54 protein-coding genes, 1 pseudogene and 1 riboswitch (2 of these 56 running past the window's edge) are annotated in these 56,424 nt (G+C 76.3%); of the genes and pseudogenes, 29 read left to right on the forward strand and 26 right to left on the reverse strand.

Annotation, left to right across the window (positions count from 1 at the left end; translation table 11 throughout):
• On the reverse strand, positions 1–550 hold the 5' portion of the coding sequence (locus tag ACI79I_RS16760; RefSeq protein ID WP_456993457.1) for an MBL fold metallo-hydrolase. It extends 311 nt beyond the left edge of the window; 550 of the gene's 861 nt are visible here — the first part of the coding sequence; it begins with the start codon at positions 548–550; its stop codon lies off the left edge, out of view.
• A gap of 106 nt (positions 551–656) precedes the next feature.
• Complete coding sequence (locus ACI79I_RS16765) at positions 657–1,544, reverse strand: NmrA family NAD(P)-binding protein (protein WP_456993458.1); 888 nt, start codon at positions 1,542–1,544, stop codon at positions 657–659.
• Between the two features lie 77 nt (positions 1,545–1,621).
• Between ACI79I_RS16765 and ACI79I_RS16770 the strand changes: the two genes are divergently transcribed.
• The 3 genes from ACI79I_RS16770 to ACI79I_RS16780 are packed head-to-tail and all read left to right on the forward strand — an operon-like array spanning position 1,622 to position 5,020.
• Positions 1,622–2,644 (forward strand): 6-phosphofructokinase, encoded by a 1,023-nt coding sequence (locus ACI79I_RS16770; protein ID WP_456993459.1) that lies wholly within the window; start codon positions 1,622–1,624, stop codon positions 2,642–2,644.
• Positions 2,645–2,673: 29 nt separating this feature from the next.
• Positions 2,674–4,011, forward strand: a complete 1,338-nt coding sequence (locus ACI79I_RS16775) for a class II 3-deoxy-7-phosphoheptulonate synthase (RefSeq protein WP_456993460.1) — start codon at positions 2,674–2,676, stop codon at positions 4,009–4,011.
• The gene (locus tag ACI79I_RS16780) at positions 4,004–5,020 is read left to right on the forward strand and encodes a threonine aldolase family protein (protein WP_456993461.1); all 1,017 of its coding nucleotides are present in this window, start codon (positions 4,004–4,006) and stop codon (positions 5,018–5,020) included. The genes ACI79I_RS16775 and ACI79I_RS16780 overlap by 8 nt, the downstream gene beginning before the upstream one ends.
• 94 nt (positions 5,021–5,114) lie before the next feature.
• Here ACI79I_RS16780 and bfr read toward each other — a convergent pair whose 3' ends face one another.
• The 6 genes from bfr to ACI79I_RS16810 form a co-directional block, all read right to left on the reverse strand.
• Positions 5,115–5,609 (reverse strand): bacterioferritin, encoded by a 495-nt coding sequence (gene bfr / locus ACI79I_RS16785; protein ID WP_456993462.1) that lies wholly within the window; start codon positions 5,607–5,609, stop codon positions 5,115–5,117.
• 92 nt (positions 5,610–5,701) lie between these two features.
• On the reverse strand, positions 5,702–5,899 hold the full coding sequence (locus tag ACI79I_RS16790) for a (2Fe-2S)-binding protein (RefSeq protein ID WP_456948388.1): 198 nt from the start codon (positions 5,897–5,899) through the stop codon (positions 5,702–5,704).
• Between the two features lie 122 nt (positions 5,900–6,021).
• Positions 6,022–6,927 carry a deoxyribonuclease IV gene (locus ACI79I_RS16795; protein ID WP_456993463.1) on the reverse strand — a complete coding sequence of 302 codons (906 nt, stop codon included), beginning with the start codon at positions 6,925–6,927 and terminating at the stop codon, positions 6,022–6,024.
• 29 nt (positions 6,928–6,956) lie between these two features.
• A complete protein-coding gene (gene pknB / locus ACI79I_RS16800; RefSeq protein ID WP_456993464.1) occupies positions 6,957–8,957 on the reverse strand; it encodes a Stk1 family PASTA domain-containing Ser/Thr kinase in 2,001 nt (666 codons plus the stop codon).
• Positions 8,958–9,091: 134 nt separating this feature from the next.
• Complete coding sequence (locus tag ACI79I_RS16805) at positions 9,092–10,546, reverse strand: glycine hydroxymethyltransferase (protein WP_456993465.1); 1,455 nt, start codon at positions 10,544–10,546, stop codon at positions 9,092–9,094.
• A gap of 27 nt (positions 10,547–10,573) precedes the next feature.
• A riboswitch (ZMP/ZTP riboswitch) is annotated at positions 10,574–10,659 on the reverse strand.
• A 5-nt stretch (positions 10,660–10,664) separates the two neighbouring features.
• Positions 10,665–11,792 (reverse strand): alpha-hydroxy acid oxidase, encoded by a 1,128-nt coding sequence (locus ACI79I_RS16810; RefSeq protein WP_456993466.1) that lies wholly within the window; start codon positions 11,790–11,792, stop codon positions 10,665–10,667.
• 13 nt (positions 11,793–11,805) lie between these two features.
• Here ACI79I_RS16810 and ACI79I_RS16815 point away from each other — a divergent pair, with 13 nt between their 5' ends.
• The 3 genes and pseudogenes from ACI79I_RS16815 to ACI79I_RS16825 form a co-directional block, all read left to right on the forward strand.
• Positions 11,806–12,129 carry an Rv2175c family DNA-binding protein gene (locus ACI79I_RS16815; protein WP_456948392.1) on the forward strand — a complete coding sequence of 108 codons (324 nt, stop codon included), beginning with the start codon at positions 11,806–11,808 and terminating at the stop codon, positions 12,127–12,129.
• A 7-nt stretch (positions 12,130–12,136) separates the two neighbouring features.
• Positions 12,137–12,481: a lycopene cyclase domain-containing protein gene (locus tag ACI79I_RS16820; RefSeq protein WP_456993467.1), complete on the forward strand. Its 345-nt coding sequence runs from the start codon at positions 12,137–12,139 to the stop codon at positions 12,479–12,481.
• Between the two features lie 26 nt (positions 12,482–12,507).
• Positions 12,508–12,687 (forward strand): annotated as a pseudogene (locus ACI79I_RS16825) (lycopene cyclase domain-containing protein); the annotation flags it as partial.
• Here ACI79I_RS16825 and ACI79I_RS16830 read toward each other — a convergent pair.
• Genes ACI79I_RS16830 through ACI79I_RS16840 form a run of 3 tightly spaced genes read right to left on the reverse strand, consistent with a single transcriptional unit; the run spans position 12,684 to position 16,245 of the window.
• Entirely contained in the window at positions 12,684–13,637 is a 954-nt protein-coding gene (locus tag ACI79I_RS16830) for a phytoene/squalene synthase family protein (RefSeq protein WP_456993468.1), read from the reverse strand. The pseudogene ACI79I_RS16825 and the gene ACI79I_RS16830 sit on opposite strands and share 4 nt — an antisense overlap.
• Positions 13,634–15,118: a phytoene desaturase family protein gene (gene crtI / locus ACI79I_RS16835; protein ID WP_456993469.1), complete on the reverse strand. Its 1,485-nt coding sequence runs from the start codon at positions 15,116–15,118 to the stop codon at positions 13,634–13,636. The genes ACI79I_RS16830 and crtI overlap by 4 nt, the downstream gene beginning before the upstream one ends.
• Positions 15,118–16,245 carry a polyprenyl synthetase family protein gene (locus ACI79I_RS16840; RefSeq protein ID WP_456993470.1) on the reverse strand — a complete coding sequence of 376 codons (1,128 nt, stop codon included), beginning with the start codon at positions 16,243–16,245 and terminating at the stop codon, positions 15,118–15,120. Before ACI79I_RS16840 ends, crtI begins: the two co-directional genes overlap by 1 nt.
• Before the next feature lie 177 nt (positions 16,246–16,422).
• Here ACI79I_RS16840 and metF point away from each other — a divergent pair, with 177 nt between their 5' ends.
• Positions 16,423–17,325, forward strand: coding sequence for a methylenetetrahydrofolate reductase [NAD(P)H] (gene metF / locus ACI79I_RS16845; RefSeq protein ID WP_456993471.1), 903 nt, complete (start codon positions 16,423–16,425; stop codon positions 17,323–17,325).
• Here metF and ACI79I_RS16850 read toward each other — a convergent pair.
• Positions 17,315–17,959: a hypothetical protein gene (locus ACI79I_RS16850; protein WP_456993472.1), complete on the reverse strand. Its 645-nt coding sequence runs from the start codon at positions 17,957–17,959 to the stop codon at positions 17,315–17,317. The genes metF and ACI79I_RS16850 overlap by 11 nt on opposite strands.
• 346 nt (positions 17,960–18,305) lie before the next feature.
• Between ACI79I_RS16850 and ACI79I_RS16855 the strand changes: the two genes are divergently transcribed.
• Genes ACI79I_RS16855 through ACI79I_RS16870 form a run of 4 tightly spaced genes read left to right on the forward strand, consistent with a single transcriptional unit; the run spans position 18,306 to position 22,676 of the window.
• Complete coding sequence (locus ACI79I_RS16855; protein WP_456993473.1) at positions 18,306–19,796, forward strand: carboxylesterase/lipase family protein; 1,491 nt, start codon at positions 18,306–18,308, stop codon at positions 19,794–19,796.
• Positions 19,797–19,843: 47 nt separating this feature from the next.
• On the forward strand, positions 19,844–20,953 hold the full coding sequence (locus tag ACI79I_RS16860) for a sigma-E factor regulatory protein RseB domain-containing protein (protein ID WP_456993474.1): 1,110 nt from the start codon (positions 19,844–19,846) through the stop codon (positions 20,951–20,953).
• Complete coding sequence (locus tag ACI79I_RS16865) at positions 20,950–21,870, forward strand: ABC transporter ATP-binding protein (protein ID WP_456993475.1); 921 nt, start codon at positions 20,950–20,952, stop codon at positions 21,868–21,870. The genes ACI79I_RS16860 and ACI79I_RS16865 overlap by 4 nt, the downstream gene beginning before the upstream one ends.
• Positions 21,867–22,676 (forward strand): ABC transporter permease, encoded by an 810-nt coding sequence (locus ACI79I_RS16870; protein WP_456993476.1) that lies wholly within the window; start codon positions 21,867–21,869, stop codon positions 22,674–22,676. The genes ACI79I_RS16865 and ACI79I_RS16870 overlap by 4 nt, the downstream gene beginning before the upstream one ends.
• 84 nt (positions 22,677–22,760) lie before the next feature.
• Here ACI79I_RS16870 and ACI79I_RS16875 read toward each other — a convergent pair whose 3' ends face one another.
• On the reverse strand, positions 22,761–23,567 hold the full coding sequence (locus ACI79I_RS16875) for a lipase family alpha/beta hydrolase (protein WP_456993477.1): 807 nt from the start codon (positions 23,565–23,567) through the stop codon (positions 22,761–22,763).
• A 54-nt stretch (positions 23,568–23,621) separates the two neighbouring features.
• Here ACI79I_RS16875 and ACI79I_RS16880 point away from each other — a divergent pair, with 54 nt between their 5' ends.
• Entirely contained in the window at positions 23,622–24,278 is a 657-nt protein-coding gene (locus ACI79I_RS16880; protein ID WP_456993478.1) for a CDP-alcohol phosphatidyltransferase family protein, read from the forward strand.
• 93 nt (positions 24,279–24,371) lie between these two features.
• Positions 24,372–25,346 carry a carbohydrate kinase family protein gene (locus ACI79I_RS16885; RefSeq protein ID WP_456993479.1) on the forward strand — a complete coding sequence of 325 codons (975 nt, stop codon included), beginning with the start codon at positions 24,372–24,374 and terminating at the stop codon, positions 25,344–25,346.
• A 91-nt stretch (positions 25,347–25,437) separates the two neighbouring features.
• Here ACI79I_RS16885 and ACI79I_RS16890 read toward each other — a convergent pair whose 3' ends face one another.
• The 7 genes from ACI79I_RS16890 to ACI79I_RS16920 form a co-directional block, all read right to left on the reverse strand.
• The gene (locus tag ACI79I_RS16890; protein WP_456993480.1) at positions 25,438–25,587 is read right to left on the reverse strand and encodes a hypothetical protein; all 150 of its coding nucleotides are present in this window, start codon (positions 25,585–25,587) and stop codon (positions 25,438–25,440) included.
• A 159-nt stretch (positions 25,588–25,746) separates the two neighbouring features.
• A complete protein-coding gene (locus tag ACI79I_RS16895; RefSeq protein ID WP_456993481.1) occupies positions 25,747–26,397 on the reverse strand; it encodes a flavin reductase family protein in 651 nt (216 codons plus the stop codon).
• A 43-nt stretch (positions 26,398–26,440) separates the two neighbouring features.
• Positions 26,441–27,550 (reverse strand): glycosyltransferase, encoded by a 1,110-nt coding sequence (locus ACI79I_RS16900; RefSeq protein ID WP_456993482.1) that lies wholly within the window; start codon positions 27,548–27,550, stop codon positions 26,441–26,443.
• Positions 27,547–28,350, reverse strand: coding sequence for a carotenoid biosynthesis protein (locus ACI79I_RS16905; protein WP_456993483.1), 804 nt, complete (start codon positions 28,348–28,350; stop codon positions 27,547–27,549). Before ACI79I_RS16905 ends, ACI79I_RS16900 begins: the two co-directional genes overlap by 4 nt.
• Positions 28,347–29,990: a phytoene desaturase family protein gene (locus tag ACI79I_RS16910; protein WP_456993484.1), complete on the reverse strand. Its 1,644-nt coding sequence runs from the start codon at positions 29,988–29,990 to the stop codon at positions 28,347–28,349. Before ACI79I_RS16910 ends, ACI79I_RS16905 begins: the two co-directional genes overlap by 4 nt.
• A complete protein-coding gene (locus tag ACI79I_RS16915; RefSeq protein WP_456993485.1) occupies positions 29,987–30,574 on the reverse strand; it encodes a GNAT family N-acetyltransferase in 588 nt (195 codons plus the stop codon). Before ACI79I_RS16915 ends, ACI79I_RS16910 begins: the two co-directional genes overlap by 4 nt.
• A gap of 73 nt (positions 30,575–30,647) precedes the next feature.
• Positions 30,648–31,157, reverse strand: a complete 510-nt coding sequence (locus ACI79I_RS16920) for a YbaK/EbsC family protein (protein WP_456993486.1) — start codon at positions 31,155–31,157, stop codon at positions 30,648–30,650.
• Positions 31,158–31,381: 224 nt separating this feature from the next.
• Here ACI79I_RS16920 and ACI79I_RS16925 point away from each other — a divergent pair, with 224 nt between their 5' ends.
• From ACI79I_RS16925 to ACI79I_RS16955, 7 genes are all read left to right on the forward strand, one after another.
• Positions 31,382–31,708 (forward strand): DUF6504 family protein, encoded by a 327-nt coding sequence (locus ACI79I_RS16925; protein ID WP_456947641.1) that lies wholly within the window; start codon positions 31,382–31,384, stop codon positions 31,706–31,708.
• A gap of 17 nt (positions 31,709–31,725) precedes the next feature.
• On the forward strand, positions 31,726–32,193 hold the full coding sequence (locus ACI79I_RS16930) for an SAV_6107 family HEPN domain-containing protein (protein ID WP_456993487.1): 468 nt from the start codon (positions 31,726–31,728) through the stop codon (positions 32,191–32,193).
• A complete protein-coding gene (locus ACI79I_RS16935) occupies positions 32,190–35,960 on the forward strand; it encodes a DNA polymerase III subunit alpha (protein WP_456993488.1) in 3,771 nt (1,256 codons plus the stop codon). Before ACI79I_RS16930 ends, ACI79I_RS16935 begins: the two co-directional genes overlap by 4 nt.
• Positions 35,961–36,167: 207 nt before the next feature.
• Positions 36,168–36,656, forward strand: a complete 489-nt coding sequence (locus ACI79I_RS16940) for a VOC family protein (RefSeq protein ID WP_456993489.1) — start codon at positions 36,168–36,170, stop codon at positions 36,654–36,656.
• A gap of 101 nt (positions 36,657–36,757) precedes the next feature.
• Positions 36,758–37,498 carry a class I SAM-dependent methyltransferase gene (locus tag ACI79I_RS16945; protein ID WP_456993490.1) on the forward strand — a complete coding sequence of 247 codons (741 nt, stop codon included), beginning with the start codon at positions 36,758–36,760 and terminating at the stop codon, positions 37,496–37,498.
• Positions 37,495–38,682 carry an alkaline phosphatase family protein gene (locus ACI79I_RS16950; protein WP_456993491.1) on the forward strand — a complete coding sequence of 396 codons (1,188 nt, stop codon included), beginning with the start codon at positions 37,495–37,497 and terminating at the stop codon, positions 38,680–38,682. Before ACI79I_RS16945 ends, ACI79I_RS16950 begins: the two co-directional genes overlap by 4 nt.
• A gap of 95 nt (positions 38,683–38,777) precedes the next feature.
• Complete coding sequence (locus ACI79I_RS16955; RefSeq protein WP_456993492.1) at positions 38,778–40,025, forward strand: serine hydrolase domain-containing protein; 1,248 nt, start codon at positions 38,778–38,780, stop codon at positions 40,023–40,025.
• Positions 40,026–40,032: 7 nt separating this feature from the next.
• On the opposite strand, the gene ACI79I_RS16960 is transcribed toward ACI79I_RS16955, so the two are convergent.
• The 3 genes from ACI79I_RS16960 to ACI79I_RS16970 all read right to left on the reverse strand — a co-directional run bounded on the left by ACI79I_RS16960 (position 40,033) and on the right by ACI79I_RS16970 (position 42,621).
• On the reverse strand, positions 40,033–41,031 hold the full coding sequence (locus ACI79I_RS16960; protein ID WP_456993493.1) for a sucrase ferredoxin: 999 nt from the start codon (positions 41,029–41,031) through the stop codon (positions 40,033–40,035).
• A complete protein-coding gene (locus ACI79I_RS16965; protein WP_456993494.1) occupies positions 40,994–42,022 on the reverse strand; it encodes a cupin domain-containing protein in 1,029 nt (342 codons plus the stop codon). The genes ACI79I_RS16960 and ACI79I_RS16965 overlap by 38 nt, the downstream gene beginning before the upstream one ends.
• Before the next feature lie 308 nt (positions 42,023–42,330).
• Positions 42,331–42,621 (reverse strand): BatC protein, encoded by a 291-nt coding sequence (locus ACI79I_RS16970; protein WP_456947650.1) that lies wholly within the window; start codon positions 42,619–42,621, stop codon positions 42,331–42,333.
• Positions 42,622–42,835: 214 nt separating this feature from the next.
• On the opposite strand from ACI79I_RS16970, the gene dinB reads away from it, so the two are divergent.
• The 3 genes from dinB to ACI79I_RS16985 all read left to right on the forward strand — a co-directional run bounded on the left by dinB (position 42,836) and on the right by ACI79I_RS16985 (position 45,042).
• On the forward strand, positions 42,836–44,038 hold the full coding sequence (gene dinB, locus ACI79I_RS16975; RefSeq protein WP_456993495.1) for a DNA polymerase IV: 1,203 nt from the start codon (positions 42,836–42,838) through the stop codon (positions 44,036–44,038).
• A gap of 125 nt (positions 44,039–44,163) precedes the next feature.
• Entirely contained in the window at positions 44,164–44,622 is a 459-nt protein-coding gene (locus ACI79I_RS16980) for a DUF3040 domain-containing protein (protein WP_456993496.1), read from the forward strand.
• A gap of 261 nt (positions 44,623–44,883) precedes the next feature.
• Positions 44,884–45,042, forward strand: a complete 159-nt coding sequence (locus ACI79I_RS16985) for a hypothetical protein (RefSeq protein ID WP_456993497.1) — start codon at positions 44,884–44,886, stop codon at positions 45,040–45,042.
• A gap of 24 nt (positions 45,043–45,066) precedes the next feature.
• On the opposite strand, the gene ACI79I_RS16990 is transcribed toward ACI79I_RS16985, so the two are convergent.
• The 3 genes from ACI79I_RS16990 to ACI79I_RS17000 are packed head-to-tail and all read right to left on the reverse strand — an operon-like array spanning position 45,067 to position 49,872.
• Positions 45,067–47,526, reverse strand: a complete 2,460-nt coding sequence (locus tag ACI79I_RS16990; RefSeq protein ID WP_456993498.1) for a transglutaminase family protein — start codon at positions 47,524–47,526, stop codon at positions 45,067–45,069.
• Positions 47,523–48,887, reverse strand: coding sequence for a DUF58 domain-containing protein (locus ACI79I_RS16995; protein ID WP_456993499.1), 1,365 nt, complete (start codon positions 48,885–48,887; stop codon positions 47,523–47,525). The genes ACI79I_RS16990 and ACI79I_RS16995 overlap by 4 nt, the downstream gene beginning before the upstream one ends.
• 1 nt (position 48,888) lies before the next feature.
• A complete protein-coding gene (locus ACI79I_RS17000) occupies positions 48,889–49,872 on the reverse strand; it encodes an AAA family ATPase (protein ID WP_456993500.1) in 984 nt (327 codons plus the stop codon).
• 434 nt (positions 49,873–50,306) lie between these two features.
• On the opposite strand from ACI79I_RS17000, the gene mraZ reads away from it, so the two are divergent.
• The 6 genes from mraZ to ACI79I_RS17030 form a co-directional block, all read left to right on the forward strand.
• Positions 50,307–50,741 carry a division/cell wall cluster transcriptional repressor MraZ gene (gene mraZ, locus ACI79I_RS17005; RefSeq protein WP_456993501.1) on the forward strand — a complete coding sequence of 145 codons (435 nt, stop codon included), beginning with the start codon at positions 50,307–50,309 and terminating at the stop codon, positions 50,739–50,741.
• Between the two features lie 412 nt (positions 50,742–51,153).
• Entirely contained in the window at positions 51,154–52,131 is a 978-nt protein-coding gene (rsmH, locus tag ACI79I_RS17010) for a 16S rRNA (cytosine(1402)-N(4))-methyltransferase RsmH (protein ID WP_456993502.1), read from the forward strand.
• A 161-nt stretch (positions 52,132–52,292) separates the two neighbouring features.
• Complete coding sequence (locus ACI79I_RS17015; protein ID WP_456993503.1) at positions 52,293–52,745, forward strand: hypothetical protein; 453 nt, start codon at positions 52,293–52,295, stop codon at positions 52,743–52,745.
• A 3-nt stretch (positions 52,746–52,748) separates the two neighbouring features.
• A complete protein-coding gene (locus tag ACI79I_RS17020) occupies positions 52,749–54,563 on the forward strand; it encodes a peptidoglycan D,D-transpeptidase FtsI family protein (protein ID WP_456993504.1) in 1,815 nt (604 codons plus the stop codon).
• A gap of 98 nt (positions 54,564–54,661) precedes the next feature.
• Positions 54,662–56,212 (forward strand): UDP-N-acetylmuramoyl-L-alanyl-D-glutamate--2,6-diaminopimelate ligase, encoded by a 1,551-nt coding sequence (locus ACI79I_RS17025; RefSeq protein ID WP_456993505.1) that lies wholly within the window; start codon positions 54,662–54,664, stop codon positions 56,210–56,212.
• On the forward strand, positions 56,209–56,424 hold the 5' portion of the coding sequence (locus ACI79I_RS17030; RefSeq protein ID WP_456993506.1) for a UDP-N-acetylmuramoyl-tripeptide--D-alanyl-D-alanine ligase. It continues 1,176 nt past the right edge of the window; the window shows 216 of its 1,392 coding nt (coding positions 1–216); the start codon lies at positions 56,209–56,211; the stop codon falls past the right edge of the window. Before ACI79I_RS17025 ends, ACI79I_RS17030 begins: the two co-directional genes overlap by 4 nt.

The raw sequence follows: 56,424 nt of genomic DNA on the forward strand, positions 1-56,424 counted from the left end.
GCATGCCGCCGGCCAGCGCCTCGGGCGGCACGTCGGAGGCGGCCCGGGCCGGCTCGGGGATGATCGCCCCGAACGCGTCGACGCTGAACAGCGCCCCGGTGGAGCGGTCCAGGACGCCGACCGACAGCGGGTTGTCGAACAGCGGCGGGGCGACGGCGGTCAACGTGCGGTCACCCACGTGGACGTCGTCCCCGAAGCGGACGGCGTGCACCCGGTGCATCGGCACGGGCCACCAGGTCGCCATCCGGAGGGCGGAGAAGCCGTGGGTGACCAGCGTCGCGTGGGGTGCCAGTTCCATGAGCCGCGCGATGCTGCCGGTGTGGTCGGCGTCGTCGTGGGTGAGCCAGATCCAGCGCAGCTGCTCCGGGGCCACGATGGAGCTCACCGCGTCGACGAAGTCGTCGGCGTCGACGCCCAGACCGGTGTCGACGAGGACCGGCTCCTCGGCCATGAGCAGGTAGGAGTTGACCGGCAGGACGCCCAGCCCCGGCAGCGCCAGGTTCGCGGGGAGCACGTGGACGTCGGCCGAGCCCTGGTAGGGCTGGTCCATCACAGACCTCCGGCGGTGGCAGGACGCGCGGCCGGTGGCAGGGACGCGCGGCGCCGACGCTAGGCCGCCCTCCGGAGCGCCGACAGGGCCCTTGTCCCCCGGCCGCTCAGGCGCCCAGGTGTGCCCAGTCCTCCGGGTGGGCGCGCAGGTGCTCGGCCACCGTCCGTGCCGGGGAGCCGGTGAGCTCCTCGACGACGTCGGTCACCGGGGCCATCTCCCCGGCCGCGATCGCCAGGTAGCTGGTCACCCAGCCCTCGATCTCCCAGTCCGGGTGGCCGGAGGGGCGCCGGGTCGCCCACGCCTCGTCGACCGTCTGCCGGCGGTACTCCGCGGGCAGGCCGGTGACCTCGATGAGGACGGCGACGGCCTCGTCCAGCGACAGCGCCGCCGGCCCGGTGACGTCGAGGGCGCAGCCGTCGAGCGCTCCCGAGTCGTCGAGCAGCACCGCGGCACCGACGTCGGCCAGGTCGTCGCGGGACACGAAGCTCGCGCGGCCCTCGCCCGCGGGCGCGGCGACCACCGCCCGGCCGTCCTCGCGGGTGGCGAAGAACGGCACGAAGTCGGCGTACATCGAGTGCCGGAGGAACGTCGCGCGCAGGCCGGTGGCGGCGATGGCGTCCTCGGTGGTGGCGTGCTGCCGGGCCAGCGTGAAGACCGCGTCCGGCGCGGCTCCGAGGAAGGAGGTGTAGACGATCCGCTGCACCCCGGCGGCCGCGGCGGCGCCGACGGCGGTCAGGTGCTGGTGCACGCGGTCCTCGGCCTCCGCGGCCGACACCAGGTAGAGGGTGTGCACGCCTCGCAGGGCCGCGGTGAGGCCGGGCCCGTCGGCGTAGCCGCCGGGCGCGGCGACGGCCTGCGCCCCGGGAAGCCGCGGCGCACGGGCGGGGTCGCGGACGACGAGCCGCAGCGAGACGTCGCGCCGCCCGGCCAGGCGGGCGGCGACCCGGCCGCCGAGGGTGCCGGTGGCGCCGGTGACCGCGATCAGCCGACTCATGTCTGCTCAGGCCCTCGGTGCGGCATCATGGCCGGCACCAACCGCTGAGCAGCGAGAACCCTTCCCGGAGGACGCACATGCGCATCGGCATCCTGACCGGCGGCGGTGACTGCCCGGGGCTCAACGCGGTCATCCGGGCCGTCGTCCGCAAGGGCGTCCAGCACGGGGACGAGGTCGTCGGGTTCCGGGACGGCTGGCGGGGCGTGCTCGATGCCGACACCGTGCCGATGGACCTGCGGGCGGTCCGTGGCATCCTGCCCCGCGGCGGGACCGTGCTGGGCACCTCGCGCACCAACCCCTACGCGCTGGAGGGCGGCGCGGACCGGGTGATGGCCAACCTGGAGCGCCTGGGCATCGACGCGCTCGTCCCCATCGGCGGGGAGGACACCCTCGGCGTGGCCGCCAAGCTGTCCGAGGCCGGTCTCACGATCGTCGGTGTCCCCAAGACCATCGACAACGACCTCGACGCCACGGACTACACCTTCGGCTTCGACACCGCACTGGGCGTGGCCACCGAGGCGATCGACCGGCTGCACACGACCGGCGACAGCCACCACCGCACGCTCGTCGTCGAGGTCATGGGCCGGCACGCCGGCTGGATCGCGCTGCACTCGGGCATGGCCGGCGGCGCGACCGTCGTCCTCATCCCCGAGCAGCCCTTCGACGTCGAGGCCGTGGTCGCCCACTGCCAGCACCGGTTCGAGTCCGGGTACTCGCCGATCGTCGTCGTGTCCGAGGGGGCGAAGGCCCAGGGCGGCGACCTGGTGGTGGCCACCGGGCAGACGGACGCGTTCGGCCACGTCCGGCTGGGCGGCATCGGCACGGCGCTGGCGTCGCTGATCGAGCAGCGCACCGGGCGGGAGGCCCGCTGCGTGGTGCTCGGCCACATCCAGCGCGGGGGGACGCCGTCCCCGTTCGACCGGGTGCTGGCCACCCGTTTCGGGCTGGCGGCCGTCGACGCCGTGCACGACGGCGCGTCCGGGGTCATGGTGGCGCTGCGCGGCACCGACATCGTGCGGGTGCCGCTGGCCGAGGCGACCGCCCAGCTCAAGCTGGTGCCGGTGGACCGGTACCGCGAGGTGGAGGTCTTCTTCGGCTGAGGGGGAGCACCGCCGTACCCTGTGAAAGCGTGACCCTCCCCGACCCCGCGGAACTGGTCCCCGGTCTGGACCGGTGGCGAGAGCTGCCCGCCGCCCAGCAGCCCGAGTGGCCCGACCGCGCCGCGCTGGACAGCGTCCTCTCCACCCTCTCGTCGGTCCCCCCGATCGTCGCGCCCAGCGAGGTCGACGAGCTGCGCGGGCGGCTGGCCGAGGTGGCCCAGGGCCGGGCGTTCCTGCTGCAGGGCGGCGACTGCGCGGAGACCTTCGACCTCAACACCGACGCGCACCTGCAGAGCACCACGCGCACGCTGCTGCAGATGGCCGTCGTCCTCACCTACGGCGCCAGCGTGCCGGTGGTCAAGGTGGGCCGGGTCGCCGGGCAGTACGCCAAGCCGCGGTCGTCGAACACCGACGCGCTCGGCCTGCCCTCCTACCGGGGCGACATGGTCAACTCCCTCGAGCCGGTGCTCGAGAAGCGCATCCCCGACCCGAACCGGCTGGTGCGCGCGTACGCCAACGCCGCGGCCGCGATGAACATGATCCGCGCCTACGCCCGCGGTGGGCTGGCCGACCTGCACGCGGTGCACGACTGGAACAAGGACTTCGTGGCCAACTCCCCGGCAGGGGTGCGCTACGAGGTGATCGCCCGCGAGATCGACCGGGCGCTGGCGTTCATGAAGGCCTGCGGGGTCGACGACACCGCCCTGCGCGGCGTGGAGCTCTACAACAGCCACGAGGCGCTGATCCTCGACTACGAGCGGGCGCTGCTGCGGGTGGACGACGGCCGGGCCTACGCCGCGTCGGCACACTTCGTCTGGATCGGCGAGCGCACCCGCCAGCTCGACGGCGCGCACGTGGAGTTCTTCTCCCGCATCGCCAACCCGATCGGGGTCAAGATCGGCCCCGGCACGACCCCCGAGCAGGCCACCGAGCTCGTCGAGCGGCTCGACCCGGACGGCGTCCCGGGCCGGCTGACGCTGATCAGCCGGATGGGCAACGGGAAGATCCGCGACGTCCTCCCGCCCATCGTGGAGAAGGTCACCGCCAGCGGCCACCAGGTCGTGTGGCAGTGCGACCCGATGCACGGCAACACCCACGAGTCCTCCACCGGGTACAAGACCCGGCACTTCGACCGGATCGTCGACGAGGTCCTCGGGTTCTTCGACGTGCACCGGGCGCTGGGCACCTGGCCGGGCGGCATCCACGTCGAGCTGACCGGTGAGGACGTCACCGAGTGCCTCGGCGGCGCGATGGAGATCAGCGACGAGGACCTCAACAGCCGGTACGAGACGGCCTGCGACCCGCGGCTGAACACCGGCCAGTCCCTGGAGCTGGCGTTCCTGGTCGCCGAGATGCTCCGTGGCTGAAGCGGCGTCCGGGCTCGTCGACCTGCGGTCGGACACCGTCACCCGGCCGACCGCCGCGATGCGCCGGGCGATGGCCGAGGCCGAGGTCGGGGACGACGTCTACGAGGAGGACCCCTCGGTCCGCGCCCTCGAGGAGCGCACGGCGGAGCTGTTCGGCCACGAGGCCGCGCTCTTCGTGCCGTCGGGGACCATGGGCAACCAGATCGGCATGCGCCTGGTCTGCGAGCCGGGCCAGGAGGTGCTCTGCGACGCCGACGCGCACGTGGTCACCTACGAGATGGGCGCCGCGGCGGCGGTCTTCGGGATCTCCACGCGCACGGTGGTGTCCGACGGCGGCCGGCTGGACGCCGGGCAGCTGATCGAGCAGGTGCGGCCCGGGGACAACTGGCACCTGACGGCCACCGCCGCCATCGCCGTCGAGAACACCCACAACCGCGGCGGCGGGCTGGTGCAGCCGCTCGACCAGCTGCAGCAGCTCTGGGAGTGGTCGCGGGAGGCCGGGGTCGCCGTCCACCTCGACGGCGCGCGGATCTGGAACGCACACGTCGCCTCGGGCGTGGACCTCGCCACCTACGGCCAGTTGGCCGACACGGCGTCGGTCTGCTTCTCCAAGGGCCTCGGGACGCCGGTCGGGTCGGTGCTCGTGGCCTCGGCGGAGCGGATCGCCACCGCGCGGCTGTGGCGCAAGCGGCTCGGGGGCGGCATGCGCCAGGTCGGCGTGCTGGCCGCCGCCTGCACCCACGCCCTCGACCACCACCTGAGCCGCCTGGCCGAGGACCACGAGCACGCCCGCCTGCTGGCCAAGCGGCTCGGCGTCGACCCGGCGACGGTCGAGACCAACATGGTCGTGCTCGACGACGTGGCCGCGCCGGTGGTCGCCGAGGCGGCGAAGGCACGGGGGGTGCTCGTCTCCCAGGTCAGCCCCCGCCGGATCCGGCTGGTCACCCACCTCGACGTCGACCGGGCCGGCATCGACCGCGCCGCGGACGTCCTCGCCGGCCTGGTGTGACACCGTCGGCCTCCGAGCCGACACCGCGCACCCGGCGAGCAGACGCCACGGGCCCGCACCCCCTCGAGGGTGCGGGCCCGTCGCGCGGGTGGGGCTACTCGGCGTGGTCGCCGGGCGTCGGGTGCTCGATCTGGCCGGCCAGGTACAGCTGCTCGCCGAGGGTGTCGAGCAGGTGCAGCTGGGTCTCGAGGTAGTCGATGTGGTGCTCCTCGTCCTTGAGGATCGACTCGAACAGGTTCTTGCTCACCCGGTCGCCGACCGACTCGCAGTAGGGGATCGCCTCGCGCAGCCGGGCCAGGACCTCGACCTCGATCGCCATGTCCGACTCGAACTGCTCGCGGATGTTCTGCCCGATCCGCAGCGGCAGCAGCTTCTGGTAGTTCGGCAGTCCCTCGAGGAAGAGGATGCGGTCGGTGAGCCGCTCCGCGTGGGTCATCTCCTCGATGGACTCGTCGCGAGTGTGCTTGGCCAGCTTGTTGTAGCCCCAGTTCGCCTGCATCTTGGCGTGCAGGAAGTACTGGTTGATGGCGGTCAGCTCGCTGGTCAGCTGCTCGTTCAGGTACTCGATGACCCGTGCGTCGCCGTGCATGGCACTCCTCCTCGGCTCGGTTGCGGCCGAGGCTAGCGGGGGCCGGGAGGGTCCATCCGACTCAGGTCGACCTTGCCATGGGCAGCCTGGCCTCAGGCGGCGGGCTCGCGGAGCTCCAGGCCGTGCAGGGGGTCCGCGGCGCGCAGCCGGTCGCAGATGCGGTCCAGGCAGCTGCCGCACCCGGTGCCTGCCGCGCAGGCGTCGCCGACCTCCTCCTCCGTGCGGGCGCCGTCGGCGATGGCGTCGGCGAGCTGGGCCTCGCTCACGGCGAAGCAGATGCAGACGTACACGCGCGGCACTCCCGGGGGCAGGGGAAGGAAAGGCACCCCTAAGTTAGCCGAGCCTCACCTGTGTGCCAACCGCCACCGGACGGATTCGTACCGGGACATCCGTCGCATCGCCGCCACCGGGCTCAGGCGGCGGGGGCCCGGTCCTCGGCGGTGCCGTCGCGCAGCGAGCACAGCAGCGCGATGTCGGCCGCGTGCCCGGCCCACGCGACGCCGTCCTTCTCGCTGGGGGTCTCGACGACGACCGGGACGCCGGTCATCGACGGGTGGGCCAGGAGCTCGGCGAACGGGCCGGTGCCGTACGCGCCGCCGCCGATGGTGCCCGCGCCGATGGTGGTGTGCCGGTCCCGCTTGGACCCGCACTCGTCGAGGGAGTCGTTGGCGTGCACCAGGCCCAGCCGGCCCCGCCCCACGGTGGCCTCCAGCGCGTCGAGCGTCGCGGTCATCCCGCCGGGCACGGAGAGGTCGTGGCCGGCCGCCCACGCGTGGCAGGTGTCGAAGCAGACGCCGACCAGCGGGTGGTGCTCCAGCGCCGCCAGGTACGGGCCGAGGTCCTCGACGGTCGCGGCGAGGGACTTCCCGCCGCCTGCGGTCGGCTCGACCAGGAGCCGCGGGCCGTCGGCCGGGGCGGCCTCGAGGACGGGGAGCAGCCGCTCGTGCAGCTGGCGCAGCGCGTCCTCGTAGCGGTCCTCGCCCACGGCCGAGCCGGCGTGCACCACCACGCCGCGGCAGCCGAGCTGGGCGCCCCGGGCCAGGTTGTGCGCGATGCTGGCGATCGACTGCTCGACGGTCGCCTCGGTGGGGGAGCCGACGTTGACCAGGAACGGCGTGTGGATGAAGGCGGGCACCCCGCGCTCGGCGCAGCCCTCGACGAACAGCGCGTCCTGCCGCGGGTCGCCCGCGGTCAGCTTCCAGCCGCGCGGGTTGCCGACGAAGACCTGCACGGCCCGCGCGGCGACGGCGTCGGTGTAGGCCAGGCCGCCCCTGGCCAGCCCGCCCTTGATCTGGATGTGCGCGCCGATCGGCGGCACACCCGCAGGAGTACGCAGCGTCCTCAGTCCTATCCGAAGGTCACCAGGATGGTCACCGAGGTCCCCGTGTCGACCACCTCGCCGGCCCCGGGGCTCTGCCTCAGCACCCGGTCGCCGAAGAACTGGTTGACCTTGACCTGCAGTCCGGCCGCCTCGAGGAGGGCGGTGGCCTCCTGCTGGCTCTTGCCGACCACGTCGGGCACGGTGACCTGCGGGAGGCCGACCGAGACCTGGATCGTCACGGTGCTCTCGTAGGGCGCCTTCTGGCCGCTGGCCGGGTCGACGGCCATGACCTCGCCGCGGTCGACGTCGGCGCTGCGCCCCTCGGACTGCTCGACGGTGAAGCCGAGCGCCTCGAGGTTGGCGGTCGCCTCCTCGGGTGAGAGGCCGACGAGGGCGGGGACCGTCACCGGCTCGTGGCCGCGGCTGACGTAGACGACGAGCGCCTGGCCGCGCTTGAGCTCGGTGCCGATCTCGGGGTCGAAGCCGGTGACGTGGCCGACCGGGATCTTGTTGTCGTAGTCCTGCTGGACCTCGACGACGACCGGGATGGTGTCGTCGATCTCGGCCAGGACCTCGTCCTGCGGCCGGCCGACCATCTCGGGGTCGACCTCGAACCGCTCCGGGCCCTTGGAGACGACGAGCGACACGTCCGTGCCGCGGATCGCCTCGCCACCGTCCGGGTCGGCCGAGATGACCACACCCTCGGCGACGTCCTCGCTGAACTGCTCCTCGCAGCAGTCGGGGTCCAGTCCCGCCTGCTGCAGCAGGTCGACCGCGGCGGCCTGGTCCTTGCCGACCAGCTGGGGCACCGTCGTCCAGCGGCCCGAACCCAGCCACCAGCCGACCGCGCCGATGGTGACCGTGAGCAGGAAGACCAGCGCGGCGGCGAACCGGGCCCGGCGGCGGCGGATGTGCTGGGGCACGCCGGGACGGGTGCGCTCGAGCCCGGGGCGGCGCCCGCCGACGTCGGTGGTGGGGCCGGCGCCCATCCCCGGCAGCATCGAGGTGCGGCCGCCGCGGCCGGGCCGGGTGCCGTTGACCCCGAGCACCTCGGTGCGGGGGTCGCCGTCGCGGCCCGGGTCGCTGGGGTGCCGCGGCCGGATGGGCCGGTTGGTGGGGCGGAGGGTGTCCGGGCCGGCGGTGCTGCGGCCGGTGGGCACGGGCACCCGCTCGATGCCCAGGTCGCGGCGCACGTCCTCGAGGTCGGCGAGGAACGCCCCGGCGTCCAGGGGCCGCAGGACCGGGTCGCGGCGGGTGGTGCGGGCCACGAGGTCGTCGACCTCCCACGGGATGCCGGGGACCTCGTCCGACGGGGTCGGCATGTCGTGGTGCACGTGCTGGTAGGCCACCGCCAGCGGGGTGTCCCCGCCGTAGGGCGGGTGACCGGTGAGCATCTCGTAGAGGACGACCCCGGCGGCGTAGACGTCGCTGCGCGCGTCGGCCTTGCCGCGCTCGAGCTGCTCCGGGGAGAGGTAGGCGACCGTGCCGATGAGGACGCCGCCGGTGTGGCTGGTCTGGCCGGTGCCGGTCAGGGCGCGGGCGAGGCCGAAGTCGGCCACCTTCACCACGCCGTCGGACCCGATGAGGACGTTCTCCGGCTTGATGTCGCGGTGCACGATGCCCGCTCGGTGGGCCGCGGTCAGCCCGGACAGCACCGGCTCGAGGACGGCGAACGCCTCGCCGATGGTGAGCCGGCCGCGGGCCTGCAGCAGGTCGCGCAGCGTGCGGCCGCGCACCAGCTCCATGACGAGGAACACCAGGCCCTGGTCGCTGCCCTGGTCGCTGACCGAGACGACGTTGGGGTGGCTGAGCATCGCCGCGGCCCGCGCCTCGCGGGTGAACCGGCCGACGAACGTCGGGTCGTGGGCCAGGTGCTCGGCCATGACCTTGACCGCGACCGTCCGGTGCAGCCGCAGGTCCTGCGCGGCGTAGACGGTCGACATGCCGCCGCGGGCCAGCCGCTCCTGGAGGTGGTAACGCCCCTCCAGGACGAGGCCGACCACGGGGTCGGTCACGGCGGTGTCCACCCGGTCGAGTGTAGGAGTGACGGAGCTGTTCGCCGCGCCTACACGCGGGTGTGACCGGTGTGGCGGTTCACCCGTCACACCCACCACCCCCGGCCCGTCCGACGAGGTCAACGAGCCGGTCCCCCGGGGTCCTCCTACAGGTCGAGACCCGGGTAGAGCGGGTGCCGCTCGAGCAGCTCGGCCGCCGCGTCGCGCGTGCGGTCGGCCAGGCCGTCGGTGGTCGCGTACCTCGCCTTGGAGGGCGAGCCGTCCCGGGTGGCGGTGGGGGAGGTGCCGGACAGGACGTCGACGATCAGCTCGGCGGTGCGGTCGAACTCGGCCGCCCCGAACCCGCGGGTGGTCAGGGCCGGGGTGCCCAGCCGGATGCCGGAGGTGTACCAGGCGCCGTTGGGGTCGGCCGGGATCGCGTTGCGGTTGGTCACGATGCCGGCGTCCAGCAGCGCGGACTCCGCCTGCCGCCCGGTGAGGCCGAAGCCGGAGACGTCGACGAGCACCAGGTGGTTGTCGGTGCCGCCGGTGACCAGGCGCGCCCCGCGGCGGGTCAGGCCCTCGGCGAGGCTGATCGCGTTGTCGGCGACCGCCTGCGCGTAGCCGGCGAACTCCGGACGGCGGGCCTCGGCGAACGCGACCGCCTTGGCGGCCATGACGTGCGGCAGCGGGCCGCCGAGCACCATCGGGCAGCCCCGGTCGACGGCGTCGGCGAACTCCGGCTGGGCCAGCACCATGCCGCCGCGCGGGCCGCGCAGGGACTTGTGCGTGGTGGTGGTGACCACGTGCGCGTGCGGCACCGGGTCGAAGTCGCCGGTGAACACCTTCCCGGCGACCAGCCCCGCGAAGTGCGCCATGTCGACGACCAGGGTCGCGCCGACCTCGTCGGCGATCTCGCGCATCTTCGCGAAGTCGACCCGGCGCGGGTAGGCGGAGTAGCCGGCCATGAGGATGAGCGGGCGGAACTCCCGCGCCCGCTCCCGGACGGCGTCGTAGTCGAGCAGGCCGGTCTCCGGGTCGGTGCCGTAGGAGGACTGCTCGAACATCTTGCCGCTGATGTTCGGGCGGAAGCCGTGGGTGAGGTGGCCGCCGGCGTCCAGGGACATGCCCAGCATCCGCTGGTCGCCCAGCGCGTGGCGCAGCTCGGACCAGTCGGAGTCGGTGAGCTCGTTGACGTGCCGGACGCCGGCCTTCTCCAGCGCGGGGGACTCGACCCGGGTGGCCAGGACCGCCCAGAACGCCACCAGGTTGGCGTCGATGCCCGAGTGCGGCTGCACGTACGCGTGCGGGGCGCCGAACAGCTCGCGGGCGTGCTCGGCGGCCAGCGCCTCGACGGTGTCGACGTTCTGGCACCCGGCGTAGAAGCGGTGCCCGACCGTGCCCTCGGCGTACTTGTCGCTGAACCAGTTGCCCATCGTCAGCAGGACGGCGGGGCTGGCGTAGTTCTCGCTGGCGATCAGCTTGAGCGAGCTGCGCTGGTCGGCGAGCTCGGCGCCGATCGCATCGGCCACGCGGGGCTCGACGGCCCCGATGACCTGCAGGGCGCTGCGGTAGGCCGCCGAGGCGGTGGCGGCGTCGAAGGAGGCGGTCGCGTCCGTCATGGGGGGCTCCAGCGCGGGTGTCGAGTCAGGAGGTGCCCAGGCGCCCGGCGGGGTGGTGCGGGCCGCTCCCCGGTGGTCGGTCCCACCTCGATGCGCCAGTCACGGCCCCACCGCGATCCTACCGGCGGGTCCCGCGGGCCTCGGTCACCGTGTCCCGCGGGACGGCGGTGGCGTCGGCCACGCCGCACAGCGCCATCGTGTGCGCCAGCTCGGCGCTCAGTCCCGCCAGCACGCGGGCCACGCCTGCGGCGCCGCCGGTCGCCAGGCCCCACACCGCCGGCCGGCCGACGAACACGGCGCGGGCGCCCAGGGCGAGGGCGGTGAGGACGTCGGAGCCCGCGCGGATGCCGCCGTCCACGTACACCTCCGCCTCGCCGCCGACCGCCTCGACAACCTCGGGGAGGGCGTGCGCGCTGGCCACCACCGGATCGGCCTGCCGGCCGCCGTGGGTGGACACCCACACCGCCGCCGCCCCGGCCGCGACGCACCGCGCGGCGTCGTCCCCGCGCAGCACGCCCTTGACGACCACCGGCAGGCCGGAGAGGTCGGCGAAGCGGCCGATGTCGTCGAAGGTCCAGACGGGGACGTCGGCGGGGTCACCGGTCCCGGGGCGGTTGGGCAGGGGGTGGTCGGCCGGCAGGGCGAAGGCCGCCCGCAGGTCGCGCAGCCGCCGCCCGTAGACGGGCATGTCCGCCGTGAGCACCAGCGCGCGGTAACCGGCGGCGCGGGCGCGGCGGGCGAGGTCGTCGGTGTGGGCCGGGGAGTGCACCCGGTAGAGCTGGAACCACTTGGGCGCGTCCGGCGCGGCGGCGGCGACCTCGGCCAGCCCGGTGCTCGCCGAGGTCGAGACGGTCATCAGGACGCCGGCGGCCGCCGCCCCCTCGGCCGTGCCGCGCTCCCCCTCGGGGGAGGCCATCGCCTGGTAGGCCCACGGCGCCACGCCGACCGGTGTCGCGACCTCGCTGCCCAGCAGCGTGGTCGCGAGGGAGACCGCGGTGGGGCCGCGCAGCACCCGGGGCCGCAGCCGCCAGGACCGCCACGCGGCCGGCGCCTCGCGCAGGGTGACCTCGCCCTCGGCGCCGCCGGCGTAGTAGTCGGCGACGTCGGCGGGCAGCAGCTCCCTCGCCCGGGCCTCCAGCGCGGCGAGGTCGAGCAGGTCGGGGCCGGGACCGTCGTCCGGCGCCTCGCCGGAACGGCGCTGGCCCGGCAGGGCGGGTGCCGGGGGTGTCCGCTGCTCGCGCGCCATAGGCTCGGAGCCTATGGAGACGTTCACCCCCGCGGAGGTCGCCGCTGTACTGGGGGTCTCGCCGAACCGGGTCCGGCAGCTGCTGCGCGAGCGCAAGATCCTCGCCGTCCCCGGCAGCGGCAACAGCCGCATCCCCGCCGACTTCTTCCGGGACGGCGCGGTCCTCAAGCACCTGCCGGGCCTGATCACCGTCCTGCGGGACGGCGGCTACAGCGACGAGGAGGTGTTCGAGTGGCTCTTCCGCGCCGACGAGTCGCTGCCCGGCACCCCCGTCGAGGCACTGCGCAGCGACCGGCACACCGAGGTCACCCGCCGGGCCCAGGCGCTGGCGTTCTGACCGGCCCGTGGGCTCCCTGACGTACCTGGCGCTGCTGGCCGGCTGCCTGGTCGTCACCGCGCCGCTGGAGCTGGTGCTGCGGGTGCGCGTGTACGCCCGCTGGCGGCGGTTGCTGCTGGCGGTGCTGCCCGAGTTCGTCGTCTTCGTGGTCTGGGTGCTCTACGCGATCGCGCAGGGCCACTGGGACTACTCCGACGAGCTCACCCTCGGCGTCCGGCTGCCCGGCGGCATCCCGGTCGAGGAGGTGCTGTTCTTCCTCGTCGTCCCGCTGTGCTCGGTGCTGGCCCTGGAGGCGGTGCGGAGGGTGACCGGGTGGGACGCCGGGTACCCCGCCGAGGAGGCCGACCGGTGAGCTACTCGACCCTGGCCGTGGTCGCGGTGGTCGCCGTCCTCGTCGTCGACCTGACCGTCTACCGGACCCGCATGGTCACCCGGCGGGTGTTCTGGGTGGCCTACGCGATCGTGGTCGCCTTCCAGCTGCTCATGAACGGCGTGCTCACCGGGCTGCAGGTGGTCACCTACGACCCGGGGGCCATCTGGGGGCCGCGGATCGCCTACGCCCCCGTCGAGGACCTGCTGTTCGGCTTCGCCATGGTGACCCTCACCCTGGCCAGCTGGGCGGCGGTCAACCGGCGGGCGAACACCGCCAGGCGGCGCGGCCTGGACACCCGGACCCGCCGGTCGAGGACCCGGTAGTCGGCCCGCTCGATCTCGGTGAGGATGCCGCCGTAGAGGGCGGTGGCCGCGCGCACGCAGTCGCGGGACTCCGGCGCGAGCATCGGCGTCCCGGGGGCGGCGTCGTCGTAGCGGCGGCGCACGATCGCCACCATCTCCCGCATCAGCTCGCGGAAGGCCGCGTCGTACCGCTTGGCCTCCAGCTGCTCGCGGGTGACGCCGTGCGCGGCCATGAGGTCGGCGGGCAGGTAGACCCGGCCGCGGTCGACGTCCTCGGCGACGTCGCGCAGGAAGTTGGTCAGCTGGAACGCCTCGCCCAGCGCGATGGCGTGCGGTGCGGCCTCCTCGCGGCGCACGCCCGGCGCCGTGCCGAGCACCGGGAGCACCTGCAGGCCGATCACCGACGCCGAGCCCCACATGTACCGGTCGAGGGCGTCCATGTCGGCGTAACCGGTCACCTCGAGGTCGCTGGTCATCGCGGCGAGGAAGTCGACCAGGTGCTCCACCGGGATCGCGTACCGGCGGTAGGTGTGCACCAGCGCCAGGCGCACCGGGTCGTCGGACCAGCCGGCCTCCAGCTCGGCCAGCACCGCCCGCGACCATGCCGCGAGGTCGCCGGCCGGGTCGGCGCCGGGGTGGTCGACGAGGTCGTCGGCGGTGCGGGCGGCGGCGTAGAGGGCGTGGACGGCCGGACGGCGGTCGGCGGTGAGCAGCCGGGTGGCCAGGTGGTAGCTCTTGCCGTGCCGGGCGGCGATCGCGGCGCAGTGCCGGTAGGCGGCGTCCAGGCGCGCCTGCTGCTCCTCCCGCGACCGCGGCGGCTCGACGACGGTCATCCGGTGATCCGCTCCGCGGCCAGCCGGCCGCTGATGACGACCATCGGCACGCCGACGCCCGGCTGCACCGACGACCCGGCGAGGACGACGTTCTCGGGACCGCGGCGGGGGAGGGTCGGTGTCCGGAACGGCCCGGTCTGCCCGAAGGTGTGGGCCAGGGCGAACGGCGTCCCGGCGGCCATGCCCTGCGCGGCCCAGGTCAGCGGCGTGTCCACGTGCTCCACCTCGATCGCGCCGGTCAGCCCGGTCCAGCCCCGGGCCTCGAGCGTGGCCAGGACCTCCTCGCGGTAGCGGGGGCCGAGCGTCGTCCAGTCCAGGTCGGGGTTGCCGCCGCTGTGCGGGTCGAGGTTGGGGGTGGGCGCCACGATGCTGAGCACCTGCCCGCCCTCGGGGGCGAGGCTCCGGTCGGTCACCGAGGGCATGGAGACCAGCAGGCTGGGATCGGTCATGGGGCGGCCGGCGCGGGTCAGCTCGTCGAAGACCTCCCGCCAGGCGGCGCCGAAGCTGATCGTGTGGTGGGCCTGCCTGGGCAGCTCGGCCCGGACGCCGACGTGCAGCGCCACGCAGGAGGGCGAGTACACCGGTCGCCGGCGCCGCGCGGACCCCGGCACCAGCCGCTCGGGCCGGTCGACGGTCACGACGACCGCGTCGGCCGGCAGTCGCTCGCCGTCGTCGAGCACCACGCCGGTGACCCGCCGTCCGGAGCCGTCGAGCCGCTCGACGGCCGTGCCGTACCGGAAGGCGACCCCGGCGTCGGCCGCGGCCGCGGCCAGGGCCCGGGGGACGGCGGCGATCCCGCCCACCGGGTGCCACACGCCGGCGCCGATGTCGAGCTGGGCGATGACCGCGTAGGCGGCGATCGCCCGGTACGGGCTGACCCCCGCGTACAGGGCCTGGAAGCTGAACAGCCGACGCAGCCGGTCGTCGGTGAAGAACCGGGCGACGTGGTCGGACAGCCGGCCGAAGCCACCCCGCCGGACGAGGGCGACCAGCTCGGGCCCGAGCAGGTCCAGCGGGGTGTCGAGGTTGCGGTCGATGAAGGTGTCCAGCTGCAGCCGGTAGAGGGTGGCCAGGTCGGCGAGGTAGCGGCGCAGCGCGGCGGCCTCGGCCGGCCCGCACAGCGCCTCGACCTCCGCGGCGAAGGCGTCGACGTCGGCGTGCACGTCCAGGTGCGAGCCGTCGGCGAACTGCGCCCGGTAGGTGGTCTCCAGCGGCACCAGCGTCAGCCGGTCGTCGAGCTTCTCGCCGACCGCGGCGAGGGTGTCGGCGAGCAGCTCCGGCGCGGTGAACACCGAGGGGCCGGTGTCCAGGGCGTAGCCGCGCTCCTCGACCCGGCCCGCCCGGCCGCCGGGGCCCGGGCCGCGCTCGACCACGGTGACCTCGCGGCCGGCGCCGCGCAGCCGCAGCGCCGCCGACAGCCCGGCCAGCCCGGCGCCGACGACGACCACGCGGTCGGTCGGCCCGGGGACGGCGCGGACCATCAGGCGGTGCGGCTGGTCGCGGCCACCGCGAGCGCGTCCAGCGCGGCGCGGGCGTCCTCGGCCAGCGGAGCCTCGGCGATCGCCGTCCGGGCCAGCGCCGTGCGGTCGGCGATGCGCTCCTCGACCTGGGCCCGGGCGCCGGTGACCTCCATCAGGTCGCGGAGCGCGTCGAAGTCCGCGGGGGTGGCGTCGGGGTTGCCGAGCAGCTCGGCCAGGAGCCGGCGTCCCCCAGCGTCCGTGGCCTCCTCGGTCAGCGCCACCAGCAGCGTCTGCTTCCCCTCGCGCAGGTCGTCGTCGACCGACTTGCCGGTCACCGCCGGGTCGCCGAACACCCCGAGGACGTCGTCGCGCAGCTGGAACGCCTCGCCGAGCGGCAGCCCGATCGCGGTGTAGACGTCGGCGGCCCACGCCTCGGCGCCGGCGATGGCCGCGCCCAGCTGCAGCGGCCGCTGCACGGTGTAGCCGGCGCTCTTGTAGCGGGCGACGGTGAGCGCCCCCTGGGCGCCGGGCAGCCCCCCGGCGGCGCGCAGCAGGTCCAGGTACTGGCCGGCGGTGACCTCGGTGCGCATCGTGTCCCAGACGGCCCGGGCCCGGCCGAGCGCGGAGGGGGAGAGGCCCGAGCGGCGCAGCAGCTCGTCGGACCACACCAGCGCCAGGTCGCCGACGAGGATCGCCGCGCCGACCCCGAACGCCTCGCCGTCACCGGTCAGCCGGCCCTCGCCGTGGCGGGTGGCGAAGCCGACGTGGGTGGCCGGGCGGCCGCGGCGGGTCAGGGCGCCGTCCATGACGTCGTCGTGCACCAGGGCGCTGGCGTGCACGAACTCCAGCGCGGCGACCGCCCGCAGCACCGCGGCGTCGTCCTCGGCGGGGCCCTCGTCGCGGACGCCGCGCCAGCCCCAGTAGGCGAACAGCGGGCGCAGCCGCTTGCCGCCGTCGGCCACGGCCCGGACCTCGTCGGCGACGGTCACCAGCGCCGGGTCCATCGCGGCCAGCGTCTCCCGCTGGACGTCGAGGAAACCCGCGAGCGCGGTGGAGACCGCGTCGCGGACGCGGCCGAGCTCCGCGGCGGCCGGCGACGGGGCCGAGGGGAGGGCGGTCGACTCGCGCCTGCGCGCCCCGGCGATCATCGCCCAAGTATCCCCTGCCGTCGTGGCGGCCTGCGCAGGCGGCGGGGGGTGCTGTACCAGCGTCAACGGACCAGCCTCCTCGATCCGGGCGTGGGCGTCTGCCACGCCGTCTTCGCCCCGACGACACCGGGCGGATGCAGGACCGACGCGGGATCCGCGTCCGTATCCTCAGTCCCCATGACCCGCACCGTGCGAGACCTGCTCGCCTCCGCACGGCCGACGTGGTCGTTCGAGTTCTTCCCGCCCAAGACCCCCGAGGGCGCCGACCAGCTGTGGACGGCGTTGCGGCAGCTGGAGCGGCTGCAGCCGTCCTTCGTGTCGGTCACCTACGGCGCCGGCGGTTCGACCCGCGAGGGCACGGTCTCGGTCACCGAGCGGATCGCCACCGAGACGACCATGACCCCGCTCGCGCACCTGACCGCCGTCGACCACAGCGTCGCCGAGCTGCGGCACGTGGTGAGCCGGCTGGCCGCCGCGGGGGTGCGCAACCTGCTGGCGCTGCGCGGCGACCCGCCCGGCGCCGACCCGCAGGCGGAGTGGGTCGCGCACCCGCAGGGGCTGACCTACGCCGCGGAGCTGGTGGAGCTCATCCGGTCGATGGGCGACTTCTGCGTCGGGGTGGCGGCCTTCCCCGAGCGGCACCCGCGCTCGCCGGACTTCGAGACCGACGTCGAGATGTTCGTCCGCAAGTGCCGCGCCGGGGCCGACTTCGCGATCACCCAGATGTTCTTCCGCCCCGAGGACTACCTGCGGCTGCGCGACCGGGTCGCCGCCCGCGGGTGCGACGTGCCGGTCATCGCGGGGGTCATGCCCGTGACCAACGCCCGGCAGATCACCCGCATCGTCCAGCTGTCGGGCCAGGCCTTCCCCGAGGAGCTGGCCACCCGCTTCGCCGAGCTCGACGGGGACCGCCCCGAGGACAAGGCCGCCGTCCGCGCCTACGGCGTCGAGGTGGCCACCGAGCTGTGCCGGACGCTGCTGGACGAGGGGGTGCCCGGCATCCACTTCATCACCATGAACCGGTCCACGGCGACCCGCGAGGTGCACGCCAACCTGACCGCGGTCGGCGCTACTCGCTGACCCGAGCCGGCTCGGGCGCCAGGGCCGCGGCGGCCGCACCCGCGGCCCGGCGCAGCCCCTCCCGCTCGGCCGCGTACCCGCCGAGCACGCCGACCACGGGCAGGTTGGCGAGGAACCGGTGCCGCAGCCTGCCCTTCGGGCGGGCGTCGAGGGTGTCGTCGATGCGGCCGAGCAGCCGGGCCACCCGCCACAGCGTGCGGAGGTTGCCCAGGACGCCGGCGCGCTCCTCGCGCGCGCCGAACGCCTCCTCGCGGTAGGTGCCCGGCACCCGCGCCAGCAGCGGCCGGACCCGCTCGGTGGGCAGGTCGCGGCCGAGCAGCACGGAGGCCAGCAGCGACACCCGCTCGGCGGGGTCGGTCACCCCGTGCTCGGTCGCCACCCCACCGACGACGAGGGCCTGCACGGCCGCCCCGACGGTGTTCTGCAGCGGCAGGAGGTCGGCGAGCTTGCCGGCGAAGCGCGGCGCGGCGCTGACCCCGGCGGCGACGCGGGAGGCCCGGTCGGCCCACCACCGGTCGCGCGCGGCCGGGGACAGCGCCGGCGGCCGCCCCAGGCGGCGGACCAGCGGAGCGGTCAGCCGGTCGACCCGGCGCAGGACGTCGACGACGACCGCGTCGCTCATCGGAGGTGCCATGCCGGGGCTCTACCCGCCGATGCGGTGGGTGCATACGTGACGTGCGGCGCCGGGCTCCGGGACGGTGTCCCGGCACGGTCGTGCTCTGCCTGCACGGCGCACGCAGAGCACGAGTCGCCGCGGGGGTGGGGGCACTCCTGCTCCGCCCGCCGTGGCCGGACGACGCCCTCGCTCCCGGACACGACGTCCGCGTCGAGGTGTTGTGAGGGCGTCCCTGCGGGAACGCCTCCCGGCCGGTGGAGCTCTCGCGCTCGGATCGGGTGGTCGGCCGGATCCGCTCGGCGAGGACGCCTGCCCGCCCGGGCTCGGGTCGCCGCCGGGGCGCCGGTCCGTTAGACCTCGGAGGGTGCAGCTCGAGGTCACCACCACGTCAGGAACGGTCCGCGGCGCGGCCAGCGGCCCGGTCGTCGCCTTCAAGGGCATCCCGTACGCCGCGCCGCCGTTCGGCGACCTGCGGTTCGCCGCACCGGTGCCGGCGCCGCCCTGGGAGGGCGTCCGCGACTGCACCGCCTACGGCCCGACGGCGCCGAAGCCGCCCTACCCCGCGCCGGTCGACCTGCTGCTGCCCGAGCCGGTGGTGCCGGGTGAGGACGTGCTCAACCTCAACGTCTGGACGCCGGACCCCGGCGCCGGCGGTCTGCCGGTGCTGGTGTGGGTCCACGGCGGGGCCTTCGTCAACGGCTCGGGGGCCGTGCCGCAGTACGACGGCACCGCGTTCGCCCGGGACGGCGTCGTCTGCGTGACGTTCAACTACCGGCTCGGCGTCGACGGGTTCCTGCACTTCGACGACGGCGGCCCGGCCAACCGCGGGCTGCTGGACCAGGTCGCGGCCCTGGAGTGGGTGCGCGACAACATCGCGGCGTTCGGTGGCGACCCGGACCAGGTGACCGTCGCCGGGGAGTCGGCGGGGGCGATGAGCGTGACGTCGCTGCTGTCGATGCCCCGGGCCGCGGGGCTGTTCCGCCGCGCGGTGGCGCAGAGCGGCGCCGGCCACCACGCCCTGTCCGCGGGGACGGCGCGCCGGGTGGCCGGCTACCTGGCCGAGCGGCTCGGCCTGCCACTGACCCGTGAGGCGCTGGCCGCGGTGCCGGTCCCCGACCTGCTGGCGGCCCAGCAGGCGCTCTCGCAGGAGGCCGCCGCGGCGCCCGACCCGGCGCGCTGGGGCGAGATCACGCTGAACTCGATGGTCTTCGAGCCGGTGGTCGACGGCGAGGTCCTCCCGTCCCTGCCCGTCGAGGCGGTCGCCGCCGGTGCCGGCGCCGGCGTCGACCTGCTGGTGGGCACCAACACCGACGAGCACACCCTCTTCCTCGTCCCCAACGGGTTCGTCGACCTGGTGACCGAGGACCTGCTGCGGCTGCTGCTGACCGGCTACGGCCTGCCGGTGGCCGCGGCGCTCGACGTCTACCGGGCCGGTGCCCCCACGGCCACGCCCGGCGACCTGCTGGTCGAGGCCGCCACCGACTGGTTCTTCCGGATCCCGGCGGTCCGGCTCGCCGAGGCGCGCGCCGGCGGGCCGGGTCGGACGTTCGTGTACGAGTTCACCTGGCCCAGCCCCCAGTTCGGCGGCCGGCTCGGGGCCTGCCACGCGCTGGAGATCGCCTTCGTCTTCGACACCCTGGCCACCGAGGGCGTGGAGCCGCTGGCCGGACCCGCCGCACCGCAGCACCTGGCCGACGCCGTGCACGCCGCGTGGGTGGCGTTCGTGCGCAGCGGGGACCCGGGCTGGCCCGCGTACGACCTGACCACCCGCCCGGTGCAGGCCTTCGGTGAGCTCACCGCGGTCGTCCCCGACCCCCGGCCGGAGCAGCGGGTGCTCTGGGACGGCGTCCGGTAGCCCGGCACGGGGCCGCGGGAGGGGAGACGCGCACGTACCGTTACCGCATGGCCGCACGCGCGCACGGGGCGATGCGGCGCTGGACGGCGGTCGCGGTGCTCGTCGCGGGCCTGGTCGCGCTGCCGTCGATCGTCGGGGCGCTGCCGGCGGATGACGCCGACGTGCCGGCGGCCGACCTGCGCGCCGCGGTGCTGGCCAGCGCCGGCGTCGGGTTCTCGGGGTACGCCGTCTCCGCGGGCGGGCTGGCGCTGCCGGTCTCCGAGGTGCTCCCCGCCGTGGCCGACCTGTTCAGCGACCGCACGACCATGCGGGCCTGGTGGCGCGGACCCGAGGAGCACCGGGTCGACGTCGTCACCGCCGCCGGGGAGACCGGGGTGTACCGCGCGCCCCGCGGCACCTGGACCTGGGAGTACGAGTCCGCGACCGCCACCCGCGGCGAGCCGTCGTCCCTCGCGCTGCCCACCCCGCCGGACCTGCTGCCGGCGCCGCTGGGCCGGCGGCTGCTGTCCGAGGCCACCGACGAGGAGGTCTCCCGCGCCGGCGCGCGCCGCGTCGCCGGCCGGGACGCCCTCGGCCTGCGGCTGGTCCCCGCGGACGCCGCGTCGTCGGTCGGCCGGGTCGACGTCTGGGTGGACCCGGCCAGCGGGCTGCCCCTGCAGGTCGAGGTCTTCGCCGAGGGCGCGAGCGACCCGGCCCTGGACACGCGCTTCCTCGACCTGGACCTCACCGTGCCCCCGGCGTCGGTGGTGGCCTTCACCCCGCCGCCGGGCGCCACGGTGGGCGAGGCGCCGGACACCGACGAGCTGATCCGCGAGGCGGGCCGGCGGACGCCGACCGGGCCGCTGCCGCCGGTGCTGGCCGGGCTGCCCCGCCGATCCCTGGAGGGGGTGCCGGCGGCGGTGGGGGTGTACGGCCGCGGCGTGACGCTGCTGGCGGTCGCGCCGGTCCCGCCGCGGCTGGCCGCCGGCCTGCGGCAGGCCCTGCGGGTCAGCCCGGACGCCGTGGTCGACGAGCTGGGCCTGCGGGTGGCCGCCGGCCCGTTGGGGCTGATGCTGGTCGACGCGCCCGGGCGCGGCGCCCACGTCCTCACCGGGACGGTCACCCTCGACGCCCTCGCCGAGGCCGCCCGGCAGCTGCACGGGGGAGCGCAGCCGTGACCGTGGTGATCCGCACGCGGGGGCTGGTCAAGCGCTACGGCCGGGTCCGCGCGGTCGACGGCATCGACCTGGACGTGCAGGAGGGGGACGTCTACGGCTTCCTCGGCGCGAACGGCTCGGGGAAGACGACCACCGTGCGGATGCTGCTGGGCCTGGTGCTGCCCACCAGCGGCGAGGTGGAGCTGCTCGGGCAGCGGATGCCGCGGGCCGCCCGGCGGGTGCTGCCGCGGGTCGGCGCCCTCATCGAGGGGCCGGCCCACCACGGGCACCTCTCCGGCCGGGCCAACCTCGCGCTGCTCGACGCCGCGGGCCCGGGCGGGTCCCGGCGCACCCGCCGCCGGCGGATCGAGGAGGTGCTCGAGCAGGTCGGCCTGGCCGGCGTCGACCGGCGGCCGGTCAAGGCCTACTCGCTGGGCATGCGCCAGCGGCTCGGGCTGGCCGGCGCCCTGCTGCGGCGGCCGGAGCTGCTGGTCCTCGACGAGCCCACCAACGGCCTGGACCCGCAGGGCATCTCCGAGATCCGCGAGCTGCTGCTGGACCTGCACCGCGGCGGGACGACGGTGTTCCTCTCCAGCCACCTGCTGGCCGAGGTCGAGCAGCTGTGCACCCGGGTCGGCGTGCTCGACCGTGGGCGCGTGGTGCTGCAGGACAGCCTGGCGACGCTGACCGCACCCACCGGGGCGACCGTGGTCCACACCCCCGCCCCCGAGCGGGTGCGGGCGCTGCTCGACGGGCGGGTGCTGGCCGTCCACGGGACGCGGGTCGTCGTCCGGGGCGGGGACCCCGCCGAGGTCAACGCGCAGCTGGTCGGCGCGGGCGTGCCCGTGACCGGCCTCGCGCTGGACCGGCCCACGCTGGAGGAGGTGGTCCTCGCCGCGGCGGGGACCAGCCCCGACCGGGTGGAGGCGGCGCGGTGATCCTCGTCGAGCTGCGCAAGCTGTTCCGGCGCCCGCGGACCTGGACCACGATCGCCGTCCTCAACGCGCTGCCGGTGCTGGTGGCGGTGCTGCTGGTGCTCACCGACCTCGCGCCCCGGCCGGGTGAGGGGCCGCCGTTCCTCTCCGCCGTCCTGACCAACGGGACGCTGTTCCCCCTCGCCGCGTTGGCGATCGTGCTGCCGCTGTTCCTCCCCATCGCCGTGGCCGTCGTCGCCGGGGACTCGGTCGCCGGCGAGGCGCAGGCCGGGACGCTGCGCTACCTGCTCGCCCGCCCGGCCGGCCGCACGCGGCTGCTGGTCGCCAAGCTGGTCGCGGTGATCGCCTTCGTCCTGGTGACCGTGCTGGTGGTGGCGGCCGTCGGCTACGTCGTCGGGGCGACGCTGTTCGACGCCCAGCCGGCCGGGGGGACGTCGGTGTCGGGCACCTCCCTGTCCGAGCAGGAGCTGCTCGGCCGCAGCGCGATGGCCATCGGCTACGTCACCGTCTCGATGCTCGGGGTCGCCGCGTTCGGGCTGTTCTTCTCCACGCTGACCGACTCGCCGCTGGCCGCAGCCCTCGGCGCCCTGGCCGTGCTGGTCGCCTCCTCGCTGCTGTTCACCCTCGACGCGGCCTCGCCGATCGCGCCGTACCTGCCCACGCGCTACTGGCTGGCGTTCGTCGACCTCTTCCGCGACCCGATCCTGTGGCGGGACGTCGTCCGGGGCCTGACGCTGCAGGGCGTCTACGTCGGTGTGCTGCTCGCCGCGGCGTGGGCCAACTTCACCACCAAGGACGTCACCAGCTGAGAGAGGGCCCCGTCCCGGGCCCCACCCCTCGCAGGCTCAGGGCGGGGCCCGGGACGGGGCCGAGCGGCGGGGGAGGGTCCTTCCTCACCCACCGAGGGGGGCGCAGTCGTCGGGGCCGAGCGCGACCGGGTCCCCGGGCGCCAGCTCGGCGAGGACCATCGCCTGCACGAGGGGGTCCCGCGGCAGGTCGCCGTGACCGAGCCGGGCGTCGGCGCACACCGACTGCACCGGCAGGTTCAGCGCACCCTCGAGACGGGCCGAGTCCGGCGGGGTCACCGTCTCGTCCTGCGCGGTCCAGATGGAGACCCAGGTCGGGCCCTCCGGGGTCTCGTCCTCGGCGTTGAGCTGGGCGATCAGCTCGCCGCCGGTCGACATCTGCTGGCAGCCCACCGGGCACTGGGACGGCGCGATCGAGCGGGCCAGGTCGGCGAGGGTGGTGCCGTGGTGCGGCGAGCCGAGGGTGACCACCCGCCGGGCCACGTCCGCACCGCCGTCGGCCACCCAGAGCCGCGCGATGACCCCGCCCGCCGAGTAGCCGACGACGTCGACGCTGTCCGCGCCGGTGCGCTCCAGCGCGGCGTCGGCCGCCGCGCCCAGGACGTCGGCGGAGGCGGTGAGGTCGCCGGTGCCGTCCCCGGGCACGGCGACGACGGTGGCGTCGCGGCCCTCCGCGGTGAGCCGGTCGGCCAGGGGCTGCAGCGACGCGGTGGACCCGCCGTAGCCGGGGACCAGCAGCACCGGCCCCGGCTCCTCCTGGGACACCGGCCCGTCCGCGCCTCCCGACGACCGGCCCAGCAGCAGGAGGACACCGGCGGCGAGGGCGGCGACGACGACGAGGACCAGCACCGCCAGGACGAGGCGGCGCCGGGCGGGGGAGAGGCCGGCGAGCACCTCCCCACTGTCCCTGCTCTCGCCGGGCTCGCGCCGTCCTGGTGGACTGCGGGCGTGCTGAGCCGCGAGGAGTACCTGGCCGCCTGGTCGGCGTGGCACGGCGGGACCGACCCCGCGCAGAGCCGGCTGGTCCGCGGCTGGTTGTCAGCCGCCTACGCGGTCGCCCGTCCGCTGGCCGGGCTGCCCCCGGTCGCGGCCACCGCGCTCGGACTGGCGGTGGCGGTCGCCGCGGTCGTCCCGGCGGCGGCCGGCGGTCCGTGGCTGATGGTGGCCGGACCGCTGATCGGCGTCTCGGCGGTCCTGGACTCGGTGGACGGCGCGCTGGCGATCAGCACCGGCCGGGCCTCCCGCCGCGGCTTCGTGCTCGACTCGGCCGTCGACCGGCTCAGCGAGGCCGCCTTCGCCGCGGCGCTCTGGGTGGCCGGGGCGCCCGGCTGGCTGGCCGCGGCGTTCGGCGGGCTGTGCTGGCTCCCGGACTACCTGCGCGCCCGCGCCGGGCAGGCGGGCGTGGCCGAGACCGGGGCGATCTCGGTCTGGGAGCGGCCGACGCGGGTGGCGATGACCGGGTTCACCCTCGGGGGCGCGGGAGTGCTCTCCGGCCTGGTCGCCGCGGCCCCGGTGGTCACCGCCGGCACGGCCGTCGGCTGCCTGCTCGGGATGGTCGGCGTGGGACAGCTGACGGCCTCCCTGCGCCGGGCGCTGGCGGACTGACCGGCGGGGCCGCGGGGCGGCCACCTAAGGTTGTCCTGCCCAGCCCGGACCCGACTCGCGCGGGCCGCCACCGCCTCCGAGGGAGCGACCCCCGTGCCCGTCGTCGTCACCGGCTCCATCGCCACCGACCACCTGATGACCTTCCCCGGGAAGTTCACCGAGCAGTTCGTCGAGGGGCAGATGGAGAACGTCTCGCTGTCCTTCCTCGTCGACGACCTGGTGCAGCACCGGGGCGGGGCGGGCGCGAACATGGCCTACGGCCTGGGCCTGCTCGGCGTGGGGCCGGTGCTGGTGGGCGCCGTCGGCAGCGACTTCGCCGACTACGACGCCTGGCTGGCGCGGCACGGTGTGGACACCGCCAGCGTGCACTGGTCCGAGCTCAAGCACACCGCGCGGTTCGTCTGCACCACCGACGCGGTGAACAACCAGATCGCGTCGTTCTACTCGGGCGCGATGAGCGAGGCGTCGTCCATCGAGCTGGGCCCGGTCGCCGCGCGGGTGGGGACGCCGGACCTCGTCGTCGTCGGCCCCAACGACCCGACCGCGATGGTGCGCCACACCCAGGAGTGCCGCGACCGCGGCTTCCCCTTCGCCGCCGACCCGAGCCAGCAGCTGGCCTGGGCCGACGGCGAGATGATCCGCGAGCTGGTGGACGGCGCCGAACTGCTGTTCACCAACGAGTACGAGGCGGCGCTGCTGCTGCAGAAGACCGGCTGGACCGCCGAGGAGGTGCTCGCCCGCGTGGGGGTGTGGATCACCACCCGGGCCGCCGAGGGCGTCCTCGTGCGGCAGGCCGGCAGCGAGCCCATCTCGGTGATCGCCGTGCCCGAGACCAAGCCGGTCGAGCCGACCGGTGGCGGCGACGCGCTGCGGGCCGGGTTCATCGCCGGCCGGATGTGGGGGCTGGGCCTGGAGCGAGCCACCCAGCTCGGTTCGGCGGTGGCCACCGAGGCGGTCGAGGTCATCGGCACGCAGGAGTACTCCCTGGAGCGGCAGCCCTTCCTCGAGCGGTTCGCCGCGGCCTTCGGGTCCGACGCCGCCGACGAGGTCGCTGCCCACCTGCCCTGACACCGCGGTCCTCGGGGACCGCACCGGCACCGGGTGCCGTGCCCCACCGGCGCCGAGTCGCCGCGTGTCCCGGCCGGGGGAGCCCGTCCGGCTACAGGCACGGCAACGGGATCCACCAGATCCACATCTGCTCGCAGTGCCGGGGTGCGGCGTCGCTGCTGCTCGCAGCCGCCGCCCCGGGGGTGAGCAGCACTGCTGTCGCGACGGCGACACCCACCACGGCGGTCCGGAACCAGCCCATCGCTCTCCTCCCGGGCTCGTCTCACCCGACGCGAGACCGGATCGTCTCGCATGAGACAGGATGCTCATCCGCCTGCTCGGGGCGATCCAAGGGCCTTTGGTCCCTCTTCGGGCGCGCCGGCGCCCGCCCGACCGGGCGTGGACCGCGTGCCCCTCTCCGTCAGCCCTCCCGGAGCTGTTCGCCGATCGTGGGGTCCTCGGCCCAGCGGCGGTAGGCGATCCGCCGGATCTCCTTGACCTCGCCGATGGTCGACCACTCGTTGCCGCCGAGCCGGGCCAGTGGCTTGAGCTCCTCGATCCGCGGTCGCCCGTCGCGGACCGCGCTCTCCCGCACGCTGATCAGCTGCACCCGGCCGAAGACGACGGTGCTGTCGCCCAGCCGCAGCGTCGAGTGCAGCGTGCACTCCACCGCCACGGGGGACTCGGCGACCCGGGGCACCGAGACCCGCTCGCCGGGCTCGAGCCGGACGCCGCACTCCTCGGCCTCGCTCACCCCGTGCGGGAAGTCCGTCCCGGTGGCGTTCACCTGCTCGAACAGCTCCTCCGGGGTCAGGCTGACGGTGAACTCGCCGGTGGCCTCGACGTTGCGCAGCGAGTCCTTGCGGCCGACCGAGGTGAACTGCACGACCGGCGGGTCCACGCAGGCGACGGTGTAGAAGGAGTGCGGCGCCAGGTTCACCACGCCCTCGGCCGAGCGGCTGGTCACCCAGGCGATCGGCCGGGGCACCACCACCGAGTTGAGCACCCGGTAGAAGGCGCCGCTGTCCATGGCGGCCGGGTCGAACAGGACGCGGGCATCCGGGCTGGTCACCCGCCCATCCTCGCCGAGCACCGGTCGGTCGGCCGCGGGGGGATCAGGAGGGGAGGCGGCGGCCGCGCCAGGCGAGCGTCCCGCGCCGTCGCGCGGCGAGCGACGAGGCCATCAGGGCGTCGAACAGCAGCACCGAGACCGGGTGGGCCAGCGAGTCCGGCCACACCCGGCTGCCGGTGACCGCGGCCGACACCGCCCGCCCCGCGACGCCGGCCGCGTAGCCCAGCAGGCCCGCGCGGGAGCCGCGCAGGGCGGCCAGGGCCGGCAGGACGGCGACGGCGGTCAGGCCGGCCGCGGCCGCGGCGCTGGCCACCGGCGACCCGCCGACCGAGGCCCACAGCGACTTGGCGTACCCCGCCCGCAGCGCGGACCAGCCCTCGTACATGCGGCAGGCGGCCAGCCGGGACCCGTCGACGGGCGCCGTCCGCCCGCCGGTCCGCCTGACCGCCCGGGCGAGCGCGACGTCCTCGATGACCTCGCCGCGCACGGCGCCGTGCCCGCCGGCCCGCTCGTAGGCCGTCCGCCGCAGGACGAGGAACTGGCCGTTGGCGGCCGCCAGCGACGGGCGCGGCGAGCGCTCGGCCAGCCGCACCGGCAGCGTCGCCATCCACAGCCACGGGCCCAGTGGCTGCACCAGCCGTTCGGCCGCGGTCCCCGTCACCGGCCGCGGCCAGGGGGAGACGAGGTCCAGGCCGGCGGCGTCGAGCAGGGCCACCGCCGAGGCGACCGCGTCCGGGAACAGCCGGACGTCGGCGTCGAGGAAGACCAGGACCCCGTCGCCAGCGGCCTCGTCACTCGCCGCGCCGGCCGCACAGGCGTGCGGCTTGCCCAGCCAGCCCGGCGGCGGCTCCGGAGCGGGCACCAGCCGGACGCGGGGATCGGGCACCGACCGGACCACCGCGGCCGTGCCGTCGGTCGAGCCGTCGTCCACGACGACCACCCGCAGGTCGGGCACGCCCTGCTGGGCCAGGACCGCGGCCAGGCAGCCGCCGACCTGCGCCTCCTCGTCGCGGACCGGCAGGACCACGGTGACGGGGCGGCGTACCGGCGGCGGGGAGGACGGCGGCCGGCGCAGCAGCGCCGCGTTGAGGGCCGCGTGCAGCGCCCCGGCGACCGCCACCCCGGAGAGGGCGCGCACCCCCGGGCCGCTCACCGCGACCGCGCCCGCCGGGCCTGCACCGCCAGGGCGGCCAGCACCGGGACGGCGAGGACGACCCCCCACGCCGCCGAGCCGGGCAGGTCCAGCCAGCCGGCGTGGGCCAGCGCGCCGCCGAGGGTCATCCAGGCCAGGGCCAGCAGCGGCGCGCCGTCGCCGATCCGCGCCGGCGCGCCGGAGACCAGCAGGTCCAGCACCGTCATCAGCACCAGGCCGGCCAGCAGCCAGCCGGCCAGGTTGGTCAGCGGCACGGTGTCGATGCCGGGCAGGGACGGCCGCGGGTGGGCCCACGTCCAGTAGCCGGCCTGGACCATCTGCGGGTCCAGCACGACGTCCCAGCCGGCGAAGACGGCGGCGGCGACCGCGACACGGGCCGGACGGCGCCGCGGCGCCCCGACCCCGGCGGTCAGCCGGCGGGCCAGCAGCCAGCTCGGCCAGGCCATCATCAGCCAGGCCAGCGGGACCAGGAACGGGACGCCGAGCAGCGTCGGGCCGAGGTCGTCGCTGTAGGTGTACTGCCCGTAGGGGACGCCGGTGGCCAGCCCGACCGCCTCGAACACCACCGCCGTCACGCCGACCAGCAGCAGGACCGCGGCGCCGGTCCGCGCCCCCCGGCTGGCCGCGGCGTGGCCCACCGAGAGGGCAGCGCCCAGCAGCACGATGGTCCAGCTGACGGTGTCCCGCGCACCGCCGTCGGTCAGCGGGTAGGCGATCGCGACGAGGACGAGCAGCCCGGCCAGCGCCCACGGCAGGACCACCGCCGTGCCGCGCGACCGCGTCAGCGCCGGCCCGGTCACCGGCGACCCCGGAGCCGGCCGGCCGCGCGGGCCAGTGCCGCCCGGCCACGGGCCGGCCGCCCACGGTCGGCGAGGACGACCCGCGCCACCGTCCGCCCGGAGTTGCCCGAGACGCCGCCGCCCGGGTGGGTCGAGGCGCCGGCCAGGTACAGGCCCGGTAGCCCCGGGACGCGGTGCGCGGACAGGGCGGGCGTGGGGCGGAAGCCGAACATGCTGGCCAGCCCCATCTCCACGTGCATGACGTTGCCACGCAGCAGGGACAGTTCCCGTTCCAGCAGCACCGGCGTCTGGACGTACAGCCGCTGTACCGAGTCGGCGAAACCGGGGGCGAAGCGGTCGACGGACGCGACCAGCCGGGCGGCCTCGGACTCGGCCAGGGAGTCCCAGTCGGCGCCGTCGGCGAGCGCATAGGGGTACCACTGCCCCCAGACGGTGACCACGTGCCGGCCGGGCGGGGCGAGGGTGTCGTCGGTGGCGGAGAAGCACATCGCCAGCGGCACCGGTTCCCGGGGCAGCCGGCCGGCCCGCCAGTCGCCGGCGGCCGCGGCCAGCTGCGCGCGGTCGGTGCACAGCAACTGGAGGCCGCCGAGCGCCTCGGCCGTCGCGACGCCCGGGTAGGCCGGCGGGGCGTCGGTGAGGGCGCGCACCACCAGGCCGAAGCCGTTGCCCAGCGGCGGGTCGGCGTCGGCGAGCGCGGGTGGGGCGGACCCGCCGGCCAGGTCGCGGGTCTCCAGCACGTGACAGGCGGCGACCACGACCGGGGCGCGGACCCGCCGTCCGGACGTCGTCTGCACGCCGGCGACCCGGCCGCCCTCGACGAGCAGCCGCGCCGCGCCGTCGCCCAGGGTGACCCGCCCGCCGTCGGCCTCCAGCCGCCGGCGCAGCGCCTGCGTGAGCCCGCCGGAGCCGCCGACCGGGTGGCCGGGCGGGACGTCGTGCAGCAGCGTCGCCCAGGCGACCATCGCCGCGGTGCCCGGCTCGCTGACCGGGGGGCCGGACTGCGCGCCGAACCAGGCCAGCGCCGCCTTGAGCCGCTCGCTGCGGAACCACCGGTCGAGCAGCGCGTCGCCCGAGCCCAGGAAGTCGACGGCGAGGTCGCCGCCGGAGGTGCGCGGCCGGCCCTGGGCGGGCGCACCCAGCGGCCAGAACGACCGGAGCAGGCCCGCGGGGCTCGGCCGCCGCGCGAAGGAGGCCACGACCGCGCGGCTGCGGGGTGCCCAGACCTCGACGAAGCGGCGGTACGCGTCGGCGTCGTCCGGCCCGCACGCCGCCGCGATCGAGGCGCAGGTGGCCGCCAGGTCGACGGAGAAGACCAGGGGGCGCCCGTCCGGGCCGGGATCGCCCGGGACCGGGGCGGGGGCGAAGCCCCAGGGGTCGCAGTCGACGTAACGCAGGCCGTGCGCGGCCAGGTCCAGCTCCTCGAGGATGCCGCTCTGCCGGATGATCACGTGCGCGCTGGAACCGCGGTCGACGCGGACGCCGGGCCACCGCTCCACCGTGGAGACCGCCCCGCCCAGCACCTCGTCGCGCTCGACGACCTCGACCCGCAGGCCGGCGCGGGCCAGGTAGCAGGCCGCGACCAGCCCGTTGTGCCCGGCGCCGACGACGACGGCGTCGACGGGGGAGTCGCCGTCGGTCACCGCGCGTCGACGCGCGGGGGCGGTGGTCGCAGCGGCAGGCGGGCGCCGAGGATCGCGAACGGGCGGGAGTCGCCGGGGAAGTGGTGGTTGCGGGCCAGGTCGACGAAGCCGTCGGCGTGGTACAGCCGGAAGGCCTTGGTGTCGCTGTCGGGGGTGGACAGCAGCGCCGCGGGGTGGGGCAGGTCGGCCAGCAGGGCGTGCAACAGCTGCCGGCCCAGCCCGCGGCTCTGGTGGTCGGGGTGGACGTGCAGCTCGCAGACCTCGAAGGCCCCGGGCAGCCACCGCTTGGCGGTCCGCCGGTCCAGCGCCGCCCGCACCTGGTCGTGCCACCACTGGCCGGGGGCGACCAGGTAGCCGTAGCCGAACCCGACCAGCTGCTCGCCCTCCGGGGTGGCGACGAAGCCGCCGACGGCCCGGAACCCGGCGCGCTCGGTGTGCTGGACGGCATAGCCGTAGCGCCCGGCCACGACCGACGGCGCGTAGCCCATCGCCGCGCCGTAGATGGCCAGGGCCTCGTGCATGTGGTCGCGCAGCCACCCGGTGGGCAGCTCGGTGACCCGCGTCGCGGGGGTCGTGCCGGTCACGGTGCCTCCTCCTCGGCCCTCGTCGTCCCCGGAGCCGGGGGTGGTCCGCCCGTGCGGGACCTCGCGCGCCCGGTCACGGCGACACCTCCACCGGGGTGACGGGGCCGGTGCCGACCTCGGCCGCGGTGCCGCCGGTCAACCGCAGCAGCTCCTCGTAGGTGGTGGGGAAGACCGCGTGCGGGTGGCCTGCGGCAGCCCAGACCCGCTCGTGGCGGGCCAGCTCGACGTCGACCAGCGTGCCGATCGGCTCGGGGTGCCCGATCGGTGCCACCCCGCCGATGGGCTGCCCGGTGTGCCGGCGGACGAAGTCGGGGGAGGCCGGGCGCACCGCGGGGACGCCGAGCAGGGTGGCGACCCGGTCGACGTCGACCCGGTGCGCGCCGCTGGTCAGGACCAGCAGGGGCGCGCCGGCGACGTCGAACACCAGGCTGTTGGCGATCGCCCCGACGGGGACGCCGAGCTGCGCGGCGGCCGCGCCGGCGGTGCGGGCGCTGTCGGGCAGGTCGCGGACCTCCCCGGCCGCTCCGGACTCCGCCAGGAGGCGGGCGATGGCAGCCACCCGCGGGTGCTCGGGTCGGCTCATGCGCTGATCCTCCCATCGGCTCCCGCCGACCGCTGGCCCTCGGCCGCGCCGGCTCGCCCACTCCCGCGCGCTCCGCTTGACGAGTGTCGGTGCGGTCGGGTCTACTCGACCTCGTTCGAACACGCGTTCGAACAGCGGTCGACCTCCCGCCGCACCCGGGTCCTTCCCCACCCGGTGTGGCGGGCGGGCCGGCCGGGTCGGCGCAGAGCGGTGGGGAGTCTGTCATGAGCCGGGTGCTGGGTGGGGTCGGCGGTCGGGTCGGCGAAGAGGTGCAGGTCGAGCGGGGGTCCCTCGGCCCGGCGCAGTTCTGGCGGGGCCAGTCGCGGTACGTCGTGGGAGAGCTGCTCGACTCGTGGGTGGAGACCGCACCGTGGTGGCAGCGGGGTCCCGAGGAGGCCGGCGGCGCCTCCGCCGAGCTGGTCGCCACGCGCGAGGTGTGGCGGGTGGAGGCGGTCCGGGCCGGGCGGTCGCGGATGAGCTTCGCCGGCGTCTTCGACCTCAGCTGGGAGTCCACGGCCAACCGGTGGTCGCTCGTGCGGGTGCACGACTGATGGGCGCGGTCCGCGTCGTGGCCGATCAGCTCCCCCTGCCCCCGCCACTGCCGCCGGCGGCCACGCAGCTGCTCGACCAGGCCTCCCGAGCGCTGGCCGAGGCCTCGGCGAGCACCGACGCCCGGCAGCGCTACGCCACGGCGCACCTCGGCGCGTTGCGGGCCGCCGCGGCGGTGCTGGCCGCCCGCACGCGGCCGGAGTCCGGGCGTCGGCGGCCGCGCAGCGCCTGGGTGCTGCTCGGCCAGGTCGCGCCGGAGCTCGGGGAGTGGGCCACGTTCTTCGCCGCCGGCGCCGCCAAGCGGGCGGCCGCGGAGGCCGGGCTCTCCCGGGCGGTCACCGAGCGCGAGGCCGACGACCTGGTCCGCGACGTCCGGGCCTTCCTCACCGTGGTCGAGAGCTGCCTGGGCAGCGACCCGGAACCCGAGTCGCCTCGACGCGCCCGCCCGCGGGTGGTCGGTGGCTCCGAGCACCGGAACAGGCGGTGACGGCCGACCCCTTCGTCCACCTCCACGTCGCCTCGGGCTACTCCATGCAGTACGGGGCCAACCACCCGGCCGACCTGGTGAACCGGGCTGCCGAGCACGGCATGCAAGCCCTGGCGCTGACCGACCGCGACGGGCTCTACGGCGCGGTCAAGTTCGCCCTCGCCTGCCGGGCGGCCGACGTGCGGCCGGTCTTCGGGGTGGACCTCGCCGTCGTGCCCGCGGTCGACAGCACGGTGCCGCCGGCCCTGGCGCCGGTGCTGGGAGGCGGGCACTCCGCGGAGCGGACGCGTGCGCGCCGGCCGGACGGGCCACCCGGCGCCTCCGGCCGCGCCGGGTCGGGTCGCCGCGTGCCGGCCCGGGGCGGGGCCAGCGTCGACCCCCGGCTGCCCCGGGTCACCTTCCTCGCCCGGGACGGCGCCGGCTGGCGGTCGCTGTGCCGGCTGACCAGCGCCACCCACCTGCGCGGCATCCGCGGCGAGCCGGTGAGCTCGCTGGCGCTGGCCGCCGAGCACGCGCCGGGGCTGGTCGCCCTCCTGGGGCCGGACTCCCCGGTGGGCCGGGCGCTGGCCGCGGGCCGGGCCGACGTCGCCTCCGCCCGACTGGCCGCCTGGCGCGCGGTCTTCGGCCCCGGCTCCCTGGTGCTCGAGCTGGTCCACCACCGCGGCCGGGGCGACCGCTCCCGGGCGCAGGCACTGCTGCGCTTCGCGGCCGCGGAGGACGTGCCGGTGGTGCTCACCAACGCCGTCCGCTACGTCGACGCTCTCGACGCCCCCACCGCCGACGTCCTCGACGCCGCACGCCGGCTGGTGCCGCTGGACACCCGGCACGTCGACCGGCGCACCGCCGAGGGGTACCTGAAGTCGGGTAAGGAGATGGCCGAGGTCGCCGAGGACGTCGTCGGGCCCGACCGCGACGCGGTGCTGCGGCTGCTGGAGCGCACCGCCCGGCTGGCCGAGCAGTGCGCCGTCGACGTCCGGGCCGACCTCGGCATCGGCACGGTGCGCTATCCCGAGCTCGACGTGGTCACCACCCCGGCCGAGCAGGGGATGAACCCGTCGCAGGTGCTGCGCGCCCGCTGCGAGGCGGGGCTGGGCCGGCGCGGGATGGCGCTCACCGAGCGGGTGCGGGTGCGCCTCGAGGAGGAGCTCGAGGTGATCGACTCCCTCGGCTACCCGTCCTACTTCCTCACCGTCGCCGACGTGGTCGACCTCATCAAGGGCCTGCGGGTCCGTGCGGCGGCGCGCGGCTCGGGCGCGGGCAGCCTGGTCACCTACCTGCTCGGCATCTCCGACGTCGACCCGATCCGCTACGGCCTGCTGATGGAGCGCTTCCTCTCCCCGCTGCGCCACCAGTTGCCCGACGTCGACATCGACGTGGAGTCCGCGCGCCGGATGGAGGTCTACGACGCGGTGATCGAGCGCTTCGGCGCCCACCGGGTCAGCTGCATCTCGATGATGGACACCTACCGGGTGCGGCACGCCATCCGCGACGTCGGCGCCGCGCTCGGGCTGCCCCCGGCCGAGATCGACGCGGTGGCCAAGGCCTTCCCGCACATCCGGGCCAACCAGGTGCACGCCGCGCTCAAGGACCTGCCGGAGCTGCGGGCCAGCCGGTTCGGGTCGCGACGGGCCGGCGGCACCGGCGACCTGGACCTGCTGTTCGACCTCGTCGCGCGCCTCGACGGGCTGCCCCGGCACATCGCGCTGCACCCGTGCGGGGTGCTGCTCTCCGACGCCACGCTGCTCGACCGCACCCCGGTGGAGAACAGCTACCTGGGCTACCCGATGAGCCAGTTCGACAAGGACGACGTCGAGGAGCTCGGACTGCTCAAGCTCGACCTGCTGGGCATCCGGATGCAGTCGGCGATCGCCCACGCCCTCGACGAGGTGGCCCGGGTCGACGGCGAGGTCGTCGACATCGACACGGTCCCGCGCGACGACCCGACGACGTTCGAGCTGATCCGCAGCACCCGCACCCTCGGCATGTTCCAGATCGAGTCGCCGGGCCAGGGCGAGCTGGTCGGCAAGTTCGGGCCGGAGACGTTCGAGGACATCATCATCGACATCTCGCTGTTCCGGCCCGGGCCGGTGAAGAGCGACATGGTCACCCCGTTCCTCATGGCCCGGAACGGCTGGCGGGAGGCGGTCTACCCGCACCCCGACCTTGCCTTCGCACTCGAGCAGACCGCCGGCGTCGTGGTCTTCCACGAGCAGGTGCTGCAGGTCGTGTCCCGGATGACCGGCTGCACCCTCGCCGAGGCCGACGAGGTGCGCCGCGCCCTGGGGGAGAAGGACGCCCACCCCGAGGTGCGCACCTGGTTCGTCCCGCGCGCGCTGGCCGAGGGCTATCCGCCGGAGGTGGCCGAGCAGGTCTGGGAGGTGCTGGTCGCCTTCGGCTCGTTCGGGTTCTGCAAGGCCCACGCCGCGGCCTTCGCCCTGCCCACCTACCAGTCGGCGTGGCTCAAGGCGCACCACCCGGCGGCGTTCCTGGCCGGGGTGCTCACCCACGACCCGGGCATGTACCCGAAGCGGCTGATCCTCGACGACGCCCGCAACTTCGGCGTCCGGGTGCTCGGGCTCGACGTCAACGCCTCGGCCGGCACCTACCGGGTGGAGCGGCTCGACGACGAGGAGCCGTCCTGGCAGCGGCCCGAGTGGATGCCCGCCTCGATGGCCGACCCGTCCCGCTACGGCATCCGGCTGTCGCTGGCCGACGTCAAGGGCATCGCCGAGGAGGAGGTGGCCCGCGTCGTCGCGGGGCAGCCCTACCGGTCGCTGACCGACTTCTGGCACCGGGCGTCGGTGTCCCGGCCGGTGGTCGAGCGGCTGGTGCTGGCCGGCGGCTTCGACTCCCTCTACGGCTTCGGGATCCGCGACCGCGAGGCCGGCCGCCCCACCCGCAGCCGCCGGCAGGTCACCCGGCGCGACCTGCTGCTGCAGATCGGCGAGCTCGACCGGTGGAGCCGCAGCGGCGCGCGGGCGAGCTCGAACGGGCAGCTCAGCCTCGACCTCATGGGCCTGGAGCTCCCCGGCGAGGAGGACGGTGGCGAGGAGGCGGGCGAAGTCGGGCCGGGCTGGGCGGAGGGCAGCGGGCTGCCGGAGTTCACCGACGCCGAGCTGGTGCGAGCCGAGCTGGAGGTGCTCGGGCTGGACGCCAGCCGGCACGTCGTCGACTTCTACCGGCCGTTCCTCGCCGCGATCGGCGCGGTCCCGGCGGGGGAGCTGCTCGGCTGCCGCAGCGGCGCGGAGGTGCTCGTCGCCGGCGTCAAGGTGGCGACCCAGACCCCGCCGATCCGCTCCGGCCGCCGGGTGGTCTTCGTGACCCTCGACGACGGCACCGGGTGCACCGACTCCACCTTCTTCGAGGACGCCCAGGGGCCCTACGCCGCCACGGTCTTCCACTCGTGGCTGCTGGTGATCCGCGGGGTGCTGCGGCGCACCGGCCCGCGGGGGGTGTCCCTGCGCGCCACCGGGGCGTGGGAGCTGCCCGCGCTGCACGAGGCATGGGAGGCCGGCGGTGCGGCCGCGGTGGCCGAGCACATGGCCGCGCCGGGGGAGTACACGGAGGCGGCCATCACCGGGGCGGCGGCCTCGCACGGGTCCCGGCCGGTGGTGGTCAAGCCGGTGCTGGTCCACCCGACCGGCTTCCGGATGTCGCCCTACGCCGACATCAAGCCGGCCGGGGACGACGCCGCGACGGCGGCCCGCCGGGCCGCAGCAGCGCCGCGCAAGCTGTGGCACTCCAGCCCCGGCAGCTCCGGCCACTGAGTGCGGGCGACCGTGCGTCGCCGCCCCGAGCGCCGCGCCCGGTGGTGTGCGGTTCCGGCGCGTTCTCCGGCCAGGATGCGCCGGAACCGCACACCACCACGGGCGCCCGCCGGAACCGCACACCACCACGGACCCCGATCCGCGATGAGTTCCGCGCCGCCGCGGCGTCTACCTCCTGACGAGCAGCACCGACCGCGGAGGAACCCGATGCCCAAGCAGATCCCGTGCCTGTGGTTCGACGGCCAGGCCGAGCAGGCCGCCCAGCTCTACACCTCGGTCTTCCCGAACAGCTCGATCGGGCAGGTCACCCGCTACGGCCCCGACATGCCGCCGCCGATGAAGGAGGGCGACGTCCTCACCGTCGACTTCACCCTCGACGGGCAGGAGTACACGGCCCTCAACGGCGGGTCGCAGTTCACCTTCAGCGAGGCGATCTCCTTCCAGATCATGTGCGCCGACCAGGATGAGGTCGACCACTACTGGGACCGGCTCACCGCCGACGGCGGCGAGGAGAGCATGTGCGGCTGGCTCAAGGACAGGTTCGGCGTCTCGTGGCAGGTCGTCCCCGTCGAGATGCTCAGCCTGCTCAACGACCCCGACTCCGGCCGGGCGCAGCGCGCCACCCAGGCGATGCTGCAGATGCGCCGCATCGACATCGCCGAGATCCGGCGGGCCGCCGACCAGGTGCCCGCCTGAGCGTGCGCGGACGGCGGTCTGCACCCGGCCCGGTGGTGGGCACAGGCGGCGGGCCCCGCGCGTCGCTGTGACGCGCGGTGCCCGCCACTAGGCTCCGACGGGTGCCGCCGTCTGCCCCCGCCTCCTCCGCGGACCAGTTGCCCGCCCGTGTGGCCGCCGTCTGGGCCGCGCTCGACCCGGTCGTCGCGGCGGGCACCGCACTGCGCGTGCTCGACGTCGGCGGGGGGAGCGGCAACTTCGCCGTCCCGCTGGCCCGCCTCGGCCACCAGGTCACCGTCGTCGACCCGAGCGCCGACGCCCTCGCGACCCTCACCCGCCGGGCGCAGACCGCGGGGGTCGGCGAGCGGGTGCACGGCGTGCAGGGCGACGGGGACCTGCTGCACGAGGTGATCCCGCCCGGCGACGACGGCGAGGGCAGCTACGACCTCGCGCTGTGCCACTCGGTGCTCGAGGTCGTCGACGACCCGGCCACCACCCTCCGCGAGATCACCCGGGCGCTGCGCCCCGGCGGCACCGCCAGCGTGGCCAGCGCCAACCGCGCCGGTGCCGTCCTCGCCCGCGCCGCCGCCGGCCACCCCGTCGAGGCACTGGCCATGGTCGAGGGCCGCGACCCCGCCCGCCCCGGCCGCCGCCGGTTCACCCCCGACGGACTGCTGGCCCTCGTCGAGGCCGCCGGCCTGCGGCCGGGCACCTGGCGGGGGGTGTCGGTGGTCGCCGACCTGCTCGACGTCGCCTCCGGCGCCGACCCCGACGCCGTCCGCCGGCTCGAGCTGGCCCTGGCCGGCAGCTCGCCCTACCGCGACGTCGCCGCCGGGCTGCACGTCCTGGCCACGCGTCCGTGAGCCTCCCGGCGGACCTGCAGCGCCCCGCCTACGGGACCGCCACCCTGGCCGACGTCCTCCCGGGCGTCGCGACCGCGCTCGGCGTCCCCGTCGAGCGTGACGGCCTGCCCGCCGACCCGCTCGGCCTCACCGCCGCGCTGGCCGGCGCCCGCCGCGTCGCGGTGCTCCTGGTCGACGGGCTCGGCGCCGACCTCGTCCGGGCGCACGCCGACCTCGCGCCCACCCTGGCCGGACTGGCGACCCCGGCCGGCGACCTCTCCGCCCCCTGCCCCAGCACCACACCGGTCAGCCTCACCAGCCTCGGCACCGGCCTGCCGCCGGGCAGCCACGGCGTCCTCGGGTTCGTCACGATCGTCCCCGGAGGGACGGGCGCCCCGGGGGAGGAGCGGACCCTCAACCACATCCAGTGGTCCGACGACCCGGACCCGGCCACCTGGCAGCCGCGCCGGAGCGTCTTCGAGCAGGCCGCCGCCGCGGGCGTGCCGGTCACCGCCGTCGCGCCCTACGCGTTCGCCGGCAGCGGCCTCACCCAGGCCGCCTACCGCGGCGCCCGCTACTCCGGGACGGTCGGCGCCGGCGACCTCGCCGCCGGGCTGCTGCAGGCGCTGTCCGCCGCGCCCCGGACCCTCGTCTACGGCTACACCGCCGAGCTCGACCTCACCGGCCACGTGCGCGGGGTCGGCTCCGCCAGCTGGCGGGCGCAGCTGGCCCTGGTCGACCGGCTCGTCGAGCAGGTCGTCGCCGGCCTCCCGGACGACGCCGCGCTGCTGGTCACCGCCGACCACGGGATGTTCGACGTCCCGCCGGACACCCGCATCGACCTCGACGCCGAGCCCGACCTGACCGAGGGCGTGCGGCTGCTCGCCGGCGAACCGCGGGCCCGGTACCTGCACGCCGTCCCCGGCGGTGAGGCCGAGCTGCTGGCCCGGTGGCGGGAGGTGCTGGGCGACCGCGCCTGGGTCGCCGGGCGTGACGAGGCCATCGCCAGCGGCGTCTTCGGCCCCGTGGACGACGGCCTGGCCGCCCGGATCGGCGACGTCGTCGCGCTGGCACGCGGCACGTGGGCGCTCACCGCGACCGAGCGGGAGCCCGGCCCGAGCCGGTTGGTGGGCTACCACGGCTCACTCACCGCGACCGAGCTGGCCATCCCGCTGCTCGCCGCGCGGGGCCGCGCCCTCTCCTGACCCCGCACACGCCGCACGGCCGTTGACGGCTCCGGTCGGGAGGGGCGACAGTCCGGCGGTTCGGTGTCCCCGATCCCGCCAGGGCGGAGTCCGCGATGAGCGCCAGACGCACCTGCCTGCTCCCTCCCCGAGCCGCCCTGGCCTGCGTGCCGGTCGCCGCGGTCGCCCTCGTGCTGGCCGGCCTGGTCGCACCCGCCGCCGCGGCCGCCCCGGCGTCGACCGCCGTCGACCCGGCGCTGGTGCAGGACCTGCGCGGGGACCTCGACGAGTACCTGCAGGCGCGCGGGACGGTGGAGCACGTGTCGGCCGCCGGGCTGAGCGTCAGCCTCCCGGGAGAGGAGACGAGCATCGACGTCAGTGCCGGGACGACGGAGTTCGGCGGCTCCGTGCCGCTGGAGCCGGACGCCCTCTGGCAGATCGGCAGCAACACCAAGGCGTTCACCTCGGTGCTCCTGCTGCAGCTCGAGGCCGAGGGCCGCCTCTCGATCGACGACACCGTCACCGAGTGGCTCCCGCAGTACCCGCAGTGGGCCGACGTCTCGATCCGCCGCCTGCTGAGCATGACCAGCGGCATCCCGACCTACGACGACCAGCAGGCCATGCTCGCCGACTACGCCGCCGACCCGCAGCGGGACTTCTCGCCGGAGGAGCTGATCGCGTACGTGGACGGGGTGCCGGCCACCTCCGGCTACAGCTACTCGAACACCAACTACGTCCTCGGCGAGCTGATCGTCGAGGCGGTGACCGGGGAGAGCTACGAGGACCAACTCGCCGAGCGGCTCCTCGAGCCGCTGGACCTCGAGGACACGCACTACCGCCCGCACCTGTACCCCGACCGGATCGCCGACCGCATGCCGGCCGGCTACTACACCCGGACCGGGGACCCCGGGCTCGCGCCGCTGCGCGGACGCGACGTCAGCCGGGACAGCCTGTCCTGGGCGCGCGGCGCCGGCGGCATCCTGGCCACGACGGCCGACATGACCCGGTGGGAACGGGCGCTGTACGAGGGGGAGCTGCTCCCGCCGCAGCAGCAGGACGCGCTGGAGAGCCTGGTGTCGACGGCGACCGGGCAGCCCATCGAGCAGACCTCCCCGTCCGACCCGCAGGGGTTCGGGCTCGGGATCGCCCAGTTGACCGACACCCTGGGCACGTTCTGGTTCTACGAGGGACAGACGCTGGGCTTCCGCGCCCTGCACGTCTACTTCCCCGACTCCGGGGTGATCGCCGCCATGAACCTGAACAGCTCTCCGGACGAGGACCAGATCGGGGCCCTGGCGCAGACGGTGTACGGCACGCTGGCCGCGCACGGGCTCGTCCCGGAGCCGGCCGGCGCGGGCGCGTGACCCCCGGTCAGACCGCGGAGACCAGCCGCACCGACCAGGTCCGGGTGTGCGCGTCGTGGGTCGCCCGGCAGGTCAGCCGCGCCGCCTCCTCCGACGGGTGGCTCTCGACCTCGGCCACCACGTCGCCGTCCGGGCCGGCGAGGGTCACCACCCACCGCTCGACCTCGGCTCCGGCCGGGGTCAGCCGGCGCACCCCCCGCGGCGGGAGGGCGTCGATGCCGAACAGCCCCAGCTCCCCGCGGGCGGTGTGCTGCGCGGCCTGCACCGGCGGCGGGCAGCCGGCGCGACCCCGGAGCCACGGCAGGGCCACCTCCCCGCGGGCGTGCGCGCCCACCAGGGCCGCGCCGTCGTCGGGGACCTGCCCGTAGTAGAAGCCGTGCGGCAGCACGAGCACGTTGGCGGCGAACCGGTCGCCGCCGAGGTGGCTGCACTCCCACACGTCCTCGGCCGGGAGCACCCGGGCCAGCGGGCGGCCGCGCAGCGCGCAGCAGGCGTCGTGCCCGCCGTGGGCGCACACCAGGTAGGTGGGCCCGACGGCGGGCTCGCCGACCGAGCCGTCCCACGGCGCGTCGACCAGCTCCGCGTCGCTGGTGCGCACCGACCACCACAGGCCCTCGCGCCCCGGCCGCCCGTCGACGTAGGCCCACCGCCGCAGGGAGTCGGCCTCCCGGTCGCCGGGCCGGCGGACGAGCAGCACCCGCACGTTCTCCTGCCGGGCGCGGTGGGCCAGCCGCGGGGCGACGGCGGCGTCGAACCGTGACTGGGTGAGCGCGTCGACACCCCACGGTCCGGTCTGCTCGATGAGCAGCCAGCGCTGGGCCGGGGAGGCCGTGGCGACCCCCGAGTCGCCGCGGGTCAGCGCCCGCACCGAGCAGCGGTCCTCGTCGATCCGGCCGACCGGACGTCCGGGTGCCTCCGCCGGGCGGCAGAAGTCGGCCGGGTCCGTCACGCCGTGCGGCCCGGCCGGCTCACGTTCCGGTCCCGGGCCCGCGGTCACGTCCCTCATCGTGCCCCGCGGGCGCGGTCCGGACGACGGCGTCCGGCGCGGCCGCGTCCGGGACGACCGCGATGGACTCGGTGACCAGCCGACGGGCCAGGGTGAGCTGGTCGGCGACGTCCAGGCCGGGCAGGTCGGCGACCTTGAGCTCGCCGGCGGCCAGCAGCCCGGCCAGGGCGGGGCGGGTGTCGGCCGGCAGCTCCAGCGACCGGCGTCCGGCGACCAGGGTGACCCGGCCGTCGACCGGCTCGCGCAGCTGGCAGCGCAGACGGCGGCGGACCCGCAGCACGGTGTCGGGGGACAGCGCCGACGCCGCGGTGGCCTGGGCCAGCGGCGCGACGGGCTCGGGTCGCACCTGCGCCCAGGTCCGCGACCGGAGCCGGTCGGCGACCTCGGCCGGGTCGACCCGGCCCAGCCACTCCCGGAGGCCCGCCACGACCGCCGCCACGTCGTCGGTCACGGCGCCCGGGTCGGCCAGGTCGACGCCCAGCGGCAGCGAACGGCGCAGCTCGGGGTCCTCGGCGGCGAGCACCCGCACGAGGTCGAGCACCGACTCGGCGGCCGCCCAGCGGGTGACCGGGTGCACGCCGATGGTCAGGTGCGCACTGATCTCGCCCAGCGCGACCGCCGAGTGCAGGTAGCCGCGGGGCAGGTAGAGGGCGTCGCCGGGCCGCAGCACCGCGTCGATGACCGGCTCGCGCTCGGCGGCGGCGGCCACGGCGGCGGCCCGGTCGTTCCACGGCTGGGTGCGCAGCGGGTCGGGCAGCACCGGCTCGTGGATGCGCCAGTGCTTCTCCCCGGCGACCTGCAGCACGAAGACGTCGTGCACGTCGTAGTGCGGGGAGAACCCGCGGGAGGACGGCGGGGTGACGTACGCGTTGACCTGCGTCGGGTGACCCAGGTCGGCAGCCAGCTGGTCGGCGAACTCGATCAGCGGCGGCCACAGCCGGTGCAGGCCCTGGAGGACGACGGTGCTGCCGTCGGCGAACAGCCGCAGCACCGCGTCAGAGGAGACCTGGTCGGCGATCTCGGCCCCGGCGCCCCCAGAGGTGGTGAACCGCTTGGGGTCGACGACGGCGCCGTCCTTGGCGATCCGCAGGAACGGGGTGCGCAGCCCCCGCCGGGAGAGCAGCTCGTCGACCGCGGCCAGGTCGAGCAGGTCGGCGAAGGACCCACCAGTCTCCTCGGCGCGGGTGAGCAGCGGCCGGCGCGACCAGTACTCCCGCGCGAAGACCTGCGGGTCGAGGGCGGTGCACCGACGCAGGGCCGGCCGGGGATCCGGCCGGCCCTGCGCGGTGGGGTCCTCGGTCAGGCGGAACCGTCCGCGCCACCGTCGGCACCACCATCGGCACCGCCGTCCGCGCCGCCGTCGGCACCGCCGTCCGCGCCACCGTCGGCGCCACCATCGGCACCGCCGTCCGCGCCGCCGTCCGCACCACCATCGGAGCCGCCACCGGCCGCCCCGCCGTCCGCGGGACCGTGACCGGCGCCGCCGTCCGCGCCGCCGTCGGCACCACCGTCAGCGCCGCCGTCGGCACCGCCGTCCGCGCCGCCGTCGCCCACGCCGGCGGTGGTCATGTCATCGTCGTCGAGCGCCATGGGTCTCCGATCGCATCGGTCGCGGGCCACCGGGTGGTGGCCCTCCGGGCGTGCTGTACCTCACCGATCCTGCTCTCACACTCCCGCTCCGACCAGCGGGAACGGCGTGTCGGCAACGGGTCGGTCACGACACGGGGTGGAGATGCCCGGACCGTGCCGAGGGCGTTACCGTCCTCCCGTCCGTCGAACACGTGTTCGAGGTCGGGAAGGGGTCATGAGCCAGTCCGCCCGCGCCGCCGGCTGCACCGTGCTGCACGTCGACATGGACGCGTTCTTCGCCAGCGTCGAGGTGCGCCGCCGTCCCGAGCTGGCCGGCACCCCGGTGATCGTGGGCGGGGCGGGCAACCGCGGGGTGGTCACCTCGGCCACCTACGAGGCCCGCCGCTACGGGGTGCACGCCACGATGCCGACGTCCCGGGCGCTGCGGCTGTGCCCGACCGCGACGGTGCTGCCGGGGGACATGGCGCTCTACGGCGAGGTCTCCCGCGCGGTCATGGCGCTGTTCCGCTCGATCACCCCGCTCGTGGAGCCGCTGAGCATGGACGAGGCCTTCCTCGACGTCTCCGGCGCCCGGCGCCGGCTGGGCGACGCGGCCGAGATCGGGGAGTACATCCGCGCCCGGGTCTACGACGAGCAGGGCATCACCTGCTCAGTGGGCGTGGCCGGCACGAAGTTCGTCGCGAAGCTGGCCTCCACCCGCGCCAAGCCCGACGGGCTGCTGGTCGTCCGCCCGGCCGAGGTCATGGCGTTCCTGCACCCGCTGCCGGTCGGCGCCCTGTGGGGGGTGGGGGCCAAGACCGAGGAGGTGCTGGTGCGGCTCGGGCTGCGCACGGTGGGCGACCTCGCCCACGTGCCGGTGCGCACCCTGCAGCGGGCGGTGGGCCAGGCCGCCGGCACGCACCTGCACGAGCTGGCGTGGGGCCGCGACCCCCGCCGCGTGGTGCCCGACGAGCCGGAGCGGTCCACCGGGCACGAGGAGACCTTCGGCACCGACGTCGACGACCCGGCGGTCATCCACCGCGAGCTGCTGCGGCTGTCCGAGCGGACGGCGGGCCGGCTGCGCTCGGCGGGCTGGCTGGCCCGCACCGTGACCATCAAGGTCCGCTTCGCCGACTTCACCACGATCACCCGCTCGCGCACCCTCGGGGCCCCCACCGACGTCGGGCAGGAGCTCTACGACACCGCCCGCGCCCTGTTCGACGCCCTGGGCCTGCAGCGGGCGCGGATCCGGCTGGTCGGCGTGCGCGCCGAGCGCCTGGTGGAGGCCGGCTCCGCGCCCCGGCAGCTGGAGCTGGGAGCCCGCGAGCACGGCCGCCGGGAGGCCGAGCTCGCCGCCGACCGGGCGGCCCGCCGGTTCGGGGCCGGGGCGGTGCGCCCGGCGACCCTCCTGCACCGCGGTGGGCAGTCCGTCCGCTGACCGGTGCGGGGAACCCGCGGCCGCGTCCGTTCGTCTTCCCGGCGGCCCCGTCCCACCCACGAGAGTGATCACGGCGGGTCGGGGCCGACTCGCCTTTCGCGCCCCGCAAAGGGCTCGTATCCTCGATGTCACCGACGGCGGGCACCGCCGTCGGGTTCTTGGCTTTGGCCCACCTGGAGGTCGACGTGCCGCTCTCCGAGCACGAACAGCGACTGCTGGAGCAGATCGAGCGCGCCCTCGTCGATGACGATCCGAAGTTCGCCTCGTCCGTCCGCACCGGTGATCGCCGGATCAAGGCCCGCCGCAGGCTGCAGCTGGGCGCTCTCCTCGTCCTGGTCGGGATGGCCGTCCTCGTGGGCGGCGCCGTGGCGTCGTGGGTGCCGCTCGGTGTCCTCGGCTTCCTGATCGCCTTCGGCGGGCTGGCGCTCGCCGTCCTCAACTACAAGAACGCCACCGGTGTGGCCGAGGCGGGTTCGGCCGGTGCCACCGGCGGCCCGGCTCCCCGCGGCCGCGGCGGCAAGCCCCGTCGGCAGCCGCTGAAGAACCGGCTCGAGGAGCGGTTCCGCCGCCGCTACGACCAGTAGCCCGACAGCCCCTGCCGTACAGCCGCCGTCCCCTCCGGACGGCGGCTGTCGCGCGTCGGGGGTCGGAGATCCGGAGGAGGGGACGTGACCGAAGCGGTGTGGGCGGCCCTGGCCGCCACCGGTGGACTGTGGGGCTGGGGGGACGCCGACGGCATCGTCCCCTAGACCGGCGACGACGGGCGCGACGTCGTCCCGCTGTGGACCTCCGCGGAGCTGGCCACCGCGGAGGCCGGCGCCGCCGCCGACCCCGGTGAGGCGCCGGTGTTCCTCGACCTGGACTCCCTCCTCGCCGAGATCCCCGGCTGGCTGGACGGCGGCATCGTCGCGGCCGTGGTGTCCGCCGGGAGCGGCGGGTCGGCGGTGCCCCTGACCGAGCTCACCGAGCGGATCCTGCGGCTGCAGGTGGACCGCCCGGCCTGACCCGGGCAGGCCCCGTCGACCGGATCAGCCCCGCAGCGCCGTCCGCCGCCCGAGCCGCGACCAGGCCGGCCGGGACACCCGGACCCGCAGGCCGGTGACCAGGGAGGCCGGCCAGAGCAGCGCTCGCAGCCGGGTCCACCGTCGCGCCGTCGACAGCAGCCCGTGGCGGGCGGTGTCCAGCGCCGCCCGGAGCTCCGGTCCGGCCGGCGGCGCGCTGCCCGGCCGCGCGTAGCTGGCCGACTCCTCGGCGCGGGCCAGCCGGGCGACGGCGCCGGTGGCGTCCGGGCCGGGACCGCCGGTCCGGTGCGCACCGCCCCTCCCACCGCGGTCGGCCACCGCCGCGGACAGCTGCTCGGCCACCTGCCGCGGCGTGCGCGCCGGGTCGGTCTCCAGGCCGACGTCCAGTGCGGTCGCCGTCAACTCGTCCCACAGCGCGGCAGGGTCCCCGCTGCCCACGCGGCGCCGTCGCTGCAGGGCCCGCAGTCCGGCGGGGACGGTGACCAGGCCCGCGGCGCCCAGGACCGCCGCGGCGCCGAGCAGCACCGGTCGCACCCACTGCGCCGACTCCTCGGCCTGCTGCGTCACCGGCGTGGACTGGGGCACCGGCTCCGCCCGGGGCGTCTGCGGAACCGGAGCGGGGGCCGGCGCGGACGGGACGTCGGCGCGCGGGTCGGCCTCCTGGTCCTGGACGCGGGGCGACCACGGCAGGTCCACCGCCCGGTCCACGTCGATGGGCGTGGGGTCGAACGGGATCCACCCCAGGTCGTCGAAGTAGACCTCCACCCACGCGTGCGCGTCGTCGCTGGTGACCAGCCGGCTGCCGTCGGGCTGCACGGTGCCGGGGGTGTAGCCGAGGACGACCCGGGCGGGCACGCCGGCTGCGCGCACCAGGACCGCCATCGCCCCCGCGTACTGCTCGCAGTAGCCCCGCCGCAGCCGCAGGAAGTCGGCGAGGTCGTCGCCGGTGGTGCCCGGGGCCGTCGACAGCGAGTACACGAAGCCGTTGTCCCGGTCGGTGAAGTGGTCGTAGACGGCCCGGACCCGCTCGTAGGGAGTGGTCAGCCCGTCGGTGAGCCGGGTGACCAGCTCCGGGACGCTGGGGTCCAGCGGCGGCAGGGCCGTGTAGCGCTGGACGAGGGGGAGCTCCGCCGGCAGCGCCTGCGCGCCGGCGAGTTCCTCCTCGCTGGGCCGGGGTTCGACCGAGGCCACCGACCAGGTCCGTCCCGCGGTGGTCGCGTCGCGGCCGAAGACGGTGGTGGTGGAGGGGTCGATCCGCCAGCGCTCGGCGTCCGCGACCTGCACGGCGAGGGGGGAGTAGAGCACCGGCAGGAAGCGGTCCTCGTGGCCGAGGGCGGTGATCAGCGCGTCGACGGGTCGGCCGTCGCGCCGTCCGGGCAGGGGGGCCAGCCGCTCGTTGCCGGCCACCGAGGCCTCGCCGTCGAGGTTGCCGGCGGTCCAGCCCTCGTCGTTGTCGTAGACCTCGAGGGCGACCACCCGCAGGTAGCCCGGGTCCTCCACCGACGCGTCGACGCGCAGCAGGTCGATCGGCTCCGGGAGGGTCAGCTGCCCCTGCAGCGCGGCCGCCGGGTCCAGGGCCGTCCCGGTCGCGCCGCCGCCCGGGCCGCGGCCGATCCCCCCGGCGAAGGAGCCCTCGGTGAGGGTGGGCACGACCGCGCCGACGACCAGGCCGAGGACGACGGCCACCGCCCCGGTGCGGACGGCGGCCAGCGTGCCGGTCCCCAGCAGCGGGCGGGGTCCCTCCGCCGGTCGCCCGCCCAGCCGCCGGTGCTGGTCGGCCCACAGCAGCAGCGCCAGGCCGGCCGCGGGGGCGGCCACCGGCAGCGCGCCGATCGTCCCGGTCACCGTGCTCACCGGGACGCAGAACAGGATGAGCAGCCCCAGCCCCGCCAGCGCCGGCTGGCGCCCGCCGACGGCGACCAGGTCGACCGCCACCGCGACCAGCCCGACCAGCACCGTGGTCAGCGCCAGCAGGCCGGTCAGCGGCAGCGCCGGGGTGGACTGCTCGCGCAGCTCCGCGGTCCCGTCGACCAGCACGGAGGCGAGGTCGGCTCCGCTGCCGCCGGTGGGCAGGAACCCGCCACCGGCGCGGGCGGGGGCGAAGAGCGCGGTGAGCAGGCAGCCGAGCAGGGCCAGCTGGCCGAGCGGGACCAGGGGCACGGCGAGGGCGGACCACGCCCCCGGGACCGGCCGGTCCCCGAACAGCCGAGCCTCCAGCGCCGCGCCCGCAGCGCGCAGGAACAGCCCACCCAGGGCGACGACGGCGACGGCGGCCAGCACCGGCGGCAGCCAGCTGCGGTCGGTGAAGACCGGGGCCAGCGCGAGAGCGCCGAGCCCGGTGGCGGCCGCCGCGGCCAGGGTCGTGCCGGCGTCCCGGAGCAGCGGGCGCGGCCGGGAGTCGGGTGCCGACCCTCCCCGGCCCTCACCGGGCGCGTGCGCGGCGGCCACCGTCGTGGGTGCGGTCACGCCGGCACCCCCCGCAGTCCGGCCGGCGCCGCGCCGGGCCGCCCCAGCTGCGCCCACACCGACGCGACGGAGCTCTCGGCGGAGGCCAGCGCGACCTGCCACCCGCCCGCGCGCAGCACGTCGGCGGCGGCCTCCTGCTGCCGGGTCAGCTCGCCGGAGGCGCCGGTGCCGGGGCGCCGACCCCGAGCTGCGCCGGAGGCCCAGCTGCTGATGTCGGTGAGCACCGCGACGTCCGTGGTGGGACCCGAGCGGGCGCGCACCAGCTCGGCCGCCTCGTCGGGGCCGACGGCGCCCAGCAGGGCGACCACCGGGCCGTCGCCGGCCGCGCGGGCGAGCAGGTCGATGCCCGGTCCCAGGCCGGTGAGCCGGGAGGGCGTCACCCCGGCGAGGCGGTCCAGCAGCTCGCTCGGCCCCAACCCGTCCCGGTGCTCGGCCGGCGCGAGCTCCAGGGCGTCGGTGACCACCCGCAGCGTCGCGCCGCGGGCGATGAGCTCCGTGCCGATGCTGGCGGCGGCCTCCACCAGCCACTCGAGGCTGTCCGGGGGAGGGGAGTCGGGGGTCGCGGTGGCGGCCAGGGCGGCCGCGGCGTGCCCACGGACCAGCAGGTGGGCGCGCGCCCTGGTGTCGAGCAGCAGGGTGGCCTGCGCCCGCCACGGGCGCTCCTCCATCCGGACCATGAGCTCCCCGGTGCGGGCCGTGGCCCGCCAGTGCACCTTGCGCAGGTCGTCCCCGTGCCGGTAGGCCCGCGTGCTCACGTCGTCCTCGCCGTGGACGGCGATCGACCGGCGTGCGCCGGACCCGCCGCCCCCGTGCCCACCGGACGGCCCGCCGGGGCCGAGCGGGACGACCCGCGGCACCACCACCAGCGGGGCGCTGTCGGCGCCCGCGACGCTGCGCAGCACCAGCCCGAACGGGTCGACCAGGCGCAGCCGCAGCGGGCCCAGCCGGTGGCGGCCGCGCCGCCCGCCGTGGACGCGGTAGTGCAGCGTGGCGGTGGCGCCGGCGGCCAGGCGGTCGACCACGAACTCCGGGGAGGGGCCGAGCTCGGCGGGCACGGTCTCGGCCAGCAGCCACAGCCCGCCGGTGCCGCGGCCGGCGTTGGTGACGTCCAGCCGGACGTCGGCGTCCCCGCCCCGCGGGACCCGCGCCGGCAGCACCGTGCGCCGGGACGCGACGCGGAACCGGCGGCGCGCGACGGCGGCCGCCGACAGCAGCGGCAGCGCCAGCACGAAGACCGCGACCTGCGCCAGCGGGCGCTCGCCGAGCAGCACGCCGAGGAGGAGCAGCGTCAGCCCGGCGGCCACGAGGCACCGGCCGCGCAGGGTGAGCGTGGCGAGCGCCGTCGCCACGGGGCCGCGCACGTCAGCGTCCGCGGAGCACCGGGACGGTCGCGAGCAGGTCGGTGACCACCTGCTCGGCGCGCCGGCGCGCGGCCGCGGCGTCCGGGGTGAGCAGCAGCCGGTGGGCGAGCACCGGGACCGCCATGGTCTGCACGTCGTCGGGGAGGACGTGGTCGCGGCCGGCCAGGGCGGCGGTGGCCCGGGCGGTGCGCAGCAGCTGGAGGCCGGCCCGCGGCGAGGCGCCCAGCCGCAGGTCGGGGGAGCGGCGCGTGGCCTCCACCAGGGCCACGACGTACCGGCGGACGGCCTCGGAGACGTGCAGCCGGCCGACCGCGGCGACGAGGGCCCGCACCCCGGCGGCGTCGGCCACCGGGAGGAGGGAGGCCAGCGGGTCGGTGGTCACCAGGTCGTCGAGCATGGCCAGCTCCGCCTCGCGGTCGGGGTAGCCCATGGAGACCCGCGCGGTGAACCGGTCGCGCTGGGCCTCGGGGAGGGGGTAGGTGCCCTCCATCTCGATGGGGTTCTGGGTGGCCACCACCAGGAACGGCCGGGCCAGCTCGTAGCTGACCCCGTCCACGGTGACCTGGCGCTCCTCCATGCACTCCAGCAGCGCCGACTGGGTCTTGGGTGAGGCCCGGTTGATCTCGTCGGCCACGACGATGTTGGCGAACACCGCACCGGGCTTGAACTCGAACTCCCGGGTCTCCTGGTCGTAGACCGACACCCCGGTCACGTCGCTGGGCAGGAGGTCGGGCGTGAACTGGATGCGGCGCACGCTCGCGTCGATCGAGGCGGCGAGGGCCTTGGCCAGCGTGGTCTTGCCGACACCGGGCACGTCCTCGACGAGCAGGTGCCCCTCGGCCAGCAGCACCACCAGCGCCAGGTGGACGACGTCGGGCTTGCCGTGGACGACGCGGGCCATGTTCGCCGCGATCCGGGCGCCCTCCGCCGCGACGTCGACCGAGGCGTCGGCGGCGCTCCCGCGGGACCTCGCCAGCTCGGTCACGGGCGCTCCTCGACGGCGCTCGTCGGCCTCGTGCCCAACGCTGCTCCCTCCCCGTGGGACCCCACCTGTCCGGGTCACCGTCGTCCCACGGTACGTGCGGGATCGGCCCGCCGGGCGGTCGCGGGACGCCGGACGGATGGCTCGGCCAACTGCTCCGCCCCTCCGGGGCCCCCGCCGCCCCTGGGTGACGACCTGCCGGGGTGCCCGTCGCCCCACCTCCCCCCACCGGTCGCCCCACTCGGCCCCACCCGCCGCCCCACCCGTCCCCACCCCGCGCTGACCTGCGGGGGGAGGGGTGGGGGAGGCCGGTCACGACATGGTGTCGAGTGGTGTCTGGTGGGGCCCAGTGGGTTACTGTGTGGCCCGGTGGGGAGGCAGGGCCCGTCCCGGGGGCGCCCCGGAGCACGAGGAGGACCGATGGGGGAGGTGATCCGGTGTTCGTCGGCAGCTATCCGCTGCGGCTCGACGAGAAGGGCCGGCTCGCACTCCCCGTCCGGTTCCGCGAGCAGGTGGCCGAGGGCATGGTGATCAAGAAGGGGCAGGAGCGCTGCATCTACGGCCTCACCATGTCCCGGGTCGCCGAGCAGAGCCAGGCCGCGGCCAGCATGGCGCCCGCTGACACCGCCGAGGCGCGCATGCGGGCCCGCATGAGCTTCGGGTCGATGGTCGAGGTGGAGCCGGACAAGACCGGCCGCATCACCATCCCCGCGAACCTGCGGCAGTACGCCGGCCTGGACCGTGACGTCGTCGTCGTCGGCGTCGACACCCGCTTCGAGATCTGGGACGCCGCCACCTGGGACGCCTACGTGGCCGAGCAGGAGGCGAAGTTCGCCGAGATGGAGAGCGAGGGGATGCCCACCCTCTCCTGATCCGCCGTCCTCCCGACCCCCTCCGGGCCCCGCCCCGACCGAGCCGACTTCCCCGCGGCTCGACCGGTCCGGCCCGAGCCGTCTTCCCCGCGGCTCGGACCCGCGGCGCGGAGGGACGCACCGCCCCTCGGGCGCGCGCCGGCCGTCCCCTCCCCGGACGAGCCGGCACGGGCCCTCCCCGTCCCCGCGGGGCGCCACCTGACGCACTTCCCCGGCGCCAGGCGGGCCCCGCGGGGGCGGGTCGGCGACCCCGGCCCAGGAGCGTGTCCACCTGCTGGGGTGGGCGGTGCCCCGCCCCGACCGAGCGGTCCCGGTGTCGAGCCCGGCGAAACGCCGCTGCCCTCCACCCGCCGACCCCCGCCCCGCGCCACCATGGACGGGCCCCACCGACCCGTTCGAGGAGCAGTCGACGATGAGCAGCACCGAGCCGGCGCCGTCCGCGGTGCACGTGCCCGTGCTGCTGGAGCGGGTGGTCGAGCTCCTCTCTCCTGCCTGCGCTCCCGACGGCGCCGTCCTGGTGGACGCCACCCTCGGCCTGGCCGGGCACTCCCTCGCCCTGCTGCGCGCCCACCCGGGCCTGCGGCTGGTCGGCCTGGACCGCGACCCCGACGCCCGCGCCGAGGCGACCCGCCGGATCGAGGCCGCGGGCTGCGCGGACCGGGCCACCGTCGTCCCGGCCGTCTTCGACGAGCTCCCCGACGTGCTCGAGCGGCTCGGGGTCGAGGAGGTCCAGGCCGTCCTGTTCGACCTCGGGGTCTCCTCCCTGCAGCTGGACCGCCCCGACCGCGGGTTCAGCTACGCCGCCGACGCGCCCCTCGACATGCGGATGGACCCCGCCGCGCGGCGCACCGCCGCCGACGTGGTCAACACCTACTCCGCCGACCAGCTCGCCCGCGTGCTGCGCGTCTACGGCGAGGAGCGCTTCGCCGGCCGCATCGCCCGGGCGATCGAGCGGGAACGGGCGCGCGAGCCCTTCACCCGCACCGGCCGGCTGGCCGAGCTGGTGCGCGAGTCCATCCCCGCGGCCACCCGCCGCACCGGGGGACACCCCGCGAAGCGCACCTTCCAGGCGCTGCGCATCGAGGTCAACGACGAGCTCGGCGTCCTGGAGCGCGCCCTGCCGGCCGCGATCGAGGCGCTGGCCGTCGGAGGGCGCATCGCCGTCATCACCTTCCACTCCCTCGAGGACCGGATCGTGAAGCAGACCCTCGCCGCCGCCGCGACCGACCGCACCCCACCGGGGCTGCCCGTGCCGTTGCCCGAGCACGGCCCGACGCTGCGGTTGCTCACCCGCGGCGGGGAGGCCCCCTCCGACGCGGAGGTCGGCGCCAACCCGCGCGCCGCCTCCGCTCGGGTCCGTGCCGCCGAGCGCATCCGGCGGGCAGCGTGAGCTCCGCTGCCCGCGCCGCCGGGATCCCGCCGGAGCCCCGGCGCGCCCCGGCCCCCGTGCGCCGTGTCCCACCCCGCCCGGTGCCGGCCGCGCCGGACCGCTCCGCGGCAGCCCCCGGGACCACGGACGGCGCCGCCGCCCGCCCGGCGCGCGCCCACAGCGTGCCCATCCGCACCGGCACGCTGCGTGCCCGCCCGGCCCGGCCGCTGCCCACGGGACCCACGCCCCGTCCGGCCGCGGCTCCCGCGCCGGCCCGTGCCCGCCGCGGCGCGCTCTCCGGCCGGCAGGCGCGGCTGGCGCTGCTGGTCGTGGCCCTGCTGGTGGCCACGTCGCTGGCCCTGCTGTTCCTCAACACCGCCATAGCGGTCAACTCCCTCAAGGCGACCCAGCTGGAGGCGGCCAACGCCGAGCGCGCCCAGGAGGTCGAGCGGCTGGAGCAGCAGGTCGTCGACGGCAGCACGCCCGCGGCGCTGGCCTCGGCGGCCGCGGCCGCCGGGCTGGTCCCGGCCGGCTCCGCGGCGTACCTGGTGATCGGTGAGGACGGCACGGTGACCCTGCGCGGCGAGCCGGCGCCGGCCGAGGAGCCCGAGTCCGACCCCGAGTCCGGAGGCTGACCGGTGCCCACCGCAGTCCGCCCACCCTCGCCCGGACGGCGCACCGGTGACCGGCTCGCGCCGGGATCGGGCGCCTTCGCGCCCCGTCGCGCCCCGGGCAGCCGCCGCACCACCGGAGGGATCCGCGCCAGCAGCCGCCGGCTGACCTTCGGCCTGGTCCTCGTCGTCGTCCCGCTGCTGGTCGTCATGGGCAAGCTGGTCCTGCTGCAGGGCGTCGACAGCGGCGAGTACGCCACCGCCGCGGCGCAGGACCGGCTGCGCAGCTACCCGATCGCCGCGCTGCGGGGTGCGGTGACCGACCGCGACGGCAATCCGCTGGCCTACACCGTCGACGCCTCGCGGGTGGTCGCCGATCCGACGGTGGTGACCGACCCGGCGCGGACCGCGCTCGCGCTCACCACGCTGCTCGACGTCCCGGTCTCGGAGCTGACCGAGGAGCTGTCGGAGGACAGCCGCTACGTCGTCCTCGCCTCGCAGGTGTCGCCGGAGACCGTCGACGCCATCGACGAGCTGGACCTGGGGGGCATCTTCTTCGAGGACGACCCCGTCCGCCTGTACCCGGCCGGGACCACCGCCGGGCAGGTGGTGGGCTTCATCGGCCGGGACGGCGACGGGCTGGCCGGCATCGAGCAGACCTTCGACGACCAGCTGGCGGGCTCGGACGGGGAGCGGCGGGTCGAGGTCGGCAGCGGCGGCCACCCGATCCCGTCGGGCATCGACGAGTCCACCCCGGCCACCGACGGCGAGACGGTCGCGCTGACCCTCGACGCGGACCTGCAGTTCGTCACCGAGCAGCGTCTGGAACAGGCCTGCGAGGACGGCGCCACCACCCGGGCGTCGGCCGTCGTCCTGGACGTGCACACCGGCCAGGTCGCCGCCATGGGTTCCTGCCCGGGCTACGACCCGGCCGAGGCGCGGCAGACCGACCCCGAGCTGCTGGGCAACCCCGTGGTGTCCGACGTCTTCGAGCCCGGCTCGGTGATGAAGGCGGTCACCCTCGCCGCGGCCCTGGAGGAGGGGGAGGCCACCCCGGACACCGTGCTCACCGTCGACGGGCACATCCAGGCCGGGGACGCCGTCGTCACCGACGCCCACGACCACGAGCCGATCGACTGGACGGTCACCGGGATCCTCGCCAAGTCCAGCAACGTGGGCACGATCATGCTCGCCCGGGAGGTCGGGGACGAGAAGCTGGAGGAGTACCTGCGGGCCTTCGGTGTCGGCAGCACCACCGGGATCGAGCTGCCGGGCGAGAGCGCCGGCATCCTGCAGGACTCCGAGGAGTGGACCGCCAGCCGGTCGGCCAACGTGCCGATCGGTCAGGGCGTGTCGGTGACCACCCTGCAGATGGCGTCGGTCTACCAGGCGATCGCCAACGACGGGGTCCGCATCGAGCCCCGGGTGGTGGCCTCCGTCGGCGGGGAGCCGGCCCCGGCGCCGCCGTCCACGCGGGTGGTCAGCGAGCGCACCGCCGACCAGATGGCCTACATGCTCGAGGCCGTGGTGGGTCCCGGCGGCACCGCGCCCCTCGCGCAGGTCGACGGGTTCCGGGTGGCCGGCAAGACCGGCACCGCGCAGCGCGCCAACCCCGAGTGCGGCTGCTACGACGGCGGCGGGTACGTGACCACGTTCGTCGGCTTCGCCCCGGCCGACGACCCGCAGTACGTCGTCGCCGTCGACCTGGAGCGGCCGACCAGCTCGGCCGAGGGCGGCCAGGTGGCCGCGCCCGTGTTCGCCGACGTCATGCGCCAGGCGCTCACCGCCGACGGGATCGTCCCGTCCGGGACGCCGCGCCCCGACTTCGACCTCACCGGTTGACGGACCCTCCCGCCCCCCGGCGCGCGCAGGGCGGGTCCCGGGACGGGGGCCACCCGCCGGTAGATTGGAGTTCCGTGAGCCCGACCGAGGATGGGTCGGTGCCCCGTCCGGCGGGGACCACCCCGCTGCCACTCTCCGCCCTCGCCGACCTGGTCGGCGCCCCGGTGCAGGGCGACCCCGCCACCGGCGTCTCGTCGGTGACCCTCGCCTCGGGTGAGGTCGGGCCCGGTGCCCTCTACGCCGCCCTCCCGGGCGCGCGCACGCACGGCGCCCGGTTCGCCGCCGACGCCGCTGCCCGCGGGGCGGTCGCCGTCCTCACCGACCCGTCCGGCCGGGAGCAGGCGTGCGCCACCGGCCTGCCGGTCTGCGTCGTCGACGACCCGCGCGAGCTGCTCGGCGCCGTCGCCGCGCGCGTGTACGGCGAGCCCGGGCGCCGGCTGCAGGTCGTCGGGATCACCGGCACCAACGGCAAGACGACGACCAGCTACCTGGTCGAGGCGGGCCTGGCCGCCGCCGGACGAGCGACCGGGCTGATCGGGACCGTCGAGACGCGGACCCGGACCACGGCGCCCGACGGCACGTCGACGGTCACCGCCTTCCGCAGCGTCCGGACCACGCCCGAGGCGCCCGCCCTGCACGCGCTGCTGGCGACCATGGCCGACGCCGGGGTGCAGACCGTGGTCATGGAGGTCTCCAGCCACGCGCTGGTGCTCGGCCGCGTCGGCGGGATCCCGTTCGCCGCCGCCGGCTTCACCAACCTCGGCCGCGACCACCTGGACTTCCACACCGACCTGGAGGACTACTTCCTCGCCAAGGCCCGGCTCTTCGACGGCCGCGCCGCGGTCGAGGTGGTCGACGTCGACGACCCGCACGGCCGGCGGCTGACCGGGATGCTGGGCGGGCGGCGGGCGGTCACCGTCTCCACCCGCGGCGCCGAGGCCGACTGGTGGGCCGACGGGGTCTCCGTCGCCCCGGACGGCGGGTCGGTGTTCACCCTGCACGGGCCCGGGAGCCGCAGCTGGGCCGCCCGCGTCCGGCTGCCCGGCCGGTTCAACGTGGCCAACGCCGTCCTCGCCGTCGCCCTGCTGGACGCGGTCGGCGTCCCGGTCGAGGCGGCGGTGGAGGGGCTGGCCGGTGTCGTGGTGCCCGGCCGCATGGAGCCGGTGGACGCCGGGCAGCCCTTCGTCGCCGTCGTCGACTACGCGCACACCCCCGACGCGGTCACCACCGCCCTCACCGCACTGCGCGCCGCCACCCCGGGCCGGGTGATCACCGTGCTCGGCTGCGGCGGCGACCGCGATCCCGGCAAGCGCGCCGGGATGGGGGAGGCCGCGGCGCTGGGCAGCGACCTGCTCGTCGTCACCGACGACAACCCGCGCTCGGAGGACCCCGCCGCCATCCGGGCGGCGATGCTCGCCGGCGTGCCCGCCGACCGTCGCGACGCCGTCCTGGAGATCGGGGACCGCCGCGCGGCGATCGCCGCGGCCGTGGCCCGGGCCCGGCCCGGTGACGCCGTCCTCGTGGCCGGCAAGGGCCACGAGACGGGCCAGGAGGTGGCCGGGACCGTGTACCCCTTCGACGACCGCGCCGTGCTGCGCGAGGCGCTGGCGCAGCCGGCGCCCGCGGGCGCCAGCGAGGAGACCCCGTGATACCGCTGACCCTGTCCGAGGTGGCCGAGGCGGTCGGGGGCCGGCCCGCCCCCGGCGCGGGCACGGTCACCGGGAAGGTCACCGTCGACTCGCGCACCGTCGCACCCGGCGACCTGTTCGTCGCCGTGCCCGGTGAGCGGGTCGACGGGCACGACTTCCTCGCCGCCGCGGCCGCCGCCGGAGCGGTCGCCGCGCTGACCACCCGCCCGGAC

This window comes from Geodermatophilus sp. SYSU D01105 (genome assembly GCF_054050095.1).

Bases quoted from the DNA above. Each gene is read 5' to 3' on its own strand.
- ACI79I_RS16765 (WP_456993458.1), bottom strand. From the start codon at position 1,544: ATGAGTCGGCTGATCGCGGTCACCGGCGCCACCGGCACCCTCGGCGGC.
- ACI79I_RS16770 (WP_456993459.1), top strand. From the start codon at position 1,622: ATGCGCATCGGCATCCTGACCGGCGGCGGTGACTGCCCGGGGCTCAAC.
- bfr (WP_456993462.1), bottom strand. From the start codon at position 5,609: ATGCACGGCGACGCACGGGTCATCGAGTACCTGAACGAGCAGCTGACC.
- ACI79I_RS16805 (WP_456993465.1), bottom strand. From the start codon at position 10,546: ATGACGGACGCGACCGCCTCCTTCGACGCCGCCACCGCCTCGGCGGCC.
- ACI79I_RS16810 (WP_456993466.1), bottom strand. From the start codon at position 11,792: ATGGCGCGCGAGCAGCGGACACCCCCGGCACCCGCCCTGCCGGGCCAG.
- ACI79I_RS16815 (WP_456948392.1), top strand. From the start codon at position 11,806: ATGGAGACGTTCACCCCCGCGGAGGTCGCCGCTGTACTGGGGGTCTCG.
- ACI79I_RS16830 (WP_456993468.1), bottom strand. From the start codon at position 13,637: ATGACCGTCGTCGAGCCGCCGCGGTCGCGGGAGGAGCAGCAGGCGCGC.
- crtI (WP_456993469.1), bottom strand. From the start codon at position 15,118: ATGGTCCGCGCCGTCCCCGGGCCGACCGACCGCGTGGTCGTCGTCGGC.
- ACI79I_RS16840 (WP_456993470.1), bottom strand. From the start codon at position 16,245: ATGATCGCCGGGGCGCGCAGGCGCGAGTCGACCGCCCTCCCCTCGGCC.
- metF (WP_456993471.1), top strand. From the start codon at position 16,423: ATGACCCGCACCGTGCGAGACCTGCTCGCCTCCGCACGGCCGACGTGG.
- ACI79I_RS16850 (WP_456993472.1), bottom strand. From the start codon at position 17,959: ATGGCACCTCCGATGAGCGACGCGGTCGTCGTCGACGTCCTGCGCCGG.
- ACI79I_RS16860 (WP_456993474.1), top strand. From the start codon at position 19,844: ATGGCCGCACGCGCGCACGGGGCGATGCGGCGCTGGACGGCGGTCGCG.
- ACI79I_RS16890 (WP_456993480.1), bottom strand. From the start codon at position 25,587: ATGGGCTGGTTCCGGACCGCCGTGGTGGGTGTCGCCGTCGCGACAGCA.
- ACI79I_RS16920 (WP_456993486.1), bottom strand. From the start codon at position 31,157: ATGAGCCGACCCGAGCACCCGCGGGTGGCTGCCATCGCCCGCCTCCTG.
- ACI79I_RS16925 (WP_456947641.1), top strand. From the start codon at position 31,382: ATGAGCCGGGTGCTGGGTGGGGTCGGCGGTCGGGTCGGCGAAGAGGTG.
- ACI79I_RS16940 (WP_456993489.1), top strand. From the start codon at position 36,168: ATGCCCAAGCAGATCCCGTGCCTGTGGTTCGACGGCCAGGCCGAGCAG.
- ACI79I_RS16955 (WP_456993492.1), top strand. From the start codon at position 38,778: ATGAGCGCCAGACGCACCTGCCTGCTCCCTCCCCGAGCCGCCCTGGCC.
- ACI79I_RS16960 (WP_456993493.1), bottom strand. From the start codon at position 41,031: ATGAGGGACGTGACCGCGGGCCCGGGACCGGAACGTGAGCCGGCCGGG.
- ACI79I_RS16970 (WP_456947650.1), bottom strand. From the start codon at position 42,621: ATGGCGCTCGACGACGATGACATGACCACCGCCGGCGTGGGCGACGGC.
- dinB (WP_456993495.1), top strand. From the start codon at position 42,836: ATGAGCCAGTCCGCCCGCGCCGCCGGCTGCACCGTGCTGCACGTCGAC.
- ACI79I_RS16980 (WP_456993496.1), top strand. From the start codon at position 44,164: ATGTCACCGACGGCGGGCACCGCCGTCGGGTTCTTGGCTTTGGCCCAC.
- rsmH (WP_456993502.1), top strand. From the start codon at position 51,154: ATGAGCAGCACCGAGCCGGCGCCGTCCGCGGTGCACGTGCCCGTGCTG.